The sequence below is a fragment of the Prosthecobacter sp. genome (genome assembly GCF_044236155.1).
GTDB lineage: Bacteria > Verrucomicrobiota > Verrucomicrobiia > Verrucomicrobiales > Verrucomicrobiaceae > Prosthecobacter.
The window spans coordinates 1-54,996 of record NZ_JBIIHA010000022.1 but is presented as its reverse complement, the minus strand read 5'-3'; the positions used below and the strand labels follow the sequence as shown (position 1 = coordinate 54,996).

The window sequence follows — 54,996 nt, the reverse complement described above, 5'->3', positions numbered from 1 at the left end:
GCGATCCGCGAGCGCCTCCGCATCATCCATGACCTCCTCGGGCGGACAATTGAGCGAGCTCAATATGGATACAGGCAGCCCCGCATTGCTGCCGGGCGTGTAGATGGCCATATCGACCATCTCGCGCAGCGTTTTGATGCGATCTGCGCTCTGTCCCCAGTCACCGAGACCCTTTTGCCAGGTCGCAGCCTGCGACTCTGCATATTCATCCGGCGACTGCCCTTTACGCCGTGCTTCATCCTCATTGATCCAAGGCCGAAACTGCTTCGCATCGAGGTTTGGGAAGGTGAGCAGCGCATTGCCGATGTCGCCCTTCGGATCGATGGCGATGACGGGCACGCCATCAATGGCCGCTTCTTCGAGCAAGCCGAGGCAAAGGCCCGTCTTGCCGCTGCCGGTCATGCCCAGCACCACGCCGTGCGTGACGAGGTCCTTCGAATCGTAGAGCACGAGGTCGTCTTTGATCGCCTTGGCTTCGAGATCGTATTCGCGGCCGAGGTAGAAGCTGCCGAGCTTTTCGTATTGGTCTGGGGAAATCATAGAGTGTGAAAAGAACCTGTGGTCGATAGAAGAGGGGGAATCGAAAAATGGAAAGTGCAAACTGTGGCGAACCGGCCAGCATGAGACATGCGCGCCGCCTTTTTGCTCATGCTGACCGCCTCCTCTCTCTCCGCCGAAACCGTAACCTACCCGCAAACCCGCAAGGAAAACGTCGTGGACACGCTTCATGGCGTGAAGATCGCTGATCCGTATCGCTGGCTGGAAGATGACAACTTCGAGGAAACGAAGGCGTGGGTGAAGGCGCAGAACGAGGTGACGTTTGGTTACTTGAAGAAGCTGCCGCGGCGCGAGGCGATCCAGAAGCGGCTGCAGGAGTTGTGGAACTATGAACGCGTGGGCATGCCCTTCGAGCGTGGCGGACGGTGGTTCTATTCCTACAACTCCGGGCTGCAAAACCAGTCGGTGCTGATGACGGCCGAGTCGCTGGAGGCCAAGGCGGCTGTTTTGCTCGATCCGAATGCGATGTCGAAGGATGGCACGACGTCGCTGAGCGATTACGAGCCGAGTGAAGATGGCAAACTGCTCGCCTACGGCGTGTCGGAGGCTGGAAGCGACTGGACGACGATCCGCGTGCGCGACATCGCCAGCGGCCGCGATTTGGACGACGTTGTGCGCTGGGTGAAATTCAGCGGCGTGTCGTGGCTGAAGGACGGCAGCGGCTTCTTTTACTCGCGCTATGACGAACCGAAGGCTGGCGCGGCGTTGACGGCGAAGAACGAATTTCACAAACTGTGCTTCCACAAGCTCGGCACGGCGCAAAGTGACGACAAAATCGTCTATGAGCGCAAGGACGAGCCGAAATGGGGCTTTGGCGGCCATGTGACCGAAGATGGCGAGTACGTCATCATCTCCGTCTGGCTGGGCACGGAGCCGAAGAATCGACTGTTTTACAAAAAAGCGGCCGCAGATGCGCCGGTGGTCGAGTTGCTCAACGACTACGACGCGCGCTATGAGTTCATCGACAACGACGGGCCCGTTTTCTACTTTCGCACGGATTTGAACGCGCCGTGTTTCCAGGTCATCGCCATCGACACGCGGAAGCCGGAGCGCAAGAACTGGCGAATCGTCGTGCCTGAAGTGCCAAAAGTGCTGCTGGAGGAGGTCAGCACGGTCGGCGGGCAGATGTGCTGCCAGTATCTGCGCGATGCGAAGACGGAGGTGAAGTGTTTCGACCTCAGCGGCAAGCTGCTGCGCGACGTGAAACTGCCCGGCATCGGCTCCGCAGGCGGATTCGGCGGCCACCGCACCGACACGAGCACGTTTTACACCTTCACCGGCTTCACCGAGCCCGGCGCGATTTATCGCATGGATCTGAAAAGCGGGGAGAGCACGCTGTGGCGCAAACCGGAGGTGAAATTCGACGGTGCGGCCTTTGAGACGAAGCAAATCTTCTACCCGAGCAAGGACGGCACGAAGGTGCCCATGTTCATCGTGCACAAAAAAGGCCTCAAACTCGACGGCACGACGCCAACGCTGCTTTACGGCTACGGCGGCTTCAACATCAACATGGTGCCCGCCTTCTCGGTCTCGCGAGCGGTGTGGCTGGAAATGGGTGGCATCTTCGCGATGCCAAACCTGCGCGGTGGTGGCGAATACGGCCGCGAATGGCACCAAGCAGGCATCAAGCTCGGCAAGCAGAACGTGTTCGATGACTTCATCGCCGCCGCAGAGTGGCTGATCGCGAACAAATACACCTCACGCGAAAAACTGGCCATCCAGGGCGGCAGCAACGGCGGTTTGCTCGTCGGCGCATGCACGACGCAGCGTCCGGACCTATACGCGGCCGCTTTGCCCGCCGTGGGCGTGCTGGACATGTTGCGCTTCGAGAAATTCACCATCGGCTGGGGATGGAAGAGCGACTACGGCAGCGTGGAGAACAAAGCCGAGTTTAACGCGCTGCTGAAATACTCGCCTTATCACAATCTGAAGGCCGGAACACGTTACCCGGCCACTCTCGTGACCACCAGCGACCACGACGACCGTGTGGTGCCTGCGCACAGCTTCAAATTCGCCGCTCGGCTTCAGGAATGCCAGGCCAAGGACGGCCCACCGACCTTGATCCGCATCGAAACGAGCGCCGGACATGGCGCCGGCACGGCGCTGAACAAGATGATCGAAAAGGTTGCGGACGAGTGGGCGTTCTTGGTGAAGTCCTTGGGTATGGATTGAGCAAACATCATACTTTCGCCAATCGCTTGTTCGATAGTGGGCGGCTTGTGCTTATTGAGTGACTCAATCGCACAAAATGTTTTATGAATTACCCGCCAGAAGACGGGGGAAGGAGTGTCGCCGTGCTATGAAAGCACAGACACACACATCGATAACATCGGCTCACCGCACGCGTGGTGCCGCTTCCTCGCGCTCCAAGCAGCGCATTTTCACCACACTTGGCCTTGCCCTAGGGCTAGTGGCCTCAGTTGACGGCGCGGGAACGCTCAGCCCCAAGGGTGCGCCGGATCAACCCATCCAGATACGAGATCACCATCTGGAGGTGACGCTGAACAATGGCTTCGCCCGCTCAGAGGTGACACAGACGTTTTTCAATCCAAACGACAAGGACCTGGAGGCTGTGTATCGCTTCCCATTGCCGAAGAGTGCCAGTCTTTCGGAAGTGACGATGTTGCTGGGCGAGCGCGAGATCCACGGGGAGGTCGTGGAGAAGGAAAAGGCGAAGACGATTTACGAGAACGAGAAGTATGCGGGCAAAGACGCGGGTTTGGCGACCAAGAACGGTTATCAGTCCTTTGACTTCCAAGTGCATCCGGTACGAGCCAAGAGCGAGACGCAGTTGCGGATCGTGTACTACCAACCGCTGGAAGTGGACACCGGTGTTGGCCGCTTTGTGTATCCGCTGGAAGAGGGTGGCACTGACGAGGTGGCTTCTAGCTTCTGGAATCCGGTGAACTCGAAAGTGGAGGGTACATTTTCAGCAGCGTTCGAATTGAAGTCAGCCTGGCCGGTTGCCAATATTAGGGTCCCGGGCTTTGAGAAGGAGACGGTGACGGACAAGCTGGCAGACGGTCACTATAAGGTGAGGGTTGAAAAGAAGGATCATTCACTCACCGGTGATCTGGTTCTCTACTATCGCCTGGCGGATGACCTCCCTGGGCGCGTGGAGCTGATCCCCTTCCGCAAAGGCGAATCTGGACCGGGTACTTTCATGATGGTGGTGACGCCGGGACTGGATCTCAAGCCGCTCTCAGGAGGGGCGGATTATGTGTTCGTCCTGGATACCTCTGGCAGCATGCAAACAAAGCTGCGCGTGCTTACTGATGGAGTGAGCCGTGTTTTGGGCAAGATGCAGCCGCGGGATCGTTACCGCATCGTGACTTTCTCCACCAAGGCTTCGGATCTCACACAAGGCTGGAAAGTGGCCGAAGAGGCGAATGTGCGAGAGTCCTTGAAACAGATCGGAGCTTTGCAGCCTGGTGGCAGCACGAACCTCTATGATGGTCTGACTCTTGCAATGAAGGATCTGGACGCGGACCGTGCGACCAGTGTGATCCTTGTAACGGACGGTGTGACCAACACGGGTGTTGTGGACCCTGTGGCCTTTCATAAGCTGACCAAAAGCCACGACATCCGCATCTTCGGATTTCTGCTCGGCAACAGCGCGAACTGGCCGCTGATGCGCACAGTGTGCGATGCAAGTGGCGGCTTTTACGCAGGCGTTTCGAATGCGGACGACATCCTCGGCCAGATACTGCAGGCGAAGAGCAAGGTGCTGCATGAATGCCTGCACGATGCGGAATTGAGCATCACAGGTGTGAAGACGCTCAACACGACCGGATTGCTGCCTGGCAAGATCTATCGTGGGCAGCAGTTGGTGATGTTTGGTCAGTATGAAGGCTCGGGCGAAGCGGAACTGGTGCTCAAGGCACGCATGACGGGCGAGGACAAGGTTTACCGCACGAAGTTCCGTTTCCCAGAGAAGGACGAAGCGAATCCCGAACTGGAACGCCTGTGGGCGATGGATCAGATCGAGCAATTCGAACTGCGTGCCAATACAGGGGTGCTGCCAGCAAGTGAATCCGACTCTGCAATTGCCGATCTCGGTGTGAAGTATCAGCTTGTGACTGACCAGACATCCATGCTGGTGCTGGGAGACGAGGCTTTTGCCAAGCAGGGAATTGAGCGGCGCAATCAGCAACGTGTTGCGACGGAACGCTCCGCGCAGGCTGTGCGTGTGTCAGCTCCGCAGCCAGTGAGCTATCGTGTGGACAGCGCTCAGCAGCCCTTCACTCCATCACCTGCGCCTTCTCATAGTGGTGGCAGTGGATTCAGCTTGGGCGGTGGAGGAGGTGCCCTGTCACCTTTATCGGCCGTGGCGATGGCTCTGTTTGCAGCGCTGGCTCTGGGTGTGACGGGCCGTTCCAAAAAAGGGAAGGCCTGATGCAAACGCAGGCACATCAAAACGCGAACCATGAGGGATGCCCGCCGCTGGCGGGCATCCTGCTGGCCATGAGTGTGGCCTTGGTGACATTGGGAGTGCAGTGCATCCACGGAATCCCGGAGATGTTGCAATGGCAGAGATGTGGAGGGGGACGATGGACTTGGTTGACCTCCCACCTGAGTCATTGGTCATGGAATCACCTGGCTTGGGACCTGTTTGCTTTTGGGCTGCTGTCGCTGCTTTGTTTGCGATTGATGCCCTCTCGTTATGCCGCCTGCCTGCTCGTAGCCGCTGTTTTCATACCGTTAGAGGTGCAGATCCACCAACCGCACATTGTGTCATATCGAGGCCTGTCGGGCTTGGACACGGCACTCATGGGGCTCCTGGTCGCGGCCTTGTGGCGGCAACCGACTGCAGGCCATTTATGGGGCGTTTCACAAGTGCTTGCCGTTCTCGGGGGCGGAAGCTTCCTGGCTAAGACGATGTATGAACTGACGACAGGAGGCACCGTTTTTGTGGCGCCTGGGAATGAGCCTTTTATTCCGGTCATTTCCGCTCATTTCGTGGGGTTCCTGTGCGGCTTTTTGGTGGGCATATTCAACGGTTTGTCTCAGATAATGTGGAATGAGGCGCGGCCGCTGTAGGAGCGCGCGCCTTGCCTATTGGGACTTTGCCGGTGCCGATGAGGACGCTATGTTTATCGTAGCCACGGACGCAGAAGCCTTCACAGGGCGTCATGAGGTCTCCAGAGAGGACCGATTGCTCCCAAAGATGGTTCTCAGAAGCTATGATGCGCGTCGAAACCTTTGCCGACAAGGCGGAGGCAAAGTGGGAACACGCAGACCTAGAAAACGTCGGGTGAGTGGGCGATTTTGGCGCGCGCGCTGTCAGCGAAGAACTAAACAGCTATTTCAAGGAGTGCCCGATTCGATGGGAATGGCGAGCAGGCGTTGGGATTCGGCAAGGATGAACTTTGCGTCGGTGAACGGGGTGTAGCTGATGTCCTGCCAGCGTTGATGCCCTGTCTGGTCGATGAGGATGGTGGCGTGGAGGGTGTCTTTTTCGAAGTCGTCGTAGGCGCGGACTTTTTTGAAGGCCGCGAGGCTGCTGTCGCACAGGATGGGGAAGGGGAGGGGCTGGTCTTTGCCGAGGTTGAGCTTGGCGCGGATGTTTTTGGCGACTTGCGTGGGTTCGCTGGTGACGGCAACGAGCTGGATACCCGCCTGGTCGAAGTCGGTGACGGCCTTGGAGAAGGCCTGGATTTGTTCGACGCAGTGGCCGCATTCGTGGCCGAGGTAGAACATGAAGAGCGTGGGCCTTTTCGCGGTGAAGTCGCTGCTTTTGACGATGGAGTTGTCGAGTGTGAGCGCCTCGAAGACGGGAGCGACGGGCGGATGCCAGTGGACAGGGCCGAGCGTGGTGATCTCAGGGCGGATGCCGCTGTCGGTGCGTTTGGGAGCGGCGGCGGGCCAGTCGGTGGTGATGCCGAAGGTTTTTGCAAGCGTGTCGAGGCGTTTGGCGACGGGAAGATCGCGATCCATCGCGTAGGCCTGCTTGCGGACTTCTTCGAAGGTTTTCCTGGCGTCGTCGGATTTGCCGCAAGCAAGGAGGATTTCGGTTTTTGCGGCGAGACCGCCAAGGTCCTGGGTGATGTTTTTGGTGAGATCGAGCGCCTTGGTTTTGTCGCCGAGTTTGAGCCAGCAACGGGCAAGGCGTTCCTTGGGAATATCGGAATCTTTGAGCGCGTCGAGGAGCTTGATTTGTTCGGTTTTGGCCGCTTTTGAGTCGAGCAGGGCTGCCAGCGCCTTCAATTCGGCCAGAGCTTTGTTTTTGGCCTTGGTGTCGGGTTTTTCGACAGGCTTGTCGTTCTTCTTTTTGGGGTCGGATTTGTCGGATGCCTCGGACTTTTGGGTTTTGAGCTTGCTGGTGTCGATGTTGACGAGTTTTTGCTCTGTTTTGAGAGCTTCGAGGTCTTTGATCGCCGCTGTGAGCGTCGCAGAATCATTGAGCTGATAGCCGGCGAGACCTGCGGCGCGGAGGCGGGTGATGTCGTGGGCGAGGTGGCCTGCGGACGTGGCTGTGAAGGCTTTCAATTCATCCCACAACTCCCATTTGGCGAGGGTGTCGATCAAGCGCGTGCGTCCGTAGCTGGCGGAGGTGCCGGATTTATCGAGCATGTTGTTGGAAGGATGACGCGGATTGGCGATGAGGCTTTTGGCGAGGGCGATGGCGTCCTTGGCACGGCCGAGCTCGTTGTAGGTGCGCACGAGCCATTCTTCGTTGTGGGCGTAGTTGTGGATTAGGTCGGGCAGGATGAAGGTGCGGATCATGTAGGCGTGATCGACCCGGGTGCTGGCCTCCTGCTGCCAGGCGGCGTCATCGAAGCGCTTGAGCTTGGAAAAGGTGTGGCCGGGCATGTGCCACATGTGGGCGATGCCGGGCGCGGACTGGCCGCACTGCGCGTCAGACTTGAGGGCTAGGATGGGTTTGCTCTGATCCCAGAGATGGATGCGGTAGTGATGCGCGGGATGATTGGGGAGTGCGTCGAAGATTTGATCGATGAGGGCATCGACGGCCTGGAGGCTGGAAATGGGTGCTTCTTCACGCGAGAACCAGATGCGCCAGACGAGGAAGGCCTTGGCCTCGATGTCTTTTGTATCGTCTTGGACGAGCGCCTCGAAGTCCTTGATGCAGTCGAGGCTCTTTTGTTTTTTGTCGCGCTTGTCGTTGTCGCGGTAGAGGTTTTCGAGCACGGCGATCCACTTCTGCTCGCGCGGCGTTGCCTTGGACTTGAGTGGCGTGGCTTTCTTGATGAAGGCCGCGGCGCGCTTCTCGTTGTTCACGTTCGCCATGCTCATGCCCCAGTAGGCCATGGCGCAGTCGGGATCGAGCGCGGCGACCTGGCGGAAACTGCGCTCGGCCTCGTAATACCAGAAACCGTGAAGCTGGCCGACGCCCTGGGTGAAGAATTTTTGCGCGTCGGGATTTTTCGAGCTGATGGGAAACTTCACCGCGTCACCGCAGCCGGGAATGAGCACGGCGGCCTGGCGCGGGCCTTCGTTGAAGGCTTCGCCGTGAGCTGAGTGGCCGGGGTCGGCCTGGACGCGTGTTGCGAGTGTTGTAACGAGAAGGAGAGAAAGGAGGGGACGCATGATGGGCGGAGTGCGAATCAAACGAAGAATGTGGATGGGAAAATGCAAAATGCCCGGCAGTGTTGTTGCCGGGCATTCCAAGGGACAAGCCAAAGCGTGAAGCACGCTGATTATTTGCCGTAACCCTGCTCGGCCTTGCCGTTCTCATTGATGTGGCCGGTGACCCACAGGATGCCGCGGGTGACGAGGTCGAGGTAACGAGCGTCGGCTACGGTGGCGGTGTTGTGGCCGAGGGTGGTGGAGAAGATTTTGGTCTTGTTCGGGCCGTATTCGTTGGTCCAGGCGACGACGGCGGTGGCCTCGGTGGGCTTGGCGTCGGGAGGAAGGGTTTCGCCCTTCTTGGCCTTGGGCGGGACGATCTGAACGCCGGAAGCGATGGCCTTGCCGGTGAGAACCTGGATGTTGTTGTAGAGTTCCTCGTTGATGGTGGTCCAGTTTTCGAGCCCTTGGGTGATGGGATGTGTTTTGTCGGTGAAGGTGATGGCGATGGGCTGCTGCGGGCCATGGCCGGTGGATTGCAGGCCGAGCATTTCATACCAGCCTGCGTTGTCGGCGCCTGGCTTCACGGCTTCGCGAAAATTACCCCAGCGGTAGCTGTGCATGGCGCAGTGGAGATTGACGGCGGGCTTGCCGGCCTTGTGGGCGTCGAGGATGGCGCCGACATAGGCGGGATCGGTGACGTCGGCGCTGCATTCGTCGTGGACGATGACGTCGAAGTCCTTCGACCAGTCCTTGGCCTTGTAGATTTCAAAAGTGGCCTTGGTGCTCTTGTCAGGGTTGTAGGCGATGTCCACAATGGCGTTGAGGCGCGCCTCGATGCCTTCTTTGAGCACAACGGTCTGCTTGTCATATTCATGGCAGCAGCCGCCAGCGACGATGAGGACACGGAGCGGTTTGACGGCGGAATCAGCGGCCTGGGCGAGGAAAAGCACGGCGGTGAGGCCGAGCGTGAGCAGGGGGAGGAGTAGTTTCATGGTCGGGGAACGACTGCGATTGCAGCGCGGATGAAACGAGATGTCGAGGCGAAAATTGCGAGCGGTGTTTTGACAGCGAGGATTCTTTCGCGATGTCTGCAGCGTGGGCGATTTTCTGACCTTTGATGAATTGATGAACTGGGACACGGTGGCGGGTCGTTTCACGCCGCCTGCGCGCCTGGCGGTGATCGGCGACCCGATCGGGCATTCCCGCAGCCCGCAGATGCACAATCCGGCGCTGGCGGCGCGCGGCATCGGAGCGCAATACATTCGCGTGCAGGTGCCGGTGGGGAGTGTGGGGCAGGCATTCCGTCAGTTTGCGAAACATGGCTTTCTCGGGGTGAACATCACGATCCCGCACAAGTTCGAGGCGCTTTCTGAAGTGGACGAGGTGGATGAGCTGGCCGCGGCGCTCGGGGCGGTGAACACACTGGTGATTCGTGATGGACGGCTGCTGGGGCGCAACAGCGACGGACCTGGGTTTTTGCGGAGTGTTCGCGAGGCATTTGGCGTCGAACTGGCGGACTTGCGCGTGCTCATCCTCGGTGCTGGCGGCGGCGCTGGCCGTGCGGTGGCGGTGCAGAGCGCTCTGGCGAGATGCGGGAAGCTCGTTCTGGCGAATCGTTCGATTGAAAAAGCAGAAGTCGTGGCTCGTGAGATTCGCGCGGTGGGGCGCTGCATGGATGTGACGGTTCTTGGCCTGACCGATGACGAAATTGCGAAGGCTGCTGCCAATGTGGACCTCATCGTGAACGCCACCTCGCTCGGCATGAAGCCCGGCGACGCGAAGCTGCTGCCTGCGGAATCCATCGAGGCGCGCCATCTGGTTTTCGACATGGTTTACCGTGCCGATGGCGAGACGCCGCTGCTCGCCGACGCAAAGAAGGCCGGTGCGAAGGTGGTGGACGGGCTCACGCTGCTGCTGCATCAGGGCGCGATCTCGTTCGAGCACTGGTTTCCCGGCCCCGCCCCGTTGGAAGTGATGAGGGAGGGCTTGCGCAAGGCGGTGAAGATGTGAAGATTCCAGACTCGCATGACGTCACCGCAGCATTTTGCCCTCGGTTTCTTCGCTCCGCTCATCGCGGGCGCGTTGTTCTGCGGATTCGTCGGCTTGATCTGGGAATGGCTGGAAGGGCACAGCATCCAGCCGTTGGTGACGATGCTGGTGGGCGGAGTGCTGTTCGCGATGGCGACGCGCTGGTTCGTGAGGAACTGCGTGTCGGTGGCCTGTCCGTTTTGCGGAGGGAGGAGCTATGAGATTCCTGACCGCGGTAATCGTTTCATGTGCCGGGTATGCGGCAAAGATCACTGATGGGGTAATTGGAATAAATCATCTTGCTCATTGCCATGAAAGTCGTTACCTATCACCGGCGTTTGAATGCAGTCTTCGCCGGATTTTTTCCGCAAGCGCCCCATCTGACTTTCCCCGCATGATTTTTTCTTTGTCGCGTCCTCTCAGCCCGCATGTCCGGGAGAAAGATGGCGCGTGCATGTCGGAATCGAGTCCGTGCTGAATATGATGAAGTTCGCAGCGCGTCGTTTCCGAATGATTTTCCTGGCGGCCGCCTTTCGGCCGCAAGGAGTTTTGAACACACCCGGAGGTATCCCATAAGCAATCCATTCCAGCAACTGAGCGGCGGCAGCTTCGCCCCGCGTCCCCAGCAAAACCAAGGCGCAGGAGCACCGCGTCCTGCAGGGCAGCAGAACCTCCCCCCTCGTCCGGCGGGACCACCCGGAGCCGCAGCGCCCAGACCTTCGGGACCTCCGCGTCCGGCGGGCACTTATCAAGGCGGCGGCCAGAGCCGGCCCGGCGGAAGTGGACCGCCCTTCAACCGTCCAGGCGGGAACCGTCCCAACAACGGGCGTTTTGTGGATCAGACCCGGGTCAACGAGCGCATTCGCGCGCCGAAGGTCCGTGTGGTCGAGGAAGACGGGCATCACCAGCTCGGCATCCTGCCGACGCATCAAGCCATCCGCATTGCCAAGGAGCGTGGTCTTGACCTCGTGGAGGTCGCTCCGAACGCCGATCCGCCCGTCTGCAAGATCGTCAATTACGGCAAATACAAATACATCCAGGAAAAGCACAAGAAGGAGGCACACAAGCACCAAAAGGGCGGCAAGGTGAAGGAGCTGAAGTTCCGCATCGGCATCGACCCGCACGATTACCACATCAAGATCGTGCACGCGGAGGATTTCCTCGCTGAGGGGCACAAGGTGCGCATCCAGCTCCAGTTCCGCGGCCGCCAGATGGCGCATCAGGAACTGGGCCATGAACTGGCGAAGAAGATCAAGGCGGACCTTCTTACCATGGGTCACGTCGATCAGGAGCCGAAGATGGCGGGCCGCAATATCAACATGCAGATTAGCCCGCTGCCCGGCCAGCAGCGCCATCGCAAGTTCAAGACGCACCTCAAAGGCGTCACCGAGCATCACGACATCAAGCATCAGGAGGGCCACGACCCGCGCGAGGACAGGCATGATGAGGATCATCACGACGATCATCATGACGAGAATCACGCAACACCGCCGCCTGCACCGCCTGCGGCCAGTTGAATTCACGAAGGGCAGGACTCACCTCCTGCCCTTTTTCTTGGTCAGTTTACGCCATTTAAGCCACTGAGGCCGCCAGCTCGCGCATCGACTGCCTCATGTCCGGCGGGCCGAAGGAAGATGTTCCGCAGACAAACAGGTTCGCGCCGTTCTTCTTCGCGATGGGCGCGGTGTTTGCGTAGATGCCGCCATCGACTTCCAGATGGAATTTCAGGCCATGCTTGTCACGAAAATCACGCGCAGCGGCCAGTTTGGGCATGGTTTCCTTCTCCATGAACGGCTGGCCACCGAATCCGGGCACCACGGTCATCACCAGCAGCAGGTCGATCTCGTTCACAAAGGGCAACGCTGCCTCAAAGGGGGTGCTGGGATGCAGCGCGATGCCGCAGTGCAGTCCGGCGGCGCGGATGCGCTTCAAAGTCTCCGCCACGCTGGTGTCATAGTTCGCCTCGACATGGATCGTGATGTTCTGGGCCCCCGCCTTGATGAAGCGCTCCAGGTAATGATCCGGCCGATGAATCATCAGATGCACGTCGAGATACATGTCCGTGCACCGGCGCACCACCTGAACCATCTGCGGGCCGAAGGAGATGTTATCGACAAAGTTGCCGTCCATCACATCCAAGTGCAGCCACTTTGCACCGGCGTCGGAGGCGCGGTTCACCTCGGAGGCCACCTTTGACCAGTCCGCGGCCAGCAGGGAAGGGAGGATGAGATTGGTCGTGTGATCCATGGAGTCTTCTAAAGAGCCGGGGTTCCAAGTTTCAAGTTTCAAGTTTCAAGTTCCACGGTTACAACACGCCGCCCCAACTTGAAACTTTGAAGCTGGAACCAGACACTCCAATCATCGACGATTCCCATTTCATGCGCGAGGCGTTGCGCCAGGCCCGCAAGGCCGCGAAACTCGACGAAGTGCCCATCGGCGCCGTCATCGTGCATCATGGCAGCATCATCGGCCGCGCCTGGAACCAGGTGGAAACGCTGAAGGATGCCACCGCGCACGCTGAGATGCTCGCGCTGACGCAGGCGGAGAGCGCCTTGGGCGACTGGCGGCTCACGGATTGCGATCTTTACGTGACCAAGGAACCATGTCCGATGTGCGCGGGGGCCATCATGCACTGCCGGGTGCGCCGCGTCATTTTTGGCTGTCCTGATCCGAAAGGTGGTGGTGCCGGCGGTTTCTGGAACCTGCTTCAGGCACCCAATCTCAACCACAGGTGCGAAATCACCTCCGGCGTGCTCGAAGGTGAATGCGTCCAAGTCCTCAAGGAATTCTTTGCCGAGGCCCGCCGCCGGAAGGCTGAAGGCATCGCGCACAAAAAAGGCGCGACCAAGGAGACGGATGGCGGAGGGCTCGTCTTTGACGGGCCGTAAGTCTCACTCCAGTCCCGCAAAACTCGCCACCACCTTGGGATCCTCGCCCGCCTTGATGGAAAAGATCTCGCAACTGGCCGCGAAAGCATCTGTGGCATATCGTTCAGCGAGGTCGGCGGTGAATTCTTGCAGGGCGGGGGAGCCGGCGGGGAAGAGGTAGAGCGCGTGCCGGTCGGGGAGGGCGGCCCAGATTTCCTTGCCGAACAACTCCTCGAAAATTTTCGGCAGGGAAGGGGCCACAAGCAGGGTGGCGAAGAGGGAGGACTCGCCGCGATAAACGGCGTAGGCGACTTTGCCGTCGGTGCCTTTGATCAACTCGGGCTTGAGCTGGATCAGGCGCTTGTCGGCGGCGGTTTTGGCTCGCTGGACGAAGGTTTCGATGCTGAGGCCGAGTTTGGAGAAAGATTCCTGCCGGTAAGGCTCAAGCCCGTCCGGCGACTCGGCAGACTCACGGTAAGGGGTGAGCACGGTCTGCTTCGCCCTGGCCGGCGTGATGGAAAACGCAGTCCGCATGGCTTTTGGCTCGGGCATGAGAAGCAGGGTTTCGAGCTTGTGGCCAGGTTGCACTGCTTGCTGTGCATAAGTGATGCCTGTGGCAAGGAGCAGAAGACAAAAAAGAGAGCGCATGAGGACCATGGTGCCTCGAAGGCGCCGCGAAGCAAACGCAGTCATGTTTGAGCAATTCGTGAAGGAAGAAGCGGGTGTTGCTGCCAAATGCGGTGAAATTATTTCAAAAAGCCTGAAATACTGCTTGCGGACATGGGGGGACTCGCCAATATCCGCGCTCCCGCCGCCCGGCCCTCCCCCACGAGACCGGGTTTAACTAGGCCCGCCACGGCGGGCCTTACTTATCGGAGCCAGAACCGGAAAAGTCTGAGCCTGCTCGTTGAGAGCATGGTTCGCTGTCCTTCCGAAACGGCCCCGATAATAGCCTCGGATCACAGTTCTTTCACACCATGCCCACCATCAATCAACTCGTCAGACACGGCCGCAAAGACAAGGCGGTGAAGTCGAAGTCTCCCGCGCTCGCCAAGTGCCCGCAGCGTCGTGGCGTCTGCCTCCAGGTGATGACCCGCACCCCGAAGAAGCCGAACTCAGCTCTTCGTAAGGTTGCCAAGGTTCGTCTGACGAACGGGTATGAAGTCATCGCCTACATCGGCGGCGAAGGGCATAACCTCCAGGAGCACTCCATTGTCCTGGTGCGCGGTGGTCGTGTGAAAGACTTGCCGGGTGTGCGTTATCACATCGTGCGCGGAACGCTCGACTGCCTTGGCGTTGAGGCCCGCCGCCGCGGCCGTTCGAAGTATGGCGCGAAGCGTCCTAAGGCTGGTGCAGCCGCCGCCGCCGCGAAGAAGAAGTAATTTTGTTGTTCCAATCCTCATTCTCATCACGCCATGGCCCGCAGAAAACGCGTTTATAACAAAGAGGCTCAAAAAGACAGCCGCTACGACAGCGAACTGGTTGCCCGCCTTATCAGCAGCATCATGCTCGATGGCAAGAAGGCTCTCGCTGAGCGTATCGTTTACACCGCGATCGAAATGCTCAACGACAAGACTGACAGCGTCGATCCGCTGGAGCTGTTCAACCGCGCCATCGAGAATTCGAAGCCAAAGGTCGAGGTGAAGGCCCGCCGTGTTGGTGGCGCCACCTATCAGGTGCCGCTGGAAGTCTCCCCTCGTCGTCAGGAGGCTCTCGCCATGCGCTGGATCGTCGGTTTCGCCCGCGGACGCAAAGGCCAGCCGATGCACCGCGCTCTCGCGAACGAGCTCAAGGATGCCTCGCAGGGGCAGGGGAACGCCGTCCGCAAGCGCGACGACGTTCACAAGCAGGCCCAGGCCAACCGTGCTTTCGCGCACTTCCGCTTCTAATCGTTTCCATCACGTTTTCTCGTCCACTTCACGATTTTCTGTTCCATGTCGAACCCCAACTCCCCCAGCCGCGAATTCCCTCTTGAGCGCACCCGGAACATCGGGATCTGCGCCCACATTGACGCGGGCAAGACGACCCTGACGGAGCGTATTCTCTTCTACACCGGCATGATCCACAAGATCGGTGAGGTGCATGACGGTGCCGCGACCACGGACTGGATGGAGCAGGAGAAAGAGCGCGGCATCACCATCACTTCTGCTGCTGTGACGGCGAAGTGGAAGCAGCTCAAGGAAGCCGGCATCTACAAGTCCCGCGAGATGGAGGACATCCGCGTAAACATCATCGACACCCCTGGTCACGTGGACTTCACCGCTGAAGTTGAGCGTTCCCTGCGCGTGCTCGATGGCGCGATCTTCGTTCTTTGCGGTGTGGCCGGTGTGCAGCCCCAGTCCGAGACCGTTTATCGTCAGGCTGAGAAATATGGCGTGCCACGCATTGCCTTCGTGAACAAGATGGACCGCACCGGGGCCAACTTCGAAAACGTGGTCAACGACGTCCGCAAAAAGCTCGGCGCTCCTGCTTTCCCGATTCTCATCCCGATTGGAGCCGAGGACAACCTCATCGGCCAGATCGACGTCGTGAACCAGAAGGCGATCATCTACTCCGACGACGAAAAGTTTGGCTCGAAGTACACCGTGCGCGACCTTCAGGATGCTGAAGTGGAAAAGGCCAAGGCTGCCTATGATGAGTTGCTCGACGCTGTTTGCAGTGCCGACGAGGAACTCGGCATGATGTTCCTCGAAGAAAAGCCCATCGGACCCGTGGAACTCAAGGCCGGCCTGCGCCGTGCTGTAATCGCCAACAAGATCATCCCGATGGCCGGCGGTTCCGCCTTCAAAAACAAAGGCGTGCAGTATCTGATCGACGCCGTGATCGACTATCTTCCCGGCCCGCTCGACATCGAACCGCAGAAGGGCACCGTCGTTGACGAGCCTGAAAACATCATTGAGGCCAAGCCTGACGATAATGGCAAGTTCATCGCCCTCGGCTTCAAACTCTGGTCTGACAAGTTCGGTCGCCTCGTGTTCTTCCGTGTGTATTCCGGCAAGGTCTCGAAGGGAGACACGATCTACAATCCACGCACTCGCAAGTCTGAGCGTGTCGGTCGCCTGATCCAGATCCAAGCCGCTGTTCATAAGGACATCGACACTTGTTATTCCGGTGATATCGCCGCCCTCGTTGGGGTGAAGGATGTCCGCACGGGTGATACTTTCTGCGACGAAAGCCTCGAAGTGCAGCTTGAGCCGCCGACCTTCCCAGAGCCCGTGATCTCGATGGCTGTGGAACCGAAGACCAAGGGCGACCAGGAAAAGATGGGCAATGCCCTTCAGCGCCTCTCCGAAGAAGATCCGACATTCTTTGTCAAGACTGACGAAGAAACCGGCCAGACCATCATTGCTGGCATGGGTGAACTTCACTTGGAAATTCTTTGCGACCGCCTCAAGCGCGAGCACAAAGTTGAAACCAACACCGGCAAGCCGCAGATTGCTTATCGCGAAACTCTCACCAAGGAAGCGGATGGCGAAGGTAAACTCGTCAAGCAGTCCGGTGGTCGCGGTCAGTATGGCCACGTCGTGATCAAGGTCCGTCCTGGCGAGAAAGGTTCCGGCATCGTCGTTGAGAACAAAGTTGTCGGCGGAACCATTCCGAAAGAGTTCATCAACCCTGCCAAGGCAGGTTGCATTGAGGCTGCTCTCAACGGCATCATTGCCGGTTATCCGGTGATCGACATGCACATCGACCTTGTTGATGGCTCCAGCCACGAAGTGGATTCCAACGAAAACGCCTTCAAAATGGCCGGCATCTTCGCTGTCAAGGATGCGCTCAAGAAGGCCAAGTGCATCCTCCTTGAGCCCATCATGGCCGTCGAGTGCTCCACGCCTGAAGATTACCAGGGTGACATCATGGGCGACTTGAACCGTCGTCGTGGCAAAATTCAAGGCATGGACAGCCGCGGCACCACTGCCATCCTGCGTGCCGAAGTGCCTCTGGCGGAAATGTTCGGTTATTCCACCGCCATCCGCACCCTTTCCTCCGGTCGCGCCAGCTACTCCATGCAGCCCTCGCACTTTGAACAGGTGCCGCAGCAGATCGTTGACCAGATCGTCGAGCAACGCGGAGGCTCCAAAGCATAACGCACGCGCACTGAATCACTCACCCACGGACCACTGTCATGACTAATCAACGCATCCGCATCCGCCTCCGCGCGTATGACTATCGCGTGCTCGACAAGAGCACCGCGGACATCGTCGAAACCGCGAAGCGCACCGGCGCCCGCGTCGCCGGACCCATCCCGCTGCCCACGCGCATCGAGAAGTACACGGTGAACCGCTCCCCGCACGTCGATAAGAAGTCGATGGACCAGTTCGAAATCCGCACACACAAGCGCCTGCTTGACATCGTGGATCCCACCGCCCGCACCGTGGACGAGCTCAAAAAGCTCAACCTCCCCTCCGGTGTGGACATCACCATCAAGATCTAACGCGGCCCCAAACACTTTTCACAGGAGGACACACTCATGAGTCTCGGATTGATCGGAAAAAAACTCGGCATGACGAAAGTCTACACGGACAAGGGCGACGCTGTCGCCGTGACCGTCGTCGATGTCAGCGGAAACACCCTCGTTCAAGTGAAACGCAGCGACGGCAAGGACAAGTACAGCGCGGTTCAGGTCGGCTACGGTGACCAGAACAAACCTGAGCGCGTCACCAAGCCTCTGCTTGGTCATTTCAAGAAGCACGGTGTCGAAAAGCCGAAGCGCATCGTGAAGGAGTTCCGTTTTGCCAGTGACGACCAGCTTCCTGCCCCCGACGCCAAGATTGACGCCAGCCTCTTCAGCGCCGGCCAGATCGTTGATGTCATCGGCACCACCAAGGGCAAAGGCTTCCAGGGCGTTGTAAAGCGCCACAATTTCTCCGGCCAGCCCGCCACACACGGCCACATGATGCACCGCCGCTCCGGCTCCATCGGCTGCCGTCTCACTCCGGGTCTTGTTTGGAAGAACCAGAAGATGCCAGGTCATGACGGCGTTTCCCGCCGCACCACGCAGAATCTCGTTGTCGTCCAGAGCCGCCCCGAAGAAGGCGTGCTGCTCATCAAAGGCGCGGTCCCCGGCAACACCGGAAGCATCGTCGTCGTGCGTCCCGGCAAAAAAGCCGTCGCCAAGAAATAACCAGGAGGATTTGAACCATGTCCGCGACCATTCTTTCCGCTGAAGCCGCCAAGCAGGCGAACATCCAACTCACCGAGGGCCACAAAGGCTCCCAGGCGTTGAATGACGCCGTTGTCGCCTACCGCTCCAACCGCCGCCAAGGCAACGCCCATTCCAAGAACCGCTCCGAAGTTTCCGGCTCCGGCAAGAAGCTCTGGAATCAGAAGGGCACAGGCAACGCCCGCATGGGCTCCAAACGCTCTCCGATTTGGAGCGGTGGTGGTGTCGTCTTCGGCCCGCGCAACACGCGCAATTACAAGAAGACCCTCACCAAAGGCACCAAGAAGCTCGCCCTGCGCGCCGCTTTGACCGCCCGCATTCTCGACGGCGAGGTGCTCACCACGAACAGCTTTTCCATCGCCGATGGCAAGACGAAGAGCTTCATCGCCGCCGTCAACGGCCTCACCACCGCCAAGAATGTGCTGCTCATCGGCAAAGGCTTTGACGAGCTCACCTTCCGCGCCGCCCGCAATGTCCAGAACGTCCAGCTCATCTCTGCTGACGAAGTGAACGCCGAGCACCTCCTGCGCTATCGCAGCGTTGTTGTCACCGGTGACGCCCTTGAAACCCTTGCCAAGAGGACCGCCTGATCATGAAAGACCTTCACAAAGTCATCAAAACCATCCGCCTGAGCGAAAAAGCCACGCTGCTCGGCGAGAAGAACAACGAGTACGTTTTCGCCGTCGATGTCGAGGCCACCAAGATCGACATCAAGCAGGCCGTCGAGAAACTCCTCGGCAAGAAAGTCACCGGAGTGCGCACCGCGAACTATGACGGCAAGGCCCGTCGTGAGCGCCGTGCCGACTACGGCCGCACCAATCACTGGAAGAAGGCTATCGTCCGCCTCAAGGAGGGCGAAAAACTCGATCTCGCATAATCAGGGCCGTCCGCCCGAAGGCAGAAACTCTTAACTCACCTCACCGTCATGGCGCTGAAAACATTCAAGCCAACCACGCCCACCAACCGCTACAAAGAGTGGAACTCGTTCGACGAGATCACCAAGCATTCTCCGGAGAAGAGCCTCACCGTGGCCCTTCGCCGCAGCGGTGGCCGTAACAACACCGGCCGCATCACCTGCCGCCACATCGGCGGTGGTCATGACAAGCGTTATCGCCTCATCGACTTCAAGCGTGTGCGTCGTGACGAAGCCGCCAAGGTCGTCGGCATCGAGTACGATCCGAACCGTTCTGCCCGCATCGCCCTCGTCGAATACAAGGACGGTCAGCGCGCTTACATCTTGGCTCCGAACCAGCTCAACGTCGGATCCTCTGTCATGGCAGGTGAAAAAGCGGCTCCTGAAGTCGGCAATGCTCTCCCGCTGCGCAAGATCCCGCTCGGCACGTTCATTCATAACATCGAACTCACTCCGGGTCGTGGTGGCGTCGTCGCCCGCGCCGCCGGCCAGGCCGCCGTCCTCTCCAACCGTGAAGGCGACTTCGCCCTGGTGCGCATGCCTTCCGGTGAAATCCGCAAGATTCTCGCCGACTGCTACGCCACGATAGGCCAGGTCGGCAACGTGGAGCACATGAACGTCGTCAGCGCCAAGGCTGGCCGCACGCGCTGGCAGGGCGTCCGCCCGACCGTCCGCGGTATGTGCATGAACCCGATCGACCATCCGAACGGTGGTGGTGAAGGTCGTTCCAAGTCCGGTGGTGGCCGTCAGCACCTTCTCAGCCCCTGGGGCCACGCGAAGGGTGAGAAGACACGTCATCCGAAGAAGGCCTCGGGCAAGCTCATCGTGCAGTCCCGTCACGCGAAGAAGTAATCCATATCTCACTCACGCTTTCCCATGCCACGTTCCCTCAAAAAAGGCCCCTTTGTTCAGCAGGCCCTCCTCGAAAAGGTGGACAAGCTCAACGACGCCAAGCAGAAACGCCCCATCAAGACTTGGGCCCGTTCCTCCATGGTCACTCCTGACCTTGTCGGCCACACCTTCCTCGTTCACAACGGCAAGGACTTTGTCTCTGTCTATGTGACCGAAAACATGGTCGGCCATCGTCTCGGCGAGTTCGCCCTGACCCGTATCTTCAAGTCCCACGGTGCCGTCACCGTCAAGGCCGCCAAGTAATCCCTACGCAGCTAGCTTTTCATGTTCACCCGCACCTCCATCGCCAAAACCGCTCTCTCGCTGCTTCTCGCAGCGGGCGTCGTTGGCGTGCGTGCGGATGACAAGCTGGAAAATCAGGAATTGCTCCTCTCGCTCCAGGTCGCCGCGGCGAAAGTTCAGGCTCTTGAGTCGGCCGCGATCTCTGCCAAGGACAAGATTGATGCTCTTGCCCAGAGTGCTGCTGCCGCCAATGCCGAGAGCAGTGAACTCAAGGAGCGTTACGAAAAGCTCCGCGGCCTGCTCGAAGGCTTGGGAATCGGTGCCATCGAAAACACCAAGGACCAAACACAGGACCGTCTTCTGGCGGCACTCAGCGATCTGCGCATCATGAAGGATCAGCGCGACTCTCTCGCTGAAGCCCTGATTGAAATGGCCGAGTCCAGCATGACGCTGATGAAGGCCGCTCCGAACGCCGATCCTGCCGCTGCTGATCGTGTGAACAAAGCCATCACCAAGTCGGATGCCGCGCTTGTCAAAGCGGGTGGTGGGCAGGACGCGAACGCCCCGGCCGGCGACTTGCAAAACGCCCGTGTCGTCAGCATGAAGGCGGAGCTTGGAATTGCCGTCCTCTCTGTCGGTGCCAAGGATGGTGTGAAACCCGGCATGCCTTTTGAAATTTACCGCGAGGACAAGCCTGTTGCCAAAATCCTCGTCACTGAAGTCCGCAACTCCGTCTGTGGCGCCGTGGTCCAGGAACTCGCCAGCGCTGCCGACCCTGTCCGTGTTGGCGACCGTGGTCGCGTCGATCTCTCCAAATCCCTCTAAACGAAGAAGCCCAGAACCCTCCGCTTTATGTCCGTCCGCTCCGTCCTCAAATACGCCAGGATCTCCTCGCAGAAAGCCCGCCAGGTCACTCGTGCCATCACCGGCCTGCCTGTTTCCCAAGCTCTGAGTGTTCTCGACTTCACGCCGAAGAAGGCCGCCTTCCTCGTGGGCAAAACCCTTCGTTCCGCCATCGCCAACGCCGAGAACAACCATGAGCAGGACGCCTCCGAGTTCATCGTCGAGTCCGCCATCGCCACTCCCGGCCCGGCCCTCGCGCGCATCATGCCTCGCGCCCGTGGTTCTGCAGCTCCGATCAAGAAGCGCATGACGCACATCACCGTCGTCATCGGCGCGCCGAAGACCGCCGAGACTCCAGCCGCTGAAGAAGGCGCGAAAGCCGGCAAGACTGCCAAAAAGCCGGCCGCCAAGAAAAAGGCAGCCCCCAAGGCCAAGAAAGAAAAAGTTTCCGAATAATCGCAACGCCACCGAACCGCACCTCATCACTTTATGGGACAGAAAGTAAATCCGATCGGCTTCCGCCTCGCAGTTTCCAAAGACTGGCGCTCCAAGTGGTATGCTCCTGAAAAGGAATACGCCGACTCGCTGCATAGCGACCTCGCCATCCGCGCCTACCTCAAGGAAAAGCTCATGCAGGCCGCGATCTCGAAGATCGTCATCGAGCGCGCTTGGAACCAGGTCCGCGTGACATTGCACACCGCCCGCCCGGGTCTCGTCATCGGCCGCAAGGGGCAGGAAATCGACGTGATGAGCCAGAAGATCTCCGAGATGTGCGGCGGCAAGCAGGTCAAGATCGACATCTTCGAGATCAAGCAGCCGGAACTCGACGCCCAGCTCGTCGCCGAGGCCGTCGCCGTCCAGCTTGAGCGCCGTATCTCCTTCCGTCGTGCCATGAAGCGTTCCGTGCAGACCGCCATGGACATGGGTGCCGATGGCATCCGTCTCCGTTGCGCTGGTCGTCTCGGTGGTGCTGACATCGCCCGCGCTGAATGGTACCGCCAGGGCAAGGTGCCGCTTCAGACCCTCCGTATTCCCATTGATTACGGCTTCGCTGAAGCCAAGACCGTTTACGGCATCATCGGCGTGAAATGCTGGTTGAACCGCGGCAATGCGCCAGAGACCGGCGTGTCTCGTCCTGGTGGTGACCGCCGTCAACGCCGCGATGGCGACCGTGGCGACCGCCGTCCTGGTGGTCCGGGTCCGCGTGGTGGCGATCGTGGTCGCGGTGCTCCCGCCCCTGCTCCGGCACCGGAAGCCGCTCCAGCCGAGTAAACTCCGACATCCTTCATTTTAACTTTCGTCATCTCACGTCATGGCCCTCCTTCCCAGCAGAGTAAAGTATCGTAAGGCGCAGCGCGGCAACCGCGGCGGCAACGCCACCAGTGGCAACAAGCTCGACTTCGGTGAGTTCGGACTTCAGACGCTTGAACGCGGCTGGGTAAAGAACATCCACATCGAGGCCTGCCGCGTCGCCATCACCCGCTTCCTGAAGCGCAAGGGCAAGGTCTTTTGCCGCATCTTCCCGCACAAGCCTGTCACGCAGCGCCCGCCGGAAGTCCGAATGGGTAAAGGCAAGGGCTCCCCGGAATTCTGGGTCGCCGTGGTTCTTCCCGGCCACATGCTCTTTGAAATCTCCGGCGTGAACGAGGCCACCGCCCGCGAGGCGTGCCGCCTCGCCGCCACGAAGCTCGGCATCCGCTGCCGCTTCGTCAGCCGCGAAAGCATGCACAAATAAACCGCGAACCGAGAACTGTTTTATGAAGATCAAAGAACTCCGTGAATCCACCGTGGAAGAGCTTTCCGCCCGTCGCCGCGAGCTGAAGCAGGAGGCGCTCAATCTGCGCATCCAGCAGAGCACCGGTGGCGGCCAGCTTGAAAATCCCGCGCGTCTGACGCACATCCGCAAGGAGATCGCCCGCATCGAAACCATCATCACCGAGCGCGCCCGCGCCGCCGCCGCCAAGAAGGCCGCCTGATCCGCGCCGCAAACTTAAAGACCTTTTATCCACATGAGCGAGACCGCAGCAGCCCCCGAGAAAAAAGCCGTGCGCAAGACCCGAGTCGGCGTCGTGGTGTCCGACAAGATGACGAAGACCATCGTCGTCGAGGTCGAGCGCCGCGTTCCGCACCCGCAGTTCAAGAAAATCGTGCGCAAGACCTCCAAATTCTACGCCCACGACGAGCAGGAGCAGGCCAAGGAAGGGGACAAAGTCCTCATCGCCGAAACCCGTCCGCTTTCCAAGCTGAAGCGCTGGGAGCTGGTCGAGGTGCAGAAGCACTAATCCCTCACGACGATCCCAACCCCTCACAGGACACACGCTTATGTTGCAAATGGAATCCTCAATCCCGGTGGCTGACAACACCGGCGCCCGCATGGCCGAGATGATCGGCGTGCTTGGCAAGAAAAACACCCGCTTCGCCTACGTCGGTGACATCATCACCGCCCACGTCCGTGAATCGACGCCCACCGCCGCCGTGAAGAAGGGCGAGGTCGTGCGCGCCGTCGTCGTGCGCACCGCGCATCCGATCCGCCGCACCGACGGCTCCATCCTGCGCTTCGACAAGAACGCCATCGTCATCATCGACAAGGACAACAACCCGCGTGGCACCCGTATCTTCGGCCCCGTGGCGCGCGAGCTGCGCGACAAGAACTTCATGAAGATCGTCTCCCTTGCCCCCGAAGTGCTGTAACACCATGAGCCGCGTCAAAACCCACGTCAAAAAAGGCGACACCGTCGTCGTCACCACCGGGGAGAGCAAAGGCTCCCAGGGAACTGTCCTCGAAGTGCTGCCGGCCAAGGGCCGCGTCATCGTCGAAGGCGTCAACATGATCAAAAAGGCCATCAAGCCCAGCCAGCAGAACCAGAACGGCGGCTTCCAGGAGAAAGAGGCGTCAATTGCCATCTCCAACGTGAAGAAAGTGGACGCTCCCGCGAAGACTGCGAAAAAGAAAGTTGCCAAGAAGAAGGCGAAAGCCTAAATGCCCGCCCCCCATTTGCCTCCCCCTTCGTTTCCAGCCCGAAAACGGACTGTTCATCGGAGGAAAGGCGGCACAGCCCGAAACTGAACCATGGAACACACCCTCCAGACACTCTACAAACAGAAGCGCGCCGAGCTGCAGACCCAGCTCGGACTCACCAACGTCCACGAAGTCCCCAAGCTTGAGAAAATCGTCGTCAACTGCTCCGTCGGCAGCCAGGGCGAGCGCAAGCAGGCCGTGGAAGACGCCGTGAATGAAGTCACCCTCATCACCGGCCAGAAGCCCGTCATCACCAAGAGCAAGAAGGCCATCGCCAACTTCAAGCTCCGCGAGGGTGAGAATGTCGGCGTCAAGGTCACCCTGCGTGGCCCCAAGATGTATGACTTCATGATGCGTCTCGTGCGCACCGCCATCCCGCGCATCCGTGACTTCCGCGGTGTCGCCCCCCGTTCCTTCGACGGCCGTGGCAACTACACCCTGGGTGTGACCGACCAGTCCATCTTCCCCGAAATCGAGCTCGACAAGATCAAGCGCTCCCTCGGCTTTGACATCACCTTCGTCACCAGCACGAACAACGACGATCATGCCCGTGAGATGCTCCGCGCGCTCGGCATGCCCTTCCGCACCCGCACCGCCCAGCCGAAAAAAGAGGGCGAAGCCGCCGCCGCGTAACACGAACCTGACTCTCCCAGCGACATGAACGATCCGATTTCCGACTTTCTCACGCGCATCCGCAACGCCTGCGCCGCCCAGCAGGAGCAGGTGCTCATCCCCTTCAGCAAGATGAAGGCCGAGCTCAGCCGCATCCTTCAGGAAGAAGGCTACATCTGGGGCTACGAGGTGGACACCAGCGCCACGCATCCCCGCCTCAAGCTGAAGCTCAAATACAACGACACCAAGGACAAGAGTCCGGTGATCCGCAACCTCACCCGCGTCAGCAAGCCCGGCCTGCGTCAATACGTCGGCAGCGACGAGATTCCCCGCGTGCTCGGCGGTCTCGGCATCTCCATCCTCTCCACCCCGCGTGGTGTCATGACCGGCGCCAAGGCCCGCAAGGCCAAGGTTGGCGGCGAACTCCTCGCCACCGTCTGGTAAACCTCAACCCGTCGCAAATCTCATGTCACGCGTAGGCAAACAAGCCATCACCATCCCGGACAAGGTCAGCATCAAGCTCGGCGGAGACCGCTCCGTGCAGGTCAAAGGACCCAAGGGCGAGCTCGCCTGGACCATCCCGCAGGGCGTCGTCGTTGACGCCGATGCCAAGCATGTCAACGTCACCCGCGAATCCGAAGACCGTCGCGTCCGCGCCCTCCACGGCACCACGCAGCGCCTGATCACCAACATGATCGTTGGAGTCAGCCAGGGTTACACGAAGAACCTCGAAATCCACGGCGTCGGTTTCCGCGCCGCGGTCAAGGGTTCCAACATCGACCTCCAGCTCGGCCAGTCCCACGACCGTCTGCATCCGATTCCGAAGGGTGTGAAGGTGACCGTCACCGAGAACACCAAGATTGCCATCGAAGGCATCGACAAGCAGGTCGTCGGCCAGCTCGCTGCCGACATCCGCGCCTACTATCCGCCGGAGCCTTACAAGGCCAAGGGCGTCCGTTATGTGGGCGAGCACATCCGCCGCAAGGCCGGCAAGTCCGTCAAGTAACCCCTTTCCGCACCGCTCACCATGGCTCTCTCCAATCGCAAAGACATTCGCGCTCGCATCCACAAGCGCATTCGTCGCAAGCTCAGCGGCACCGCCGCCCGTCCGCGTCTCACGGTCTATTTCTCCAACACGAACGTTTACGCCCAGGTCATCGACGACGAGGCGGGCAAGACCATCGTCTCCGCCTCGACCAAGGAAAAAGGCTACGGCGCCGGCAAGGCCAACATCGAGCACGCCATCAAGGTTGGCGCGACTCTCGCCGAGCGTGCCCTCGCCAAGAATGTTTCCGAGGTGGTCTTCGACCGCGCCGGCTTCATCTATCATGGCAAGGTCAAGGCGCTCGCCGATGCCGCCCGCGAAAAGGGCCTGAAATTCTAATCCACCGCAACGCTCTATTTTTATGGCCGAAGAAACAGTAGTTATCGAAACAGAAGCCCCGGTGGAGGCACCAGCCGCTCCCGCTCCTTCTTATGGCGGCTTCCGTGGTCGTGATGACCGTGGACCCCGTGAAGTGGATGGCGTCGAGAAGGTTGTCCACATCAACCGTTGCGCCAAGGTCGTCAAAGGCGGCCGCCGCTTCAGCTTCAGCGCCCTCGTCGTCTCCGGCGACGCCGCAGGCAAGGTCGGCTGGGGATTTGGCAAGGCCAACGAAGTGTCCGACGCCATCAAGAAGGCCACCGAGGCCTCCCGCAGGAACCGCTTCTCCGTCAATCTCAAGGACAGCACCATTCCGCATGAAGTGACCGGCGCCCACGGCGGTGGTTTCATCATGCTGAAGCCCGCCACTCCCGGTACCGGCATCATCGCCGGCGGCGGCGCCCGCGCCGTGCTTGAGGCGGCCGGTGTGAAGGACGTCATCGGCAAGTCCCTCGGCTCCAGCAATCACGCCAACGTCGTCAAGGCCACGCTCGCCGCCCTCGGCGCCCTGCGTCCCGCCGACGAAATCCTCCGCTCCCGCGGCAAAGAAATCAAAGAGCGCAAGGCGCTCTGATTTGAACTGAGAAAAGCGAACAGAGAACCTCCATGCAACTTCAAGACGTCAAACCCCGCCCCGGAGCCAAGAAGCGCCGCAAGCGCATCGGCTGCGGTGAAAGCTCCGGCCACGGCAAAACCTCCTGCAAAGGCAACAAGGGCCAGATGGCCCGCGCCGGCCGCGGCATCCGCCCTGGTTTCGAAGGTGGTCAGATGCCGATGCACCGCCGCCTGCCGAAGAAGGGCTTTAACAACGCCCTCTTCCAGGACGCCATCGAAGTCGTCAATGTCGGCGACCTCAACGAGCTCTTCCAGGACGGTGCTGTCATCAATGAGGCCGCTCTTCGTGACGCCGGTCTCGTCAGCCGCACCTGCGATGTCATCAAGATCCTCGGCTCCGGCGATCTTTCCCGCAAGCTCACCATCCAGGGCGCGAAAGTCAGCGCTTCGGCCCGTGAAAAGATCGAGAAAGCCGGCGGTTCCATCGCCGCCTGATTTTTCCTGACCCAACCTCTTTGATGGGCCGGTTTCCGCGCGGTGATAGCCGCCAGGATTCAGGCCCATCGTCGCTTCCAGCCTCTCTCTCATGATCTCCGCCTTCGCCAACAGCTTCAAAGTCCCGGAACTCCGTTCGCGCATCCTCTTCACGCTCGCGATGATCGTCATCGTGCGCATCGGCACCTCCATCACGCTGCCGGGCATCGACCCCGCCGTGCTCGGGGAGTGGATCAACAACAAGGCCGGCGACAACGCCTCCGGCGCCGCCCAGGTCGCCGCCTTGCTGAACATCTTCTCCGGTGGCGGCCTGCAAAACTGCGCCATCTTCGCCCTCGGCATCATGCCCTACATCAGCGCCAGCATCATGCTGCAGCTCCTCACCGCCGTGTGGCCCCCGCTCACCAAGCTCGCCCGTGAGGAAGGCGGCCGTCAGAAGATCACGCAGTACACCCGCATCGCCACGATCATCCTCTGCCTCTTCCAGTCCTTCCTGCTCGCCCAGTCCCTCGCCGATCCAGGGCAGAACTACCTCATGGCAGGTCTGCAGGACGCCATCGACCGCCTCGGCGGACGCCCCCTCGTGCCGAACTACGGCTACGGCTTCCTCTTCACCAGCGTCATCACCATCACCGCCGGCACCATGCTCATGATGTGGCTCGGCGAGCAGATCACCGACCGCGGCATCGGCAACGGCGTCTCCATCCTCATCTGCGTGAACATCGTCTCCGACCTTCCCGGCGCGCTCATCCAGGTCTGGCAGACCTACGTCAGCAGCGCCAAGGCCGACCCGAAGAGCGCCTTCACGCTGGTCCTCCTCATGGGATTCATGATCCTCGTCATCGCCGGGGTCATCGCCCTCACCCAAGCCACCCGCCGCATCGCCATCACCTACGCGAAGCGCGTCGTCGGCCGGAAGGTCTATGGCGGCCAGACGCAGTATCTCCCGCTGAAGATCAATTACTCCGGCGTCATGCCCATCATCTTCGCCCAGGCCATCCTGCTCTTCCCCTCCACCATCCTCGCCTCCTTGTTCAAGGACGTGAACTGGATCCAGAAGATGGCCATCTTCATCAGCAGCGGCTGGGTTTACTACGTCGCCTCCTCCCTCCTCATCTTCTTCTTCAGCTACTTCTGGGTCGCCACCATGTTCCAGCCCACCCAGATCTCCGAGGACTTGAAGAAGAGCGGCGGCTACGTCCCCGGCATCCGTCCCGGCAAGCCCACCGCCGACTTCCTCGACTTCACCATGAGCCGCCTCACCTTCGCCGGCGCCATCTTCCTGACGTTCCTCTACGTCATGCCCGGCTTCGTCAGCAGCTCCATGCAGATCTCCAGCTCCGCCGCCCAGTTCTTCGGCGGCACCAGCCTCCTGATTCTCGTCGGCGTCGTGCTTGATGTCATGCGCCAGGTGGAAACCCACCTCCTGCAGAGCCACTACGACGGCTTCCTCAAGAAAGGACGCATCCGCGGCCGTGTGGACCGCATCCAGCAGGGCGCCCGTGCGGTTGACTCCACCACCGTCGTCTGGATGTGGGTCGGCCTCGCCATCATCGTCCTGATCGGCGTTGTGTACAAACTCACCCTCAAGTGAGCCTCCTTGATCGCGTCATGGCCCTCATGAAATCGGGGAACATCCCCATCCGCCACGGCGCGCAGCAGCAGTCCATCCGCCGCGCCTGCCAGGTCGCGCGCGATGTCCTCCTCGCCACCGCCGCCCAGGTCCGCGTCGGTGCCACCACCGCCGAGATCGACCGCTTCGCCGCCGCCGACATGAAGGCCCGCGGCGCCACCAGCGCCTTCCTGAACTACCGCCAGTTCCCCGGCCACATCTGCATCTCCATCAATGAGGAGGTCGTCCACGGCATCGGCGGCCCCCGCGTCATCCAGGACGGCGACATCGTCAAAATCGACGTCGGCGTCCACTACGACGGCTGGGTCGGCGACAACGCCCTCACCGTCCCCGTCGGGAATGTCGCGAAGGAAACCCTCCACCTCCTCGCCGCCACCGAGGAATCCCTCCTTAACGCCGTCAAATACGCCCGCGACGGCTGGATGCTCGGCGACCTCTGCCACAGCGTCGAAAACCACGTCACGCAATACGGCTACACCGTCGTCCGCGAGTTCGTCGGCCACGGCGTCGGCCGGAAGCTGCACGAGGAGCCCCAGGTGCCCAACTACGGGAAGAAAGGCGAGCGCCCGCGCCTGAAGGCCGGCATGACCCTCGCCATCGAGCCCATGATCAACATGGGCACCGGCAAGACCCGCATCCTTGAGGACAAATGGACCGTCATCACCCAGGACCGGAAGCCCTCCGCGCACTTTGAGCACGTCGTCCTCATCACCGAAGACGAGCCTGAGATCCTCACCGCCCGCGGCCGCATGTTCCCGCAGGGCGTGAATGACCTCACCCCGCGTCCGGTCTCCGAACTGCTCGCGTAAAACCGCGCGCCGCAGTGGGACCACGTCATCGCCAATCTGGAGCTGATGCCGCTGCGGATGAAAAACGCCGAGGGGCTCGGAGGCGTTTTAGACAGCCGAAATGGCTGGGGCTGAATGCCCCGACAGCGCCGGGAGCGCTGGAGTCAACACGGCAAACGGGATGCCATGGGAGAGCGTCAGCGGGCGCTGGCCAAGCAGTTGAGGAGCGCTGCGCTGCTAAGGTGACGATTTGTCAGAGGGGCGTAGCCTGACCCCGTTTTAGACGTGCGTCATCGAGCATCTCCTCCAAAAGATCCTCCTCGCCGTTCAGGGGCTGCAACACCCGCCCCAGCCGCAGCGGTGGCAGGTCGAGGGCGCTGCGTCGTCCCGGGGACTTTTTCATGCGCAAGGCATGAATCAACCTCTCGAGGTGGGAAAGCTTGTCCGCACCCAGATGCGGGACGGCCATTTCAATTTCGGCAAGCGTGCTCATGAGGTGAAAATAGGCGTTTTGGAATCCTGCGGCAAGCATTCCCTCCGGCAAAACCGGTGGGGGTTAAGTTGACGCGGCGAGGCGGGAGGTGAGGGGGCAAGACAAGGAGACCATCAGACAAGGAGATGGGGAGAGCCGACGAGTCGTCGGCTTTGCTTGGCATGGATGGCGACGATTCATCCTTCGCAGATGCTTTCATCCTTCGCAGCAGCCTCCGTTCTCCGTAGCAAGACTGCGAAGGATGAATCGTCGCCACTCCAAAGCGGGCAGGAGTGCCCGCGCTCCCTTCTCAACCACGAACCAATGACGAATAACCAATAACCAAGAACCAAGAACCAATAACGAATAACCACGAACCTCGAACTCTTTCCTGCTAGCGATTTCTCCTGGCTGCGTTTGTTTGCACTCCCCTCATGTCAGACTCCCGGCCGAGTGCCTCTTTCCGTTTCTTTGCCTTCCTCCTCGTCAGCGCCGCCGTGGCGGCCGGGGGCTGGATGTTTTTGCGGCAGCAGGGGCAGTCCGCCGCCGCCAAACCGTCCGCCGCGAAGGGGGCCGCGCCGGTTTTGACCGCGAAGGTGACGAAGGAGAACTACGCGCTCGATCTCGACGCCATCGGCACGGTGCGGGCCTTTGAATCCATCGACATCAGCCCGAACGTGACCGAGGCCGTCACGCAGATTTCCTTCAACGACGGCGACTTTGTCAAAAAGGGCACGCTGCTGGCGGCGCTGAGCGACGCGGAGGAGCAGGCGATGCTGGCGTCGGCGAAGGCCTCGCTGGCGGAGGAGGAGCGGGAGATCGAGCGCCTCAAAAATCTCGTCAAGGACGGCGCGGCGCCGGAGGCGCGGCTGGAGGAGCGCAAAACGCTCGCCGACATCGCGAAGCAGAAGATCCGCGAGGCGGAGGCCAGGCTCGCGGACCGCCGCATCACGGCCCCGTTTGACGGCTGGCTCGGCCTGCGCCGCATCAGCGTGGGCGCGCTCGTCTCCCCCGGCACGGTGATCGCCTCGCTGGACAAGATCGACGTGGTGAAGATCGACTTCGCGGTGCCGGAGACCTACCTGGGCAGCGTGAAGGAGGGCACGCTGATCACGGCGCGCACGGACACGGACCGCGAGCGCCGTTACGAGGGCAAGGTGTCGCATCTCGACTCCCGCATTGATCCGGTGACGCGCTCCATCCCTGTGCGCGCGGAGGTGCCGAATCCGGAGCTGGCGCTGAAGCCGGGCATGCTCGTCATGGTGCGCCTCGTGGTCGAGCCGAAGCTCTCCCTCTCCATCCCGGAGCGTTCCCTGGTGCCGGTCGGGTCGAAGGCGTTTGTCTTCACCATCGAGGCGGACAAGGCCCGGCGCATCGAGGTGAAGACCGGCCGCCGCAGGCCGGGTTACGTCGAAATCGCCCAAGGTCTGAAGGAGGGGCAGGTCATCATCGCCGACGGCCTCGTCGGTCTGCAGGACGGCGCGGCGGTGAAGGTGGCGGGCGAATACGGCGGCCCTGTGAAGCCGTTCAATCCCGAACAAACAGCCCAATGAGGAGCCGGGGAATGATGAATGAGGAATGCGGAATGACGAATGCCACGGCCGCGTGGCGGGCCGGGTCATGCATCCTTCATCATCCGTCATTGCTCATTTTTTAAGTCATGTGGCTCTCTGACACATCCGTGCGTCGTCCGGTGCTGGCGATGGTGATGAACCTGATCCTCATCGCCTTCGGCGTCGTGGCCTACACACGGCTGCCGGTGCGCGAGTATCCGGACATCGAACCGCCGATCGTGACGGTGGAGACTTATTATCGCGGCGCCTCGGCGAGCGTGGTGGAGCGCCGCATCACTCAGCGGCTGGAGGACCGCATCTCGCAGGTGGAGGCCATCAAGAACATCTCCTCCATCAGCACGGACGGCAAATCGGAGATCACCGTCGAGTTCAACCTCGGCCGCGATCTCGACGCGGCGGCGAATGACATCCGCGAGGCGATCAGCCCCATCCTCGCCTCCATGCCGGAGGAGGTGGAGCCGCCGAACGTCGGCAAGACCGAACTGAGCTCCGAGGTGCTGATGTACCTGAACCTCACCAGCGACTCGCGGACCACGCTGGAGCTGAATGATTATGCCGAGCGCTACCTTGTGGACCGCTTCTCGCGGCTGCCGGGCATCGCGCGAGTGCGCATCAACGGCGGATCGCGTTACGCGCTGCGGGTGTGGCTGGACCGCGAGGCCCTGGCCGCGCGCGGACTCACCGCGCTGGATGTGGAGGAGGCGCTGCGGCGTGAGAATGTCGATCCGCCCGCCGGCACGGTGCAGTCGCTCGACCGCCAGTTCACCGTGCGCCTGAACCGCCAGTATCAAAGCACGGAGGACTTTGAAAAACTCGTCATCGCCCGCGGGGAGAACGGCTACCAGGTGCGCCTGGCCGAGGTGGCGAGGGTGGAGCTCGGCGCGGACGAGGCGCGCACTGTCTTCAAAGGCAACCGCGTGCTCATGGTTTCCCTCGGCATGATCCGCCAGTCACGCGCGAACCCGCTGGAGGTGGCGCAGGCCGTGCGCGCCGAGTCGGAGAAGATCCGCGCCACGCTGCCGAAGGACATGCGGCTGGAGAACAGCTACGACATCAGCCAGTTCATCGAGGAGTCGATCCACGAGGTGTACCGCACGCTGGTCATCGCGCTCGTGCTCGTGGTGGCGATCATTTATCTCTTCCTCGGCAGCATGCGCGCCGTGCTGGTGCCGATGCTGGCCGTGCCGGTGAGCATGTTCGCCACCTGCATCGTGCTGATGGCGCTGGATTACTCGATGAACACTCTCACGTTGCTCGCGTTCGTGCTCGCCATCGGCCTCGTCGTCGATGACGCCATCGTGGTGCTCGAAAACATCCACCGCCGCATCGAGGAGGGCGAAAAGCCGCTGGTGGCCGCCTATCTCGGCACGCGGCAGGTGGGATTCGCCGTGGTGGCGACGACGCTGGTGCTCATGTCCGTGTTTGTGCCGGTGACCTTCATGCCTGGGGACACGGGGCGCTTGTTCGCGGAGTTCAGCGTGACGCTGGCGATCGCCGTGGGCTTCAGCGGCTTTGTGGCGCTGACGCTCTCACCGATGCTGGCCTCCAAAATCCTGCGCGGCCGTGAAGGGGACGGCCTGGTGGCCCGGCTGCTGCAAAAGGTCTTCGAGTGGATCCAGGGCGCCTACCGCAAGGTGCTCGGATTCGCGCTGAACTTCCCCGCCACGGCCTTTCCGGTCGTCGTTGGCATCACGCTGATGTGCTGGTGGCTGCTGAAGACGATGCCGGACGAGTTCACACCGCGCGAGGACCGCGGCTCGTTCTTCGTCACCGCCACGAGCCCGCCGGGCACCACCTTTGCCAGCACGCAGGAGACATTGAACGTGCTCAACGAGCGCGTGATGTACCTCGTCGAGGACACGAAGGAGGCGACGCGGGTGAACGCGCGCGCGCCGCGCAACTTCGGCAGCACGGCGGATTTCAACGAATCCATCGCCGTGATCACGCTCACGCCCTTCGGCACGCGGCGGAACGGGTTCGACATCATGAACGAGGTGCGGCAGAAGACCGCCGGCATGCCGGACGCGAAGGTTTCCGTCGTCATGCGCCAGGGCATGATGCGCGGCCTGAACAAGTCCCTCGAAATCGTGCTCAGCGGCCCCACCTTCGAGGAGCTGGCCGAGTGGCGGGACATCATCATGACCAAGGCGAAGGAAAATCCGCGCCTCGTCGGCTTTGACTGCGACTACCGCGACACGAAGCCGCAGCTCCGCGTCAGCATCAATCAAACGCGCGCCGCCGATCTCGGCGTCTCCTCCGCGAACATCGGCCGCACGCTCGAAACGCTGCTCGGCGGCCGCCGTGCCACGACGTTCATTTATCAAGGCGAGGAATACGACGTGATCCTCGAAGGCAGCTACGTGGACAAACGCAGCCCGCTCGACCTGAACAACATCTTTGTGCGCAGCGAGCGCAGCAAGGAACTCATCCCGCTGGCGAACCTGGTCACGATGGAGGAATTCGCCGACAGCGGCACGCTGAACCGCTACAACCGCATGCGCAGCATCACCTTCGACTCCGAGCTGGCCAACGGCTACAGCCTCGGCGAGGCCGTGGACTACATGGAGAAGCTGATCCAGGAAAACCTGCCCTCCAGCGCCGTGGTGGGCTACAAAGGCAACGCGCTCAAGCTCAAGGAGAGCAGCGGCAGCAGCGCGTTCATCTTCGCGCTGGCGATGCTCGTCGCCTTCCTCGTGCTGGCGGCGCAGTTTGAGAGCTTCGTGCATCCGCTGACGATCATGCTCACGGTTCCTGTCGCCGTGGCCGGCGCGCTGCTCGGTTTGCAGTTCATGGGCATGAACCAGAGCATCTACAGCCAGATCGGCCTCATCATGCTCATCGGCCTCGCGGCGAAGAACGGCATCCTGATCGTCGAATTCATCAACCAGCTCCGTGACGAGGGCGTGGAGTTCCGCGAGGCCGTGCTGCGCGCCAGCGAGCAGCGCCTGCGGCCCATCGTGATGACGGCGCTCGCCACCGTGATGGGCGCGCTGCCGCTCATGCTCGGGCAAGGCGCGGGTTATGAGACGCGCATGGTCGTGGGCGTCGTGGTGGTGTTCGGCGTGTCACTGGCGACCCTCGTGACGCTGTTCCTCGTGCCGATGGTTTACGCCTTGATCGCGCAGCGCACCGGCTCGCCGCTGGATGTGACGCGCAAACTCGAATCCGAGCTCACGGGAGAGGAGCCGAAGGAGAGAACAAAGTATCCCGCGCTCATCCATGTGCTGCTGTTCGCCTTCCTGCTGCTGCCCTCATGCAATCTCGCGCCGAAATACTTCGCGCCGAAGCCGAACCTGCCGACGGAATTCAAAACCACCGGTCCATGGCGCACGGCGACACCACGTGATGGGGCGAATCGTGGCGACTGGTGGGGATCGTTCGGCGACGCGAAGCTCAACGCGCTGATGAAGCAGGCGCGGGCGGGCAGCCCGACGCTCGAACTGGCCATGCACCGCGTCACCGAGGCGCAGGCGCTCGCACGGGCGGATCGCGCCGGTTTGTTTCCGTTTGTGACGCTAAACGGCTCCGCCAACCGCGGCCGCGGCTCCGGCAACCTGCAGTTTCAGTTCGCCGGCGGCCGCACGCGCAGCCTGATGGGCGCGACGCTCGACTTTGACTACGAGCTCGACTTCTGGGGCAGGCTGCGGAATCAAAGCCGCTCCGGCGCCGCGAGGGCCGAGGCGGAGCAGGCCGATTATCAGAACGCGTTGCTGGGACTGCAAAGCGAGCTGGCGCTCAACTACTTCGCCCTGCGGACGCAGGACGCGCAGATCGCGCTGCTGCGGCGCACGGTCGAACTGCGCCGGAAAACGGTCGAACTGGCGCGCAAACGCTTCAACCAGGGCGACATCGGGCAGATCGACGTGGCGCAGGCGGAGACCGATCTCGCCGCGACGGAGGCGGAGGCGATCGGTCTGGAGAAAAGACGGGCGGAACTCGAGCACGCCATCGCCTTGCTGCTCGGCGTCACACCTTCCCGGCTCAGCCTGTCCGCGCATGAGATCAGCGGCGCGCCGCCGTCCGTCCCGGCCAGCGTGCCGAGTGATCTGCTCGAACGCCGGCCCGACATCGCCGGCGCGGAGCGGCAGATGGCCGCGCTGAACGCGGAGGTCGGCGTGGCGAAGGCCGCGTTGTTTCCGAGCTTGAGGATCGGCCTCACCGGCGGCACGCAGACGAGTTACTTCTGGAAGATCGCCGACGCGCCCAGCCGTGTGTGGGGTCTCGGCCCCGCCAGCGTCGAATGGCCGCTGCTGCGCGGCGGTGGCGTGCGCGCGAACATCGACGCGGCGAAAGCGCGCTACGACCAGGCCGCCGCGAGCTACAAGCAGACCGTGCTCGCCGCCATGCGGGACGCGGAGGACGCGCTGAGCGGACTTTCCATCCTGAAACGCCAGGCCGAGGCGCAGGCCGCCACGGTGGCATCGGCGCGCCAGGCGCTCGATCTTTCCCAAAAGCGCTACGACTCCGGCCTGGTGGCCTACTTTGAGGTGCTGGACAGCCAGCGCACGCTCCTGCGCGCCGAGCAGGAGGCCACGCGCATCCAAGGCGAGCGATTCCTGTCCGCCGTCCTGCTCATCAAAGCCCTCGGCGGCGGGTGGTGAGCGCAGATTGCGGTTTCCAAGGCGGAAATTGGCGTCAGATTTAAGTCTGTCCGGCCTAATTTCTCCCTGTGTCCGCCCGTTCCACCCCTGAACACACGCATGCCCGCCCCCAACGTCCAGGATGAAGCCTCGGTGCTGGTGCGGCGTGCGCTGGATCAGCATGAAAGCACGCTCATCGCCTACACAGCCGGCATTCTCGGTGGAGACATCGAGAAGGCGCGTGATGTCGTGCAGGACGCTCTGCTGCGGCTCTACCTCACGGAACCCGATCGTGTCCGAGAGAACCTCAAGTCGTGGCTTTTCACCGTCTGTCGCAACCGCGCCTTCGACATCCTGCGGAAGGATCACCGGCTCGACCTTGGCAACGACGAAGTCATCGAGGCCGCCACGGATCATGAGCTGGACCCCGCGCAGAGCGCCGGACAACAGGAGCTCTACGAGCAGATCTGGCGCTGCGTGGACCGGCTGCGGCCGAACCAGCGCGAGGTGGTGCGGCTCAAATTTCTCCACGACTGCTCCTACCAGGAGATCGCCGGCATCACCGGTCTCAGCATCGGCAACGTCGGCTTCATCATGCATCACGCGATCAAGAAACTGCGCGAGCTGCTCAGCCGCGACATGACTGAAGAACCTTCCCACACCCATTCATGAACCCGCAGGACAATCCCAACCTCACCGCCTACGCCCTCGGAGAACTGAGCGCGGAGGAGGCCCGCGAACTGCACGCCATTCTGGCCGCCACACCCGCCGCGGCTCATGAACTGGAGCAGATCGAGGCCGTGACCGACGCGCTGCGGCAGGGCGCGCCGATTCCGCAGGCGCGACTTTCGCACGACCAACGCCATGCCGTGCTGCACCCGGCGAACCTGCCGCGCCGCATCCAGCCCATGATGCCACGCAAGGCCGCGCCGCGCCCGCAGCCTGCCTTTTGGTCGGTGATGGGGAACGTGCTCAAGGCGGCGGCGGTGATCGCGCTGACGGGAGCGGCTTTCCTCGCGGGCTGGTCGTTCAGCCCTGTGGTGCAGGACGCGGCCAAGATCGCGGCGACCCCGCCGAAGACGCAGGACACGCCCAAGGTGGTGATCGCATCCAAACCGGAGCCGGTTAAAGAAATCAAAACCGAACCTGCCAGCACGCCCAAACTCGCGGTCGCTGAACCTGCGAAGCCGCAGCCGCAGGTGGAGGTCAAGGCGCCGCCGGTGGTGAAGGAGATCGTGGTGGTGAGCACGCCGGCCCCGGCCGCAGTGCCGGCGCCCTCGCCGAGTTTTGGCTTCACGATGCCTGCGGGGCATGGCGCGTTTGCCAGCACGACCAGGCAGCCTTCAGATCAGCTCAATCTGCGCCCCTCTTTGATCAAGCCCGCGCCGCAGAAGACGAAGGGAGAGATCTTTGCCTCCCCCCAGGCACCCAACGCGAAACCGGAAGCCAAGCCCGCTCGTGTCTCCGAGTTGTTCCTGCATTCATGGAAGGCGGAGGTCGCCTCCTGCCCTTGGAATCCTGCGCACCGCCTGCTGCGCGTCGTGGTCCAGCTCCCTGCGAACCAGCCGGCGGTCTTCTCCGCTGACACGGCCTTTCCTCTTCAGATCACCTTCGATACGGCCAATGTGAAGCAGTTCCGCAAGCTCAGCGAGCGCCACATCGCGGCCACAGGTCTGGACAGCGCCGGCACGCAGGTGCTGTGGTATGAATTCCAGCCGAACGGAGCCATGGATGCCGCGCGTGACCGTCTGATCGCAAACATGACGCTCCCGGGCGCGCGCTTCACAGCGCCGCTGGTGGGGCCGTTTGACAGCGGCGGCAAGATGCAGGTCATCGACCGCGGCTACTCGCTGCAAAACGCCCGCGAGGATTTTGTGTTCGAGTCCGCCGTGGTGGGTTTCGGCCTGCTGCTGCGCGGCGCGGAACAGACGGGCGAGCTGAACCACGATCTCGTGCTGAGTCTGGCGAAACAGGCGAAGGGCGCGGACACCGCCGGTGAGCGTGCCCGTTTCATCCGCCTCGTGCAGGATGCTCAGAAAGCGGCCGGCCTGTAAAAAACGCCCGCACATCGACAGGCCTCATGCGTGGCACCGTTCGCTGAAGCGCGCGTGGTGCGGGGCGTAGAGCTTGTGGCCGAGCGCGAGATACCGCTCGCGCAATTTGCCGCGATACTCGCCGATCACCTGGTGCCAGGGGCTGCGGCGCATCGAAAACGCGGGTTCGAGCGCGAGATTGGCCAGGTCCTGGTCACGCCCGAGAAGGTGGCCGAGACGTTGCGCGCGCCTGACGCGCCTGGCAGCTCCCGCCAGCCGGGGCAGGGCAAGTGTTTGGAAATACAAATCCTTCACCCGGTGCCGCCAGCGGTGGAGTGTTTCGCTGTCGCTCGATTCGCAGGCCTGTTTCATCAGGCGGCGGCCGCGGCGGTAGCAACGGAAGTGACGTTCCAGAATCTGCTCCTCAGACAAGGACTCGATGCAGGTGCTGTCGATGAGCAGGCCCAGCGCGTGCAATTGATGACGCAAAAACGAAGCGGGCGGGGGAGATGGCTGTTCCCCGGCGAGCCGAGGGCGGTGCCTGGGCGCGAGATGGAAGCGACGCGCGAGCTTGTCGATGAGCCTGCCCTGCACCACGCGGTCACGATTTCCGGCGCACGCGTTTTTGACGGCGCGGATGTGCAGGCGCATCGCCAGCATTGTCTGCTCCTCGATGCCGTCGGCGGCGAGCCTCAGCAGCGCGAGGAGTTTTTTCATGCGCACCCGCAACTGATGCGTGGCGATTTTCTCATACGATGCGAGCCGGGAGACGTCAGCCTGCGCGCGTTCGCAAAGCTGGTGCAGCAAACGCTTCAAATGCCGCCCGGTGAGGCTGCTGGTGAAGTCGCGGCTGCGTTTCATGGCTGTCACATTCAGCACGGAGGCCACGCGGGCGGCAAGAAAGAGTTTTTCACATTCGTGCTCGAAACATGCCGAAAAATGTGAGGAGCCTGTGAATTGTCCGAGCCGTTGGAATCAATGAAGCCAGTGAGATTGCCGTCACATTCCGCCTGCAGGCAAAAAAGCCGTTCTGGATGCCGGAAAAGCTCGGGAGAGGATGAAAACTTTCGTTGATTCGACAGCCGCCAATGCCAGCGTGGCCGTAATCTCACCTCAAACCCCACCCAAACCACATCATGGCCAGCGACGCAGTCCTTACCCTCACCGAAGCAAATTTCGACGATGAAATCTCCCTTTCCACCGTGCCTGTGATCGTGGATTTCTGGGCTGAGTGGTGCGGCCCCTGCCGCATGCTGGGCCCGATCCTCGACGATCTTGCGAAGGAACAGGCCGGCAAGGTCAAGATCGGCAAGGTGAATGTGGACGATGCGCCGAATCTCGCCGCGAAGTTCAGCGTGCGCTCCATCCCCATGCTCGTGTTTTTCAAGGATGGCGTGGCCAAGGAAACCGTCGTCGGCGTGCAGTCGAAAGACGCGCTGGCGAAGCGCCTCGCGGCCTTGGCTTGATCTAAAATGAGAAGGGCGGTGATGGGATCATCACCGCCCTACGGGATCAAATCTTCGGTCATCAACGATCTCCGAACGAGATGCCGATGGCGCGTGCTGCATTGACGATTTCGCTGTCTTTGGAGACGAGACGGAGCTGGTGCACGGCTTCCTCGATCGGCACGTCGCCGACTTGATACTGCTGATAGCTGACCATGCGGCCAAAGCTACCCTGCTGGATGAGGTCAACGGCTTTCGCGCCAAAGCGAACGCCGAGGATGCGATCGAGCGCGGTGGGAGCTCCGCCGCGCTGGAGGTGACCGAGGGTGCAGGCGCGCGTCTCCTTGCCTGTGGCCTTCTCGATCTGCTTGGCGACGTGGTCGCCGATGCCGCCGAGGCGGTCCTCGCCCTTCACGCCGACGCGCTCCTTGGTGAGCAACTCGCCGGACTCGATGCGAGCGCCTTCAGCCACGACGACCAGCGTGCTGTGATGGCCTGCGGCGTCGCGCTTACGGATGGCTTTGGCGACATCTTCGAAGTTAAAGGGAATCTCCGGCAGCAGGATGACATCCGCACCGCCGGCGATGCCGCCGTAGAGGGCGATCCAGCCCGCGTGGCGGCCCATGACCTCAAGCACGATGACGCGCTTGTGGCTTTCCGCGGTGGTGTGCAGGCGGTCGAGCGCGTCAACGACAGCGGCCACGGCGGAGTCGAAGCCGAAGGAGGTGGCGGTGGCCTGGATGTCGTTGTCGATGGTCTTCGGCACGCCGATGACAGGAACGCCCATCTGATAGAGCTGCAGGCCGGTGGTCAGGCTGCCGTCACCGCCCACGACGATGAGCGCGCCGACTTCGAGATGACGGAGCGTGCTCTTGGCCTTCTCGACGATCTCGACCGGGACCTGCGAGACATTGCCCTCGCCCACCTTGGCGACGAAGTGGCCTTTGTTCGTGGTGCCGAGAATGGTGCCGCCGAGCTTCATGATGCCGACGGTCCTTTCGGGAGTGAGCATCATGTAATCTCCCGGCGGAAGCAGTCCTTCGAAGCCGTCGCGGAAGCCGACAACCTCCCAGCCGTGGGTGTGTGCGGCGCCGACGACGCCATGAATGACCGCATTGAGTCCGGGGCAGTCCCCGCCACTGTTCAAGATTCCGATTCGCATGTTGGTTGTTGGGAGAAAGGGGTGAAGGATGTTTTCGTGAGGGGCTGGCGCTGCGTTTTCAGAAGTGATCCAGCATCTGCCGCTTGTCCGTGATAGGACGACCGGCGGCGAGCCAGCGGTCGTAAGCCGCCCAGCCTTGGTGCAGCAGGGTGCGCGCTTCTCCGAAAGGATTGGCCGAACCGAGCACGACGACGACCATGCGGTGGCGGTAGATGGCGCTGCTGTTGTCCGCCTGCACGACCACGCTGGAGGGTTTCTCCGCGGAGATGACCACGCAGCCGCCGGAGCGCTCCGTGTTGCCCGTTTTCACACCGTCAATGAGATCCACACCAAGAAGCTGGTTCGTGTTTTTCAACGGGACGCTGATCTGCTGTCCTCCTCGGTAGATCGTGATGTTCCGGCTGCTCTGGTTGGTGTAGAAACGCATCGCGGGGCGCGAGACGGCGTAGATCGAAATGCGGGCGATGTCCGCCGCGGTCGAGTAGGGCAGGGGGCGCGAGTTCTCCAGGCCGTGAGGGTTGGTGAAGCGCGTGCCGCGAGCCCCCTCCCGCTTCGCGAGCTGGTTCATCTGGCGGACGAACTCTTCCATCGGATGCCCGCCGCGCCCCAGCCGCGCCAGATGGTCGCGCCCGATGAAATCTCCCAATGTGATGGCGGCGATATTGTCGCTGCTCATCATCGTGGCGTAGATCAGGTCGCGCAACGTTGCCTGGTCACCGGGTTGCAGGCCGATGGTGCCGGAATCGGAGATTTGGAAGGCGTAGGAGGGCACCGTGGCCAGCACGCCGACGCCGACCTTCGAGGCCTCCGCCCAGTCCAGCGTCACCATCGCGGTGGCGATCTTCGCCAGGCCGCCCACCGGGCGCTTGGACTGTGCATTGCCGGCCACATGCACTTTTTTGTTGAAGGCATCCACGACCAGCACGGAGGACTGCGCCCGCAGAGGACAGGCATGCATGACAAACGTCGCGGAGAGGACAAAAAGCAATGCGCGGACACACTGCCGCGCCACGTTGGGGGAAAACATAAGCGCCGATGTATTAGCCGCGTGTCATGGCGCCGCAACCGTGGATTTCCGCGTGCTTTTTCGCCGTTGACGGCGCTTCCGCGCTGGATTCATCCTTAGATCATCATGCCCACGTCCCGGCAGCAAGCCCTCGCCACCATTCAAACCTATTACGACACCTTCAACACGGGTGACCGCGACGCGTTTCTCGGCCTGCTGGCGGAGGACGTCGCCCATGACATCAACCAGGGCGGCACAGAGCATGGAAAAGCGGCCTTCCGTGCCTTTCTCCAGCGCATGGACCGCTGCTATCGCGAGCAGGTGCGGGAGCTTGTCGTTCTCGCGAATGATGACGGCTCCCGTGGCGCGGCGGAGTTTTTCATCGAGGGCGAGTACCTCTCCACCGACGACGGCCTGCCGCCTGCAACCGGCCAGCGTTACCGCCTGCGTGTCGGCGCATTTTTTGAACTGCGAGGCGGGCTCGTGAGTCGCGTCACGAACTATTACAACCTCGAGGAATGGCTCCGTCAGGTCGGCGCCAAGTGAGCGGCGCATTCCTGCCCACCTATTCTCTCGTCGGACGAGGCTAAGCAAGAATGCGGGCTTCAGGACGGTATTGACACCCGCCATGAACTCACATCCCCGCCCAACGCCGTCGTTTTGCCCCGAATGTTCCGAACATGTCACACCACTGGCCGGTTTCGGCCGACGTGATTTCATGCGTGTGATGACCGGTGGCGCGGCGGGCCTAATGGGCGGCGCTGCGGTGCTGTCTCCTGCCACGAGCCGTGCTGCGGCTCCGCGCACGGCGAAACCGGCGGAGGAACTGGTGCGGGAGCTTTTCAGCACGCTGACGGCGGAGCAGAAAACCGCGACTGTGATGCCATGGGCGCATGGCGCGGAGAGCGGAGTGCCGACACGTCTCAAGACGCACAATGCACCGCCGCTGGGCAAGAAGCTGGGCGAGCAATTCACGAAACCGCAGCAGGATCTCATCCGCCAGACCTTCAAGGCGATCCTTTCTGGAGACGACGCTTATGACCGCATCAGCCGTCAGGGGAAATGGGACAACTCCGGCTCGTTCGAGGGCAATGGCATCGCCATTTTCGGCGATCCGTCAGGCAAAGATCCCTTCTCCTGGGTGTTCGCCGGGCATCATCTGACGCTGCGCTGCGACGGGAACTCGCAGCCGAACACGGCCTTTGGCGGGCCGATGTATTACGGCCACTCGGCCAACGGCCACAGCGAGGTGAACGTTTACAACGACCAGACGCGGGAGGTGATGGGGGTGTTTGACATGCTCAACGAGGAGCAGCGCAAGCACGCGGTCATCGTCGGCTCTCCCGGTGACGGTGTGGGCGCTCTCAAGCCCAAACTCGTGGACAAACCGGCGACCGGTGTCGGCTATGGCGAGCTGGACGAGTCGCAGCGCAAGCTGGTGACCGGTGTGATGCGCAAGCTGCTCAGTCCTTTCCGCCAGGAGGACGGAGACGAGGTGATGCAGCTCATCCAGGGCAATGGCGGCATCGAGAAACTGCGTCTGGCCTTTTACAAGGACAACGCGGAGAAGGGCAACGACCGCTGGGATGCGTGGCGCATCGAAGGCCCCGGCTTTGTCTGGAACTACCGGGTGCTGCCGCATGTGCACTGCTTTGTGAACGTTGTCGGTCAGGCCTAGGCCCCCGGAAGCTGATGAGGCCCTGGCTTCAAGTCATCCCTGGCGTCCTGCTGGCTGCTCATGCCTGCGCGGCTGACAAACCGGCCCCGGTGCCAGATTTCCAGCGGGATGTGGTGCCGATCTTCGAGGAGAAATGCAATCGCTGCCACGGCGCGAAGCGCCGTGGCGGCAAACTCGACATGCGAACGATGGATTCGTTGCTCACCGGCGGTGACACCGGTCCTGCGATCAAGCCGGGCAACTCCAAGAAGAGCCTCCTGATCGAATTGATCCACCACAAGGAGATGCCGCCGAAAAAAGAGCGCACGTTCGTCACTGCGGAAGAACTGGACCTGCTGCGGCGCTGGATTGATGCCATGCTGGCTCAACCTGCGAAGAAGTGATCAATCGTCTTCTTCCCATTCTTCCATCAATCGGGCGAGCTTGCGCTTCATGCCGACTTTGGCGACGGCGTTCATGCGGTCGATGAAGAGGATGCCATTGAGATGATCGATCTCATGCTGGAAGGCACGGGCGAGCAGTCCGTCGGTCTCCACGGTCACCATTTTGCCATCGAGATCCATGTAGCTCACTTTGATCGCCTCGGAGCGGCGGATGTCGGCGCGCAGACGCGGGAAGCTGAGACATCCTTCCTCGCCGATCTCCTTGTCCTTGCCGAGTTCGAGGATGGGATTCATCAACACGATGGGCATGTGCTTCGGCATGTTCACCTTTTCACCATCCTTTTTCATGAAGGTGATGCAGTCAGGATTGTGCGAGACGTCAATGACCGCGAGTTGCAAATCGACCGCGACCTGCGGAGCAGCCAGGCCGACGCCATTTGCCTCTCGCATTGTTTCCAGCATGTCGGCGGCCAGGGTGCGGATTTCTGGCGTGATTTCCGTCACGGGACGGCACTTGGCGCGGAGCACGGGTTCGGGGTAGCGGACGATTTTGCGGACCATGCGGGCCATTATCACCGGCTTTCGCCGTGCTCAAGCGCGGGAGTGGTTTTGTCCTTGCCAAGATGAAGCCGTCTCCCTAGCCTCGCGGCCACTTATGACCGACTCCGCCGCCCAATCGTCCATCAAGTTCAAGCTCTTCCTCATGATGATCCTCGAGATCGCGATCTGGGGGGCGTGGCAGATCAAAATCTTCTCCTACATGGGCATGTTAGGCTTCAATCCCGACCAGCAGTGGCTGGTGGGCAGTTCCTTTGGCATCGCGTCCATCGTCGGCATCTTTTTCAGCAACCAGTTCGCCGACCGCAACTTCTCCGCCGAACGTTTCCTGGCCTTCAGCCATTTGATTGGAGGCATCGCGCTGATCGCCACTGCGTTTCAAACGAGTTTCTGGCCGTTCTTCGGCTGTTTTATCACCTACTGCCTGCTGTATGTGCCGACGATTTCGGTGACGAACTCGCTGGCTTTTGCCAACCTGAAGGATCCGGCGAAAGATTTCGGCTTTGTGCGCATGGGCGGCACCATTGGCTGGATCATCGTGAGCTGGCCGTTCATCTTCCTGCTCAGTGAGAAAGCCGGTGCTTCGGAGACAAAGTGGGTCTTCATCGTGGCGGGCATCATCTCCCTCGTGCTGGCCGCGTTCAGCCTCACGCTGCCGCACACGCCGCCGCGCAAGGATGTCGAGGGCATGGACAAGGTGGCCTGGCTCAAGGCGCTCAAGCTGCTGGCCAACCCCTTCGTGCTGATCCTCTTCATTGTGACCTTCATCGACTCCACCATCCACAACGGCTACTTTGTGGTGATCGACGGCTTCCTGCAAAAGGTGGGCATCTCGGCGAACATGAGCATGGTGGTCAGCAGCATCGGCCAGGTGGCGGAAATCGTGACGATGCTGATTCTGGGCGCTGTTTTGAAGAAGATCGGCTGGAAGATCACGCTCATCCTCGGCATTCTCGGCCATGCGGCCCGCTTCGGCATCTTCGCGTTCTTCGGCGCGCCGGAGAATCAGTGGCTCATCATCGCCGTCCAGGTGCTGCATGGCATCTGCTACGCGTTCTTCTTTGTGACGGTTTACATCTTCGTGGACGCGGTGTTCCCGAAGGACATCCGCTCCAGCGCGCAGGGATTGTTCAACCTGCTGATCCTCGGTGTGGGCATGGTGGTGGCGAGCAAGATTTTCCCGCAACTGCTGGCGAAATACACGACCAACGGCGTGGTGGACTACAAGCAGCTCTTCCTGGTGCCCACTGGGATGGCTCTGGCCGGCATTTTGCTGCTGGCGCTGTTCTTCCGCCCGCCGACCCACGGCCCGGAAGGCGAGGTGAAGCATTGATCTTCCTTACCGACCGCCATGAAGGCCGCCATCATATTCTGCCTCGCCCTCGCCACCACGCTCAACGCTGCGGACAAAAAGCCCAAGGCCATGAGATCGAAGGGCGATGTGCTTTTTACCGACGAGTTCAAGTCTGACAAGATTGACGAGAAATGGCAGCACGCGAAGGGGGCTGAGGCGGCGAAGTTTACCATCATCGACGGCGCTCTCGAAATGGACCAGCACTCCGCCAAGGCCGCGGTGATCTGGCGTGCGTTCGACGCGCCGGTGCAGGATGCGTCGATGCAACTGCTCATGCGCCCCTGGGCTTGCAACTGGATCGCCTTCGGCTTCTACGGCAATGGCGAGCGTGCGGTGGCGGAGCGGAAGCTCAACATCGCCGTGACCAAGAACGGCGGGGTGTCCGTGCGTGATGTGGAGAACCAGGACTCGCTGAAGGCGGTGAACACCAAAAGTGCGCCAGAGGAGTGGCAGCGCGTCCTCTTCGAGTCGAAGGGCGACAAGATCACCATTTCGGTCAACGACCGTGAGGTTCTGGAATACAAAACCGAGCTGACAGACGGCCCCAAGGCCGGAATCCTGCTGAATCTTTACGGAGGCAAGGGCAGCGTGGACGAGATCGAGGTGAAAGTGATCAAATGACGAAGCCTGAGCCGAGCCTGGCGATACAGACGACCAAAGGGAGCCTGAAAGGTGAGCGCAGCGAATCAATGGCGATGACGAACTTCCAGATGCCTCGGCAGCCGTCATTTGTGCTTCGACATTCATTCATCATTCGTTAATTCCTCGTTCCGCATTCTTTCACCATGAACCCACCCGGCCTCGACGATCTCCTCACCTGCCTCCGCTTTCCGTCCGTCTCCACCGACTCCACACGTCGCCCTGATGTCCGAGCGTGCGCGGAGTGGCTCTTGAGCAAGGTGCGCGGAATGGGATTGACCGGGGAACTGCATGAAACACCGGGGCATCCGGTGCTGCTGGCGAAGAACAAACACATCGCCGGTCGTCGCACCGTGCTGTTGTATGCGCATTACGACGTGCAGCCTGCCGAGCCGCTGAACGAATGGAAATCTCCCGCCTTCGAGCCGACGATCCGCGATGGACGGATCTTCTGCCGCGGTGCGACGGACAACAAGGGCCAGCTCATGGCCCATATGCAGGGATTGGCGGAGACTTTGGCTAAACAGGCCGATGTGCCGGTGAATTTGATCCTGCTGTTTGAGGGCGAGGAGGAAATCGGCAGCCCGAACTTGAAGCCGTTTCTGCAAAAGCACCGCGACGAGCTGAAATGCGATGTAGTGGCCATTTCGGACACAGGAATGGTCGCTCCTGGCGTCGGCACATTCACCTACGGTCTGCGCGGCATCGCCTGCTTGGAGGCGAAGGTGCATGGACCGGCGATTGATCTGCACAGCGGCATCTTTGGCGGAGCGGTGGCGAATCCTGTCACCTCCGTCGCACGCCTCACGGCAACGCTGCATGATGCCGAGGGCCGAGTGGCCATCGAAGGTTTCTACGATGGCGTACGCCCCATCGCGGACTGGGAACGCAAAGCTTGGGCCGAGTTGGGCGATGGTGATGCCGAGATGCTCGAACTCACCGGTTCGCCCGCATTGTTTGGCGAACCCGGCTACACCGAACGCGAGCGCCGCTGGGCGCGTCCGACGGCGGAGGTGAACGGCATCGGCGGCGGTTATCAAGGGGAAGGCTCGAAGACCGTGATCGGCCGCGAGGCGTTTGTGAAGCTCTCCTTCCGCCTCGTGCCTGATCAAGACCCTGATGTCATCTTAAAACGCGCGGAGGCGCACCTGCGGGCGCATTTGCCCAAAGGCGTGCGTCTTGAAATCAAACCCGGCCACACCGGCATGCCGTATCTGATGGACCCGCATTCAAATCTCGGTGCCGCGGCCCAGCGTGCGTTGAAGAGCGTCTTTGGCGACAAGATCGCGCTCATTCGTGAAGGCGGGAGCATTCCGATCGTGCAGGCGTTCAAGGACGTGCTCGGCGTGGACACGCTGCTGCTCGGCCTTGCCTTGCCGGACTGCCAGGCGCACGCGCCGAACGAGAATTTTCCCATCGAGAATTTCGCGGCCGGTGTGCGGCTCAATCAGGCGCTGCTCGCCGAACTGGCGTGATTTTTTAATGAAGTTCGCAACCAAGGCTCGTGGATGAGGTTTTTGGCGTCGTGCCATCCAACAACCAGCACACTCACGACATGAAACTCAAAAAAGCATTCATCCACGGCTTCAGCATTCTGAGCCTGACCTGCCTCGCCAGCGCTCAGGACGCTCCCAAAGGCCCTCCGCCTGAAGGCGGCCGTCCTCCTGGCGACAGACCTCAAGGCGGCCCTCCGGGCGGTGGTGATCCCGCGGCGCGTCTCGCCGAGTTCATCAAACGCGCCGACAGCGACGGCGACGGCAAGATCAGCAAGGACGAGTTCTCCAACATGGGCAAAAAAGAGAGCGAGGAGCGCTTCGGTCGCATGGACGCGAACAGCGACGGTTTCGTTGATAAGGAGGAGGTCGGCAAAATGGCTCAGATGATGCGTAATGCCGGCGGCCAGGGCCAGGGGATGCGTCGCCCTGAAGGCGGCCCTCCCGGTGGTTCTCCAGGAGGAGAAGGCGGCTTCCGTCGTCCCCCGGGAGGAGAAGGTGGTCGTCCTGAAGGCGGCCCACGCCCTGAGGGTGGCCCTCGTCCGGAAGGCGCGCCTGAAGGCGGCCCACGTCCCGAAGGCATGCGCCCCGGCGGCGAAGGCGGTTTCCGTCCCGGTGGTGACGGAGCCCCCCGTGGTGGCGGCATGTTTGGCGATCCCAAAGAAGCCTTCAAACGCATGGACGCCGACGGCAACGGCAGCGTCTCCGAAGAAGAGTACATCAAGGCCACCGAAAAATTGCGCGAGATGATGCGCAACCGTGGCGGGCAACCGGGCCAGCCTGGACAACCCGGCCAAAGCGGTGGTTTCCGCCGTCCTGAAGGTGGACCTCCAGGAGGAGCTCCCGGTGGCGAAGGCGGCTTCCGTCGCCCTCCAGTTGAAGGTGACAAACCCAAGGACGGAGCCTGATTAACCAGAGGCTTGTCTAACATGCACGAAGCGGGATGACCGAAAGGTTGTCCCGCTTTTGTTTGCAGGCAGAGGGGCTTGTGATGCGCCGGGAGAGGATTATGGATGGCGCATGGTCGCCGTCGTTGATTTCAGGCTCCAAAACGAGATCCACCTCTCAAGGTATTCGGTCCGTCTGTCGCTGTTTGCGCTGGCTGCTGGTGGCATGATCGCGGTGACATCATTCTCGCAGGCGCAGCAGGCTCCTGCCGCGGGTTTTGTGCCTGGCACTGGCTCGCGCACGGATGTGAAGCCTTTTTATTTTTCAATCCCGGCTCCCCGCGGGCAGATTCTGGACCGCAAGGGCCGTCCGCTGGCGCAAAACACCACGGTTCGTTATTTGCAGCTCACGGTGCCCGCCGCGCAGCGGAGTTCGCTTGAGACATACACCGCGTGGCTGGAAAAAGCCCTCGCAGAAATCAGTAAGGAGGTGCCCGCGGTGCGCATGCCGGACGCCGAGAAATTGAAACGGCATTTTGCCGACCGTCGTGAACTGCCGCTGACGGTGAGTGACCCACTCCCCCCTGAAACGGCCCTTGATGCGAAGAAGCATCCGAATGCCAACGTGCGCACGATGTATGCACGGCATTACCCTGAAGGGGACATGGCGGCGCATCTGCTCGGCTACGTCTCGGCGGATGGCGCTCCGCCTGCCGGTCCCATTTTGCGCGGAGAGCCGCTCTGGCAGCGCACGGGAGGGGCGGCTGGACTGGAGGCGGCATTCAACAAACAACTCACAGGCACCGACGGCACACTGTGCATCATGATGTCTGAAGCGGGTGCCGTCGCGTATGAGCAGGTCTTCGTCACGCCGGTGGGCGGTCGTGATGTCGTGACGACGCTCAATCTCGAAACACAACGTGCCGCGGAGGCCGCCCTGAATCAGTCCGGCAAAAGAGGCGCCGTGGTCATCGTGGACGCCTTCACCGGTGACATCCGGGCGATGGCGAGCAATCCACGCTTTGATCCGAATGCATTCGCGCGCGGCATTTCCAGCGGCGATTTCGCCGCGCTCACGCAGAACATCGACGGTCCGCTCTTTGATCGCGCTGTGCAGGGCAGCTATCCGCCCGGATCGGTCTTCAAACCCATCGTCGTGATGGCGGGATTGCGTGCCGGCACGGTGGACGCGTTTCGTGAGTTTGAATGCGGTCCCACGCTGATGATTGACGGACGCGAGTTCGACAACTGGTCCAAGGATGATCGCGGATGGTTCAATGCGCGCGCCGCCATCATCCGCTCATGCAACACTTACTTCTACCAGTCCGCCATGGTGACGCGTGACATGCCGATTCTCTACATGGCGCATGAGTTCGGCCTCGGACAGGCACCTGTGCTCCCGCTGAAGGCATCCGCAGGGCTGCTGCCAAGGCGCGCGCCCTCGAATCACGATCTCGCAAACCTCTCCATCGGCCAGGGCGTCACGGAGGCGTCCCCGCTGCAAGTGGCGATGATGATGGCCACCCTTGCGAATGGAGCCTGCCGTCCTCGTCCGCGACTCGTGATGCAGACGCAGTCCCAGAGCGGCCAGGTCGGTGATGTGACGAGCCCGGCGCGCGAAGCCCTCATTCCCGTGGGCGACGCGGACCTTGAGACCGTGCGACGGGCGATGTTCGGCGTGGTGAACCATGCGAACGGCACCGGCAAGGCCGCGCGATTGAAATACGTGCCCGTGTATGGAAAAACCGGCACTGCCCAGTGGGTTCTGCGTGGTGAGAAGGCCAATGTCGTCTGGTTCGCCGGTTATGTGGGCACCACTCCACCTCTGGCCTTCACCGTGACCATCGAGGGAAATGCCGGTCAGGGCGGTCTCTCGGGCGGCGGCACGGCGGCACCGGTCGTTGCGAAGGTGTTGCGAGACATCCAGGAGCGGCCAGCCATCCATGGTGTGAATTACGAGAAGATCGTCGTCCAGGAGGAGTCAGATCCTCTCACTGTTCCGCTGACGCCTGCATTCATGCTCGGCGCGCCACCGCCGCCTCCTGAAAATCCGGTCAGCGGCTTTTTCTCACGCCTCTTTCGCTGACTCGCCATGAAACGGTTTTTTCATAAGCTTCGTGACGGCTGGCGAAGGTGTCCGGCTTGGCTGCGCCGCCTGGGAGGGGTTTGCGCTGTGTTGTTTCTTATCGGCATGGTCGCCCTTGGCTTCGTCTGGCGCCACTATGCCGGCATTGCCGCCGCTTATGACATGGAGGCGCTGACGCGTGGTCAAAATGAGACTCTCATCGTGGATGTCAGAGGCGAGCTGATCGGAAGCGCCAGCGACATCGAGCGTGAGCCGGTCACGCTCCAGAACGTGCCGCCGCATCTCATTCAGGCCATCCTTGCCACGGAAGACGCCCGTTTTTACTCCCATCCAGGCTTCGACATCATCGGGCTCGCCCGTGCCGCCGTGGCGAACTTCACCTCGCACGGTATCCGGCAGGGCGGCAGCACCATCACCCAGCAGCTCGCGCGCAATGCCTTCGGTCTGCAGGGGCGCACATACGAGCGGAAGCTGACGGAGATTTTTCTGGCCATGCGCATCGAACGGGAGCGCACGAAAGACCAAATCCTCACCGGCTACCTGAACCGCATCTACCTCGGCCACGGCTGCAGCGGCGTGGGGGCCGCGGCGCGTTGCTATTTTGGCAAGGATGTGCGCGACATCACGCTCACCGAGGCCGCGACCATTGCCGGCATCATCAAGGCACCCGTGGCCTTTTCGCCCATCACCCAGCCGAAACTGGCCCGTCAAAAGCGTGATCTCACGTTGAGGCGAATGGTGGAAACCGGCGCGATCACCGAGGCGGAGGCTGCTGCCGCTATCGAACAGCCCGTTGTCGTGAGGTATGACAAGACCCGCGTTCGCACCGGCTACATGCTCGCTGCCGCTCGAGCGGAATTTCAACGCATGGGGCTCAAACCGGGCAGGCCGCCAAGCATGTCCATGACCTTGCGCCTCGACTGGCAGCAGCGCCTTGACGACATGATGCGCCAGCATCTGGACACGCTCGCGCCGAAGGACAAAAGCGGGCTGCAAGGCGCTGTGATCGTGCTGGACAACCGGACCGGCTCCATACTGGCCATGCAAGGCGGGCGCGATTTCACCACCAGTCCCTTCAATCGCGCCCTGGAAGGCGTCCGTCCGCCTGGCACGGCTCTTCTGCCGCTCGTTTATGCCTCCGCGCTCACTTTACAACCGGACAACACCGACGCGCCCATGATCGACGGACCGCTCGACAACAAGCTGGCCATGATCGGCGGCCTCGTGGGCACCTTGGGCGAGTGGGGGGCTGATGGCGAGCCGGTCGCATACACCGGCGGCACCATCACGCCCATGCAGGCCCTGCTGGAGGGGCGCACCGCCGCGACTGTCCGCCTGGGTTATCAGGTCGGCCTCGATCCGCTCCGGACCGCTCTTGCTTGCTGTGGGTTCACCACGCCGTTGCGTGCCGAGGCCGCGTTCACTCTGGGGCAAAGCCATGCGCGGCTCATTGAACTGGCCCGTGCCTTCACCGCCATCGCCAACGACGGGCGCCCGTGCTCGCTGCCGCATGTCCTGCTGGCATCCTCCTCGGCCCGCGGTGACGAGGTCTTTGCTCCCGCCGCGGCCGCGCATGTCCGCAACACCATGATCTCAGGCATGATGCGTCCCGAATACCGCAAGCCTCTCGTCGCCCGCAAGCTCGCGCAAAAAAGCATCGCAGGCTACGGAGGCATCACCTATGACCGAACCGATGCGTGGTTCATCGGCTTTGACCGTATCCTGACCTGTCTGGTGTGGATCGGGCACGACAAGGATATTCCGATTGATCCGAAGGCCACGGCTGCCACCGCGGCGCTTCCTCTCTGGGCCGCTGTTTTTGAAATGGTCACCGCCGGTCAGGCCAAGGGCTGGGATGCCCGGGCGAGCTCCGCCCAGCTCCTTGCCGTCCCGCTTCGTGCTTTGCCCATGGAGGATGAAGTCCGCGTCCCAGCCATCCCTCCCGCCTCTCCTCTGGTTCTCGGTCGTGATCCATACGGATCCGTTGAACCTGATCCGGTTCCGGCTCCAGAGGCTCGATAGGTGCCGGACAGACGCGGCCGGGAGCTTTAAACTCCCATCACCTGCTTCAGATAGGCGATGCTCTGCCGCGCAATCGTCGGCGCGTCCGGGGTGTAGTCGAAGACCTCGGTGGAGAGATAACCTTGGTAATTGGTCTCACGCAGCGCGGCGATGATCGGCTCGTATTTCACCTCGCCCTGGCCGGGGCCGCGAAGGTTCGGATCGTTGGTGTGGAAATGCACGGTCCACTCCTTGCTGTCGCGGATGATGTCCGCGATCGGCTTCGATTCGTCGCTCATCGCCTTCACATCGAGGTGCAGCTTGCAGGACGGATGATCGACGAGTTTGCAGAAGCGGATCGTTTCCTCGGCGGTGTTCAGGAAGTTGGTTTCCTTGCGCCCCAGCGGCTCCATGGCGATCACCACGCCGTATTTGCCGCATTCCTCGGCTACTTCGCGCACGCAATCAGCGGCGCGCTTGAAGGCATCCTCGTAATTCCACTCCGGCAGCAAATTCCGCGCCTTCGGACTGCCCCAGACCATGATGCGGCCACCCGTGGCGCCGCAGAACTGCGCCAGGTGCCGTCCGAACTTCGCTGTTTCCTTTCGCGGAAGAACATCCGGCGTTGTGATGTGAAACCATGTCGGCTTTGTCAGAAGCCAGTGCAGGCCGAGGATTTCGAGTCCGAACGACTTCGCCTTCGCGCACAGCGTCAGCGCCTCCTCGATGGTGAGTTCGCGAGGATCCTCCTTCAGGGTGAAGGGTGCCAGTTCGATGGCCTGATAGCCGGCGGCGGCCACGTCCTCGCACATTTTTTCAAAGGTCCAGTTCTGGTAGGTCTCGTTGCAGATTGCGAATCGCATAGGCGGGCAGAGTGGGCGGATGCCCCGGTCCGTCAACATGCTTGCATACCCGCAGGCAGTCCGTGTATGTTTCCACATGATTACCAGCCGTCTTGTCCTCCTCTTTTCAGCGTGCGCCGTGTTTGCGCATGCGGATCTCGTGCTCGACGTGCCGGTGGTCGAATTGAAACCCAAACCGGAGGACGAGGAGGTGGAGACCACCTTCAAGTTCCGCAACAAGGGCGACAAGACGGTGAAAATTCTCGGCCTCGAAAGCGCCTGCTCCTGCCTCAGCGCCGAGCTCGACAAGGCGGAATACGCGCCCGGCGAAATCGGCACAGGCAAGGCTTCCTTCAAGGTCTCCACCTTCGGCGGCAGGCATGAGAAATCCGTGCTGGTCAGCACCGATGACAAGAAGCAGCCGGAGTGGCAGATCAATTTCATCCTCGACGTGCCCGCCGTCGTGGACATCCAGCCCAAGACTCTGGAGTGGTTCGTCGGCGACAAGCCGGGCCCGAAAGCGAGCCTCATCCGCTTCACAGGCGACGAGCCGATGAAGATCATCAAAATCACGCCTCACCGCGAGAACAGCGTGGACTTTGAGTGGAAGGAGTTGAAGGAGGGGCGTGAATACCTGGTCACCGTGACTCCGAGATCCACAGAAGCGGTCATGATGAGCGCTCTGAAGATCGAGACGAGCAGCAGCATTGCCAAATACCGTAATCAGCTCGTCTTTTTCAGCGTCAGCCGCAAACCCGAGCCCGCCGCTGCCGCCAGCAAACCATAACAAGGCTGTCTCATGCTGATGAAATCCGTGCGTCAGGCGTTGATTCTATTTTTTATCGCGGTCGCTGCTGCCTTTGGCACGCATGCCTGGCATCCTCGTGCCCCGGCTTTGTATTTGGTGCAGGAACCCCTGCGGGATGACGAGGTCTCGATGCAAACCATTCAGGAACGCTGGAAAGGGGATGTGCTCTGGATCGACGCCCGTGTGCAGGAGCAGTTTGACGCCGGCCATGTGCCGGGCGCGCTGCTTTTAAACGAGCAGAAGTTTGAGGAGCAACTCGTCGGGTATCTCGACACCCTCCAGACAAACAACAAGCCGATTGTCGTCTATTGCAGCGCCGCGAAGTGTGACGCCAGCCGTCATGTGCTGGAGCGTCTCAAGCAACTGCTGCCGATCGAGAACGCCTTCGTGCTCAAAGGCGGCTGGAAGGCTTGGCAGGCTGCGGGGAAATAGAATT

Annotated in this window: 59 protein-coding genes and 1 pseudogene (1 of these 60 only partly in view); 49 read left to right on the top strand and 11 right to left on the bottom strand. The window is 61.4% G+C overall.

The genetic code is table 11. The annotated features are described in order from the left end of the window. Window positions 1-540: the beginning of a helicase HerA domain-containing protein gene (locus tag ACILSE_RS17290; RefSeq protein ID WP_395718671.1), read on the bottom strand. It extends 1,863 nt beyond the left edge of the window; only the first 540 of its 2,403 coding nucleotides appear in the window; its start codon is at window positions 538-540; the stop codon falls past the left edge of the window. 87 nt (window positions 541-627) lie between these two features. On the opposite strand from ACILSE_RS17290, the gene ACILSE_RS17285 reads away from it, so the two are divergent. The 3 genes from ACILSE_RS17285 to ACILSE_RS17275 all read left to right on the top strand — a co-directional run bounded on the left by ACILSE_RS17285 (window position 628) and on the right by ACILSE_RS17275 (window position 5,598). Further along, on the top strand, window positions 628-2,730 hold the full coding sequence (locus ACILSE_RS17285) for a prolyl oligopeptidase family protein (protein WP_395718670.1): 2,103 nt from the start codon (window positions 628-630) through the stop codon (window positions 2,728-2,730). Between the two features lie 127 nt (window positions 2,731-2,857). After that, window positions 2,858-4,954, top strand: coding sequence for a VIT and VWA domain-containing protein (locus ACILSE_RS17280; RefSeq protein WP_395718669.1), 2,097 nt, complete (start codon window positions 2,858-2,860; stop codon window positions 4,952-4,954). Next, window positions 4,954-5,598 carry a hypothetical protein gene (locus ACILSE_RS17275; RefSeq protein ID WP_395718668.1) on the top strand — a complete coding sequence of 215 codons (645 nt, stop codon included), beginning with the start codon at window positions 4,954-4,956 and terminating at the stop codon, window positions 5,596-5,598. The genes ACILSE_RS17280 and ACILSE_RS17275 overlap by 1 nt, the downstream gene beginning before the upstream one ends. 267 nt (window positions 5,599-5,865) lie before the next feature. On the opposite strand, the gene ACILSE_RS17270 is transcribed toward ACILSE_RS17275, so the two are convergent. After that, a complete protein-coding gene (locus ACILSE_RS17270; RefSeq protein ID WP_395718667.1) occupies window positions 5,866-8,106 on the bottom strand; it encodes a peroxiredoxin family protein in 2,241 nt (746 codons plus the stop codon). A 110-nt stretch (window positions 8,107-8,216) separates the two neighbouring features. Continuing rightward, entirely contained in the window at window positions 8,217-9,080 is an 864-nt protein-coding gene (locus ACILSE_RS17265) for a ThuA domain-containing protein (RefSeq protein WP_395718666.1), read from the bottom strand. Between the two features lie 133 nt (window positions 9,081-9,213). Between ACILSE_RS17265 and aroE the strand changes: the two genes are divergently transcribed. The 3 genes from aroE to infC all read left to right on the top strand — a co-directional run bounded on the left by aroE (window position 9,214) and on the right by infC (window position 11,633). Further along, window positions 9,214-10,098 (top strand): shikimate dehydrogenase, encoded by an 885-nt coding sequence (aroE, locus tag ACILSE_RS17260; RefSeq protein ID WP_395718665.1) that lies wholly within the window; start codon window positions 9,214-9,216, stop codon window positions 10,096-10,098. 15 nt (window positions 10,099-10,113) lie between these two features. Beyond that, window positions 10,114-10,392 (top strand): hypothetical protein, encoded by a 279-nt coding sequence (locus ACILSE_RS17255; protein ID WP_395718664.1) that lies wholly within the window; start codon window positions 10,114-10,116, stop codon window positions 10,390-10,392. 557 nt (window positions 10,393-10,949) lie between these two features. Beyond that, window positions 10,950-11,633, top strand: a complete 684-nt coding sequence (infC, locus tag ACILSE_RS17250) for a translation initiation factor IF-3 (RefSeq protein WP_395718663.1) — start codon at window positions 10,950-10,952, stop codon at window positions 11,631-11,633. 55 nt (window positions 11,634-11,688) lie between these two features. Here infC and rpe read toward each other — a convergent pair whose 3' ends face one another. Further along, window positions 11,689-12,363: a ribulose-phosphate 3-epimerase gene (rpe, locus tag ACILSE_RS17245; RefSeq protein ID WP_395718662.1), complete on the bottom strand. Its 675-nt coding sequence runs from the start codon at window positions 12,361-12,363 to the stop codon at window positions 11,689-11,691. 92 nt (window positions 12,364-12,455) lie between these two features. On the opposite strand from rpe, the gene tadA reads away from it, so the two are divergent. Further along, on the top strand, window positions 12,456-13,004 hold the full coding sequence (gene tadA, locus ACILSE_RS17240) for a tRNA adenosine(34) deaminase TadA (protein ID WP_395718700.1): 549 nt from the start codon (window positions 12,456-12,458) through the stop codon (window positions 13,002-13,004). Between the two features lie 3 nt (window positions 13,005-13,007). Here tadA and ACILSE_RS17235 read toward each other — a convergent pair whose 3' ends face one another. Beyond that, window positions 13,008-13,535, bottom strand: a complete 528-nt coding sequence (locus tag ACILSE_RS17235) for a hypothetical protein (protein WP_395718661.1) — start codon at window positions 13,533-13,535, stop codon at window positions 13,008-13,010. 425 nt (window positions 13,536-13,960) lie between these two features. Between ACILSE_RS17235 and rpsL the strand changes: the two genes are divergently transcribed. The 25 genes from rpsL (at window position 13,961) to map (ending at window position 29,580) form a co-directional block, all read left to right on the top strand. Then, a complete protein-coding gene (gene rpsL, locus ACILSE_RS17230; protein ID WP_184338234.1) occupies window positions 13,961-14,365 on the top strand; it encodes a 30S ribosomal protein S12 in 405 nt (134 codons plus the stop codon). A gap of 33 nt (window positions 14,366-14,398) precedes the next feature. Beyond that, window positions 14,399-14,872, top strand: a complete 474-nt coding sequence (gene rpsG, locus ACILSE_RS17225) for a 30S ribosomal protein S7 (RefSeq protein WP_395718660.1) — start codon at window positions 14,399-14,401, stop codon at window positions 14,870-14,872. Between the two features lie 45 nt (window positions 14,873-14,917). Next, on the top strand, window positions 14,918-17,068 hold the full coding sequence (gene fusA / locus ACILSE_RS17220; RefSeq protein ID WP_395718659.1) for an elongation factor G: 2,151 nt from the start codon (window positions 14,918-14,920) through the stop codon (window positions 17,066-17,068). A gap of 38 nt (window positions 17,069-17,106) precedes the next feature. Continuing rightward, window positions 17,107-17,415, top strand: coding sequence for a 30S ribosomal protein S10 (gene rpsJ / locus ACILSE_RS17215; protein WP_395718658.1), 309 nt, complete (start codon window positions 17,107-17,109; stop codon window positions 17,413-17,415). Between the two features lie 36 nt (window positions 17,416-17,451). Then, window positions 17,452-18,105: a 50S ribosomal protein L3 gene (rplC, locus tag ACILSE_RS17210; protein ID WP_395718657.1), complete on the top strand. Its 654-nt coding sequence runs from the start codon at window positions 17,452-17,454 to the stop codon at window positions 18,103-18,105. A gap of 17 nt (window positions 18,106-18,122) precedes the next feature. Next, window positions 18,123-18,734: a 50S ribosomal protein L4 gene (gene rplD, locus ACILSE_RS17205; RefSeq protein WP_395718656.1), complete on the top strand. Its 612-nt coding sequence runs from the start codon at window positions 18,123-18,125 to the stop codon at window positions 18,732-18,734. A gap of 2 nt (window positions 18,735-18,736) precedes the next feature. Further along, entirely contained in the window at window positions 18,737-19,021 is a 285-nt protein-coding gene (gene rplW, locus ACILSE_RS17200; RefSeq protein WP_395718655.1) for a 50S ribosomal protein L23, read from the top strand. Window positions 19,022-19,069: 48 nt separating this feature from the next. Beyond that, the gene (gene rplB / locus ACILSE_RS17195; RefSeq protein ID WP_395718654.1) at window positions 19,070-19,909 is read left to right on the top strand and encodes a 50S ribosomal protein L2; all 840 of its coding nucleotides are present in this window, start codon (window positions 19,070-19,072) and stop codon (window positions 19,907-19,909) included. A 24-nt stretch (window positions 19,910-19,933) separates the two neighbouring features. Next, window positions 19,934-20,212: a 30S ribosomal protein S19 gene (gene rpsS / locus ACILSE_RS17190; protein ID WP_395718653.1), complete on the top strand. Its 279-nt coding sequence runs from the start codon at window positions 19,934-19,936 to the stop codon at window positions 20,210-20,212. 21 nt (window positions 20,213-20,233) lie between these two features. Next, window positions 20,234-21,016 carry a hypothetical protein gene (locus tag ACILSE_RS17185; RefSeq protein WP_395718652.1) on the top strand — a complete coding sequence of 261 codons (783 nt, stop codon included), beginning with the start codon at window positions 20,234-20,236 and terminating at the stop codon, window positions 21,014-21,016. A 27-nt stretch (window positions 21,017-21,043) separates the two neighbouring features. Then, window positions 21,044-21,490 carry a 50S ribosomal protein L22 gene (rplV, locus tag ACILSE_RS17180; RefSeq protein ID WP_395718651.1) on the top strand — a complete coding sequence of 149 codons (447 nt, stop codon included), beginning with the start codon at window positions 21,044-21,046 and terminating at the stop codon, window positions 21,488-21,490. A 33-nt stretch (window positions 21,491-21,523) separates the two neighbouring features. Next, window positions 21,524-22,306: a 30S ribosomal protein S3 gene (gene rpsC / locus ACILSE_RS17175; protein ID WP_395718650.1), complete on the top strand. Its 783-nt coding sequence runs from the start codon at window positions 21,524-21,526 to the stop codon at window positions 22,304-22,306. A 40-nt stretch (window positions 22,307-22,346) separates the two neighbouring features. Next, complete coding sequence (rplP, locus tag ACILSE_RS17170) at window positions 22,347-22,769, top strand: 50S ribosomal protein L16 (RefSeq protein ID WP_395718649.1); 423 nt, start codon at window positions 22,347-22,349, stop codon at window positions 22,767-22,769. 22 nt (window positions 22,770-22,791) lie between these two features. Then, window positions 22,792-23,010 carry a 50S ribosomal protein L29 gene (rpmC, locus tag ACILSE_RS17165; RefSeq protein ID WP_395718648.1) on the top strand — a complete coding sequence of 73 codons (219 nt, stop codon included), beginning with the start codon at window positions 22,792-22,794 and terminating at the stop codon, window positions 23,008-23,010. Between the two features lie 33 nt (window positions 23,011-23,043). Continuing rightward, window positions 23,044-23,316, top strand: coding sequence for a 30S ribosomal protein S17 (gene rpsQ / locus ACILSE_RS17160; RefSeq protein WP_395718647.1), 273 nt, complete (start codon window positions 23,044-23,046; stop codon window positions 23,314-23,316). A 40-nt stretch (window positions 23,317-23,356) separates the two neighbouring features. Next, window positions 23,357-23,725, top strand: coding sequence for a 50S ribosomal protein L14 (rplN, locus tag ACILSE_RS17155; RefSeq protein WP_395718646.1), 369 nt, complete (start codon window positions 23,357-23,359; stop codon window positions 23,723-23,725). Window positions 23,726-23,729: 4 nt separating this feature from the next. Further along, window positions 23,730-24,014 carry a 50S ribosomal protein L24 gene (rplX, locus tag ACILSE_RS17150; RefSeq protein ID WP_395718645.1) on the top strand — a complete coding sequence of 95 codons (285 nt, stop codon included), beginning with the start codon at window positions 23,730-23,732 and terminating at the stop codon, window positions 24,012-24,014. A gap of 90 nt (window positions 24,015-24,104) precedes the next feature. Continuing rightward, entirely contained in the window at window positions 24,105-24,686 is a 582-nt protein-coding gene (gene rplE, locus ACILSE_RS17145; protein ID WP_395718644.1) for a 50S ribosomal protein L5, read from the top strand. A 24-nt stretch (window positions 24,687-24,710) separates the two neighbouring features. Further along, entirely contained in the window at window positions 24,711-25,109 is a 399-nt protein-coding gene (rpsH, locus tag ACILSE_RS17140) for a 30S ribosomal protein S8 (protein ID WP_395718643.1), read from the top strand. A gap of 22 nt (window positions 25,110-25,131) precedes the next feature. Further along, window positions 25,132-25,671 (top strand): 50S ribosomal protein L6, encoded by a 540-nt coding sequence (rplF, locus tag ACILSE_RS17135; protein WP_395718642.1) that lies wholly within the window; start codon window positions 25,132-25,134, stop codon window positions 25,669-25,671. Between the two features lie 21 nt (window positions 25,672-25,692). Continuing rightward, window positions 25,693-26,049, top strand: a complete 357-nt coding sequence (gene rplR, locus ACILSE_RS17130) for a 50S ribosomal protein L18 (RefSeq protein WP_395718641.1) — start codon at window positions 25,693-25,695, stop codon at window positions 26,047-26,049. A 22-nt stretch (window positions 26,050-26,071) separates the two neighbouring features. After that, entirely contained in the window at window positions 26,072-26,662 is a 591-nt protein-coding gene (rpsE, locus tag ACILSE_RS17125) for a 30S ribosomal protein S5 (RefSeq protein WP_395718640.1), read from the top strand. Window positions 26,663-26,694: 32 nt separating this feature from the next. Beyond that, entirely contained in the window at window positions 26,695-27,138 is a 444-nt protein-coding gene (gene rplO / locus ACILSE_RS17120) for a 50S ribosomal protein L15 (protein WP_395718639.1), read from the top strand. A 91-nt stretch (window positions 27,139-27,229) separates the two neighbouring features. Beyond that, entirely contained in the window at window positions 27,230-28,732 is a 1,503-nt protein-coding gene (gene secY / locus ACILSE_RS17115; RefSeq protein WP_395718638.1) for a preprotein translocase subunit SecY, read from the top strand. Further along, window positions 28,729-29,580 (top strand): type I methionyl aminopeptidase, encoded by an 852-nt coding sequence (gene map / locus ACILSE_RS17110; RefSeq protein ID WP_395718637.1) that lies wholly within the window; start codon window positions 28,729-28,731, stop codon window positions 29,578-29,580. Before secY ends, map begins: the two co-directional genes overlap by 4 nt. 232 nt (window positions 29,581-29,812) lie before the next feature. On the opposite strand, the gene ACILSE_RS17105 is transcribed toward map, so the two are convergent. Beyond that, window positions 29,813-30,052 (bottom strand): hypothetical protein, encoded by a 240-nt coding sequence (locus tag ACILSE_RS17105; protein ID WP_395718636.1) that lies wholly within the window; start codon window positions 30,050-30,052, stop codon window positions 29,813-29,815. 413 nt (window positions 30,053-30,465) lie between these two features. Here ACILSE_RS17105 and ACILSE_RS17100 point away from each other — a divergent pair, with 413 nt between their 5' ends. From ACILSE_RS17100 to ACILSE_RS17080, 5 genes and pseudogenes are all read left to right on the top strand, one after another. Next, window positions 30,466-31,584: an efflux RND transporter periplasmic adaptor subunit gene (locus ACILSE_RS17100; RefSeq protein WP_395718635.1), complete on the top strand. Its 1,119-nt coding sequence runs from the start codon at window positions 30,466-30,468 to the stop codon at window positions 31,582-31,584. Between the two features lie 107 nt (window positions 31,585-31,691). After that, window positions 31,692-34,778 (top strand): annotated as a pseudogene (locus ACILSE_RS17095) (efflux RND transporter permease subunit); the annotation flags it as partial. After that, a complete protein-coding gene (locus ACILSE_RS17090; protein WP_395718699.1) occupies window positions 34,752-36,206 on the top strand; it encodes an efflux transporter outer membrane subunit in 1,455 nt (484 codons plus the stop codon). The pseudogene ACILSE_RS17095 and the gene ACILSE_RS17090, both read left to right, overlap by 27 nt. A gap of 99 nt (window positions 36,207-36,305) precedes the next feature. Next, on the top strand, window positions 36,306-36,857 hold the full coding sequence (locus tag ACILSE_RS17085; RefSeq protein WP_395718634.1) for an RNA polymerase sigma factor: 552 nt from the start codon (window positions 36,306-36,308) through the stop codon (window positions 36,855-36,857). Next, the gene (locus ACILSE_RS17080) at window positions 36,854-38,239 is read left to right on the top strand and encodes a YfbK domain-containing protein (RefSeq protein WP_395718633.1); all 1,386 of its coding nucleotides are present in this window, start codon (window positions 36,854-36,856) and stop codon (window positions 38,237-38,239) included. Before ACILSE_RS17085 ends, ACILSE_RS17080 begins: the two co-directional genes overlap by 4 nt. A gap of 24 nt (window positions 38,240-38,263) precedes the next feature. Here the strand turns inward: ACILSE_RS17080 and ACILSE_RS17075 are convergent, their stop codons facing one another. Further along, entirely contained in the window at window positions 38,264-39,079 is an 816-nt protein-coding gene (locus tag ACILSE_RS17075) for a CHAD domain-containing protein (RefSeq protein WP_395718632.1), read from the bottom strand. Window positions 39,080-39,354: 275 nt separating this feature from the next. Here ACILSE_RS17075 and trxA point away from each other — a divergent pair, with 275 nt between their 5' ends. Beyond that, entirely contained in the window at window positions 39,355-39,684 is a 330-nt protein-coding gene (trxA, locus tag ACILSE_RS17070) for a thioredoxin (protein WP_395718631.1), read from the top strand. 61 nt (window positions 39,685-39,745) lie between these two features. Here trxA and ACILSE_RS17065 read toward each other — a convergent pair whose 3' ends face one another. Together ACILSE_RS17065 and ACILSE_RS17060 are read right to left on the bottom strand one after the other, a co-directional pair. Next, window positions 39,746-40,825 (bottom strand): 6-phosphofructokinase, encoded by a 1,080-nt coding sequence (locus ACILSE_RS17065; RefSeq protein WP_395718630.1) that lies wholly within the window; start codon window positions 40,823-40,825, stop codon window positions 39,746-39,748. Between the two features lie 58 nt (window positions 40,826-40,883). Beyond that, entirely contained in the window at window positions 40,884-41,852 is a 969-nt protein-coding gene (locus ACILSE_RS17060) for a D-alanyl-D-alanine carboxypeptidase family protein (RefSeq protein ID WP_395718629.1), read from the bottom strand. A gap of 105 nt (window positions 41,853-41,957) precedes the next feature. On the opposite strand from ACILSE_RS17060, the gene ACILSE_RS17055 reads away from it, so the two are divergent. From ACILSE_RS17055 to ACILSE_RS17045, 3 genes are all read left to right on the top strand, one after another. Then, window positions 41,958-42,377 (top strand): ketosteroid isomerase-related protein, encoded by a 420-nt coding sequence (locus tag ACILSE_RS17055; protein ID WP_395718628.1) that lies wholly within the window; start codon window positions 41,958-41,960, stop codon window positions 42,375-42,377. A gap of 82 nt (window positions 42,378-42,459) precedes the next feature. Then, entirely contained in the window at window positions 42,460-43,509 is a 1,050-nt protein-coding gene (locus tag ACILSE_RS17050; RefSeq protein ID WP_395718627.1) for a DUF3500 domain-containing protein, read from the top strand. A gap of 14 nt (window positions 43,510-43,523) precedes the next feature. Beyond that, entirely contained in the window at window positions 43,524-43,892 is a 369-nt protein-coding gene (locus tag ACILSE_RS17045) for a c-type cytochrome domain-containing protein (protein ID WP_395718626.1), read from the top strand. On the opposite strand, the gene def is transcribed toward ACILSE_RS17045, so the two are convergent. Then, complete coding sequence (def, locus tag ACILSE_RS17040; protein WP_395718625.1) at window positions 43,893-44,453, bottom strand: peptide deformylase; 561 nt, start codon at window positions 44,451-44,453, stop codon at window positions 43,893-43,895. A gap of 94 nt (window positions 44,454-44,547) precedes the next feature. Here def and ACILSE_RS17035 point away from each other — a divergent pair, with 94 nt between their 5' ends. The 6 genes from ACILSE_RS17035 to ACILSE_RS17010 all read left to right on the top strand — a co-directional run bounded on the left by ACILSE_RS17035 (window position 44,548) and on the right by ACILSE_RS17010 (window position 52,931). Then, entirely contained in the window at window positions 44,548-45,783 is a 1,236-nt protein-coding gene (locus ACILSE_RS17035; RefSeq protein ID WP_395718624.1) for a nucleoside permease, read from the top strand. An 18-nt stretch (window positions 45,784-45,801) separates the two neighbouring features. Continuing rightward, a complete protein-coding gene (locus ACILSE_RS17030; protein WP_395718623.1) occupies window positions 45,802-46,425 on the top strand; it encodes a family 16 glycoside hydrolase in 624 nt (207 codons plus the stop codon). A 164-nt stretch (window positions 46,426-46,589) separates the two neighbouring features. Then, the gene (locus ACILSE_RS17025; protein WP_395718622.1) at window positions 46,590-47,918 is read left to right on the top strand and encodes a dipeptidase; all 1,329 of its coding nucleotides are present in this window, start codon (window positions 46,590-46,592) and stop codon (window positions 47,916-47,918) included. An 80-nt stretch (window positions 47,919-47,998) separates the two neighbouring features. Next, on the top strand, window positions 47,999-48,844 hold the full coding sequence (locus ACILSE_RS17020; protein WP_395718621.1) for an EF-hand domain-containing protein: 846 nt from the start codon (window positions 47,999-48,001) through the stop codon (window positions 48,842-48,844). A gap of 112 nt (window positions 48,845-48,956) precedes the next feature. Next, window positions 48,957-50,909 carry a peptidoglycan D,D-transpeptidase FtsI family protein gene (locus ACILSE_RS17015; protein WP_395718620.1) on the top strand — a complete coding sequence of 651 codons (1,953 nt, stop codon included), beginning with the start codon at window positions 48,957-48,959 and terminating at the stop codon, window positions 50,907-50,909. A 105-nt stretch (window positions 50,910-51,014) separates the two neighbouring features. Beyond that, window positions 51,015-52,931, top strand: coding sequence for a transglycosylase domain-containing protein (locus tag ACILSE_RS17010; RefSeq protein ID WP_395718619.1), 1,917 nt, complete (start codon window positions 51,015-51,017; stop codon window positions 52,929-52,931). Window positions 52,932-52,957: 26 nt separating this feature from the next. Here the strand turns inward: ACILSE_RS17010 and ACILSE_RS17005 are convergent, their stop codons facing one another. Beyond that, window positions 52,958-53,773, bottom strand: a complete 816-nt coding sequence (locus tag ACILSE_RS17005) for a sugar phosphate isomerase/epimerase family protein (protein ID WP_395718618.1) — start codon at window positions 53,771-53,773, stop codon at window positions 52,958-52,960. Window positions 53,774-53,849: 76 nt separating this feature from the next. On the opposite strand from ACILSE_RS17005, the gene ACILSE_RS17000 reads away from it, so the two are divergent. Then, entirely contained in the window at window positions 53,850-54,539 is a 690-nt protein-coding gene (locus tag ACILSE_RS17000) for a DUF1573 domain-containing protein (protein WP_395718617.1), read from the top strand. Window positions 54,540-54,551: 12 nt separating this feature from the next. Next, window positions 54,552-54,992: a rhodanese-like domain-containing protein gene (locus ACILSE_RS16995; protein ID WP_395718616.1), complete on the top strand. Its 441-nt coding sequence runs from the start codon at window positions 54,552-54,554 to the stop codon at window positions 54,990-54,992. Window positions 54,993-54,996: the final 4 nt, after the last annotated feature.

Excerpts from the sequence above, each read along its gene's own strand:
- ACILSE_RS17285 (WP_395718670.1), top strand. The coding sequence starts at position 628 with ATGCGCGCCGCCTTTTTGCTCATGCTGACCGCCTCCTCTCTCTCCGCC.
- ACILSE_RS17280 (WP_395718669.1), top strand. The coding sequence starts at position 2,858 with ATGAAAGCACAGACACACACATCGATAACATCGGCTCACCGCACGCGT.
- ACILSE_RS17275 (WP_395718668.1), top strand. The coding sequence starts at position 4,954 with ATGCAAACGCAGGCACATCAAAACGCGAACCATGAGGGATGCCCGCCG.
- ACILSE_RS17270 (WP_395718667.1), bottom strand. The coding sequence starts at position 8,106 with ATGCGTCCCCTCCTTTCTCTCCTTCTCGTTACAACACTCGCAACACGC.
- ACILSE_RS17265 (WP_395718666.1), bottom strand. The coding sequence starts at position 9,080 with ATGAAACTACTCCTCCCCCTGCTCACGCTCGGCCTCACCGCCGTGCTT.
- aroE (WP_395718665.1), top strand. The coding sequence starts at position 9,214 with ATGAACTGGGACACGGTGGCGGGTCGTTTCACGCCGCCTGCGCGCCTG.
- ACILSE_RS17255 (WP_395718664.1), top strand. The coding sequence starts at position 10,114 with ATGACGTCACCGCAGCATTTTGCCCTCGGTTTCTTCGCTCCGCTCATC.
- rpe (WP_395718662.1), bottom strand. The coding sequence starts at position 12,363 with ATGGATCACACGACCAATCTCATCCTCCCTTCCCTGCTGGCCGCGGAC.
- ACILSE_RS17235 (WP_395718661.1), bottom strand. The coding sequence starts at position 13,535 with ATGCCCGAGCCAAAAGCCATGCGGACTGCGTTTTCCATCACGCCGGCC.
- rpsL (WP_184338234.1), top strand. The coding sequence starts at position 13,961 with ATGCCCACCATCAATCAACTCGTCAGACACGGCCGCAAAGACAAGGCG.
- rpsG (WP_395718660.1), top strand. The coding sequence starts at position 14,399 with ATGGCCCGCAGAAAACGCGTTTATAACAAAGAGGCTCAAAAAGACAGC.
- fusA (WP_395718659.1), top strand. The coding sequence starts at position 14,918 with ATGTCGAACCCCAACTCCCCCAGCCGCGAATTCCCTCTTGAGCGCACC.
- rpsJ (WP_395718658.1), top strand. The coding sequence starts at position 17,107 with ATGACTAATCAACGCATCCGCATCCGCCTCCGCGCGTATGACTATCGC.
- rplC (WP_395718657.1), top strand. The coding sequence starts at position 17,452 with ATGAGTCTCGGATTGATCGGAAAAAAACTCGGCATGACGAAAGTCTAC.
- rplD (WP_395718656.1), top strand. The coding sequence starts at position 18,123 with ATGTCCGCGACCATTCTTTCCGCTGAAGCCGCCAAGCAGGCGAACATC.
- rplW (WP_395718655.1), top strand. The coding sequence starts at position 18,737 with ATGAAAGACCTTCACAAAGTCATCAAAACCATCCGCCTGAGCGAAAAA.
- rplB (WP_395718654.1), top strand. The coding sequence starts at position 19,070 with ATGGCGCTGAAAACATTCAAGCCAACCACGCCCACCAACCGCTACAAA.
- rpsS (WP_395718653.1), top strand. The coding sequence starts at position 19,934 with ATGCCACGTTCCCTCAAAAAAGGCCCCTTTGTTCAGCAGGCCCTCCTC.
- ACILSE_RS17185 (WP_395718652.1), top strand. The coding sequence starts at position 20,234 with ATGTTCACCCGCACCTCCATCGCCAAAACCGCTCTCTCGCTGCTTCTC.
- rplV (WP_395718651.1), top strand. The coding sequence starts at position 21,044 with ATGTCCGTCCGCTCCGTCCTCAAATACGCCAGGATCTCCTCGCAGAAA.
- rpsC (WP_395718650.1), top strand. The coding sequence starts at position 21,524 with ATGGGACAGAAAGTAAATCCGATCGGCTTCCGCCTCGCAGTTTCCAAA.
- rplP (WP_395718649.1), top strand. The coding sequence starts at position 22,347 with ATGGCCCTCCTTCCCAGCAGAGTAAAGTATCGTAAGGCGCAGCGCGGC.
- rpmC (WP_395718648.1), top strand. The coding sequence starts at position 22,792 with ATGAAGATCAAAGAACTCCGTGAATCCACCGTGGAAGAGCTTTCCGCC.
- rpsQ (WP_395718647.1), top strand. The coding sequence starts at position 23,044 with ATGAGCGAGACCGCAGCAGCCCCCGAGAAAAAAGCCGTGCGCAAGACC.
- rplN (WP_395718646.1), top strand. The coding sequence starts at position 23,357 with ATGTTGCAAATGGAATCCTCAATCCCGGTGGCTGACAACACCGGCGCC.
- rplX (WP_395718645.1), top strand. The coding sequence starts at position 23,730 with ATGAGCCGCGTCAAAACCCACGTCAAAAAAGGCGACACCGTCGTCGTC.
- rplE (WP_395718644.1), top strand. The coding sequence starts at position 24,105 with ATGGAACACACCCTCCAGACACTCTACAAACAGAAGCGCGCCGAGCTG.
- rpsH (WP_395718643.1), top strand. The coding sequence starts at position 24,711 with ATGAACGATCCGATTTCCGACTTTCTCACGCGCATCCGCAACGCCTGC.
- rplF (WP_395718642.1), top strand. The coding sequence starts at position 25,132 with ATGTCACGCGTAGGCAAACAAGCCATCACCATCCCGGACAAGGTCAGC.
- rplR (WP_395718641.1), top strand. The coding sequence starts at position 25,693 with ATGGCTCTCTCCAATCGCAAAGACATTCGCGCTCGCATCCACAAGCGC.
- rpsE (WP_395718640.1), top strand. The coding sequence starts at position 26,072 with ATGGCCGAAGAAACAGTAGTTATCGAAACAGAAGCCCCGGTGGAGGCA.
- rplO (WP_395718639.1), top strand. The coding sequence starts at position 26,695 with ATGCAACTTCAAGACGTCAAACCCCGCCCCGGAGCCAAGAAGCGCCGC.
- secY (WP_395718638.1), top strand. The coding sequence starts at position 27,230 with ATGATCTCCGCCTTCGCCAACAGCTTCAAAGTCCCGGAACTCCGTTCG.
- ACILSE_RS17105 (WP_395718636.1), bottom strand. The coding sequence starts at position 30,052 with ATGAGCACGCTTGCCGAAATTGAAATGGCCGTCCCGCATCTGGGTGCG.
- ACILSE_RS17100 (WP_395718635.1), top strand. The coding sequence starts at position 30,466 with ATGTCAGACTCCCGGCCGAGTGCCTCTTTCCGTTTCTTTGCCTTCCTC.
- ACILSE_RS17085 (WP_395718634.1), top strand. The coding sequence starts at position 36,306 with ATGCCCGCCCCCAACGTCCAGGATGAAGCCTCGGTGCTGGTGCGGCGT.
- ACILSE_RS17080 (WP_395718633.1), top strand. The coding sequence starts at position 36,854 with ATGAACCCGCAGGACAATCCCAACCTCACCGCCTACGCCCTCGGAGAA.
- ACILSE_RS17075 (WP_395718632.1), bottom strand. The coding sequence starts at position 39,079 with ATGAAACGCAGCCGCGACTTCACCAGCAGCCTCACCGGGCGGCATTTG.
- trxA (WP_395718631.1), top strand. The coding sequence starts at position 39,355 with ATGGCCAGCGACGCAGTCCTTACCCTCACCGAAGCAAATTTCGACGAT.
- ACILSE_RS17065 (WP_395718630.1), bottom strand. The coding sequence starts at position 40,825 with ATGCGAATCGGAATCTTGAACAGTGGCGGGGACTGCCCCGGACTCAAT.
- ACILSE_RS17060 (WP_395718629.1), bottom strand. The coding sequence starts at position 41,852 with ATGTTTTCCCCCAACGTGGCGCGGCAGTGTGTCCGCGCATTGCTTTTT.
- ACILSE_RS17055 (WP_395718628.1), top strand. The coding sequence starts at position 41,958 with ATGCCCACGTCCCGGCAGCAAGCCCTCGCCACCATTCAAACCTATTAC.
- ACILSE_RS17050 (WP_395718627.1), top strand. The coding sequence starts at position 42,460 with ATGAACTCACATCCCCGCCCAACGCCGTCGTTTTGCCCCGAATGTTCC.
- ACILSE_RS17045 (WP_395718626.1), top strand. The coding sequence starts at position 43,524 with ATGAGGCCCTGGCTTCAAGTCATCCCTGGCGTCCTGCTGGCTGCTCAT.
- def (WP_395718625.1), bottom strand. The coding sequence starts at position 44,453 with ATGGTCCGCAAAATCGTCCGCTACCCCGAACCCGTGCTCCGCGCCAAG.
- ACILSE_RS17035 (WP_395718624.1), top strand. The coding sequence starts at position 44,548 with ATGACCGACTCCGCCGCCCAATCGTCCATCAAGTTCAAGCTCTTCCTC.
- ACILSE_RS17030 (WP_395718623.1), top strand. The coding sequence starts at position 45,802 with ATGAAGGCCGCCATCATATTCTGCCTCGCCCTCGCCACCACGCTCAAC.
- ACILSE_RS17025 (WP_395718622.1), top strand. The coding sequence starts at position 46,590 with ATGAACCCACCCGGCCTCGACGATCTCCTCACCTGCCTCCGCTTTCCG.
- ACILSE_RS17020 (WP_395718621.1), top strand. The coding sequence starts at position 47,999 with ATGAAACTCAAAAAAGCATTCATCCACGGCTTCAGCATTCTGAGCCTG.
- ACILSE_RS17015 (WP_395718620.1), top strand. The coding sequence starts at position 48,957 with ATGGTCGCCGTCGTTGATTTCAGGCTCCAAAACGAGATCCACCTCTCA.
- ACILSE_RS17010 (WP_395718619.1), top strand. The coding sequence starts at position 51,015 with ATGGTCGCCCTTGGCTTCGTCTGGCGCCACTATGCCGGCATTGCCGCC.
- ACILSE_RS17005 (WP_395718618.1), bottom strand. The coding sequence starts at position 53,773 with ATGCGATTCGCAATCTGCAACGAGACCTACCAGAACTGGACCTTTGAA.
- ACILSE_RS17000 (WP_395718617.1), top strand. The coding sequence starts at position 53,850 with ATGATTACCAGCCGTCTTGTCCTCCTCTTTTCAGCGTGCGCCGTGTTT.
- ACILSE_RS16995 (WP_395718616.1), top strand. The coding sequence starts at position 54,552 with ATGCTGATGAAATCCGTGCGTCAGGCGTTGATTCTATTTTTTATCGCG.